We start from the raw sequence: 57671 nt of genomic DNA on the forward strand, positions 1-57671 counted from the left end.
CGTCCATGGGTGTGTTCCTTATTGTTGGCTTATTGGTGGCTACGGAAAGTGGTCCACAGGCGGGTGCGCTGACGCATGTCTTTGAGGCTCATGCTGCGGTCGGCATACAGCCGCTCACGCACCACGGCCTGCGGGTAGATGTCGGGATTGCTGCGCACCGCCTCATCCACCAGTGGCGTCGCCGCCTCATTGGCCGTGGCGAAGAACAGCGTATTGGTCAGTGCCGCGACGGATTCGGGGCGCAACATGAACTCGACGAAGGCTCGGGCGGCTTCGGGGTGCGGCGCGTCCTTGGGAATTGCCAGGTTGTCCTGCCACACCAGTGTGCCTTCACGTGGAATGCGGTAAGCCACCTCGAACGGTTTATTGGCCTTGCGCGCCTGATCGGCGGCCATGCTCGCGTCGCCGTTGTAGGTCAGTGCCAGGCAAACGCTGCCATTGGCCAGATCGTTGATCTGCCGCCCGGTGGCGACGTAGAGCACCGACGGCTGTAGCTGACGCAACAGGGCGTCGGCGGCTGTCAGATCAGCCTTGTCGGTGCTGTAGGGATCTTTACCCAAATAATGCAGCGCCAAGCCAATCACCTCTTGCGGCGAATCGAGAATCGCGATGCCGCAGTCTTTCAGTTTGCTGGCGTATTCGGGCTTGAACAGCAGGTCCAGGCTGTTGAGCGGTACGTTGGGCAAGCGTTGTTTTACCGCTTCAACATTCATCCCAAGCCCGAGCGTGCCCCAGGTGTAAGGCACGCCATAGCGATTACCAGGATCGACCGCCGCCAGTTTTCCCAGCATGTCCGGGTCGAGGTTGGCGTACCCCTTGAGGCCATCGTGAGGAATTTCCTTCAGCGCTCCCGCCGCCAGGCCGCGCGCCAGGACGCTGGACGACGGCACCACCACGTCGTAACCGCTGCCGCCGGTGAGCAGTTTGGTTTCCAGCACTTCCGGCGTATCGAACGTGTCGTAGCGCACGTGGATGCCGGTTTCCTTTTCGAAGCGCTGCAAGGTCTCGGGCGCCACGTAATCGGCCCAACTGTAGAGATTGAGGACTTTTTCCTCAGCCTGGGCCGGCACGGCCATGGCGAGGAACAGCGCGGGTAAACACAGCTTGAAGAGCGGAGCCATGACGAACACCTGACTGGAGGAAGTGGTTGCAGGATGCGTCGTCGGTTACATTGAAAAAATACCAAGTTAGTTATCCTGACTTTATTGCGGAGTAATGTTTGATGCTCGGCCAACTGCATGATCTGGACCTGCACCTGCTGCGCCTGTTTGTCAGCGTGGTGGAATACGGAGGCTTCAGCGCGGCCCAGGGTGACCTGGGGCTGAGCCAGTCGAGCATCAGCCAGCAGATGGCCAAGCTCGAAACCCGGCTCGGTTATCGCCTGTGCAGTCGCGGCAAGGGCGGGTTCAAGATCACGCCCAAGGGTGAACAGTTGCTCGTTGCCACCCGTGCCTTGTTCCAATCCATTGAAGCGTTCCGCCATCAATCCAACGGCGTGGCCGGACGTTTGATCGGCGAAGTGCGCCTGGGTTTGTCCGAAGCGCTTGATCAGTCCGTGCTGGAACGGGTGGCCGAGGCGATCCGACGCTTTCGCGAACGTGACGAATCGGTGCGCATCGAGTTGATCAGCGCGATGCCCGGCGAAATGGAGCGGTTGTTGCTGCAACAACGGCTGGACCTGGCGATCGGCTATTTCTCACAGGCGCAGCGTGCTTTTGACTACCGTGAACTGTTCACCGAAACCCAGCACCTGTACTGCGCCTCCGGGCATCCGCTGTTCACCGATGACGCACCTGACGATCAAGCGCTCCAGGCCTGCGACCGGGTCGATCACCCCTATCGTTTCCTGCGCAGCGATGAGCCGTTTCAGGGGAAGCTCTGTTCAGCGCGATCCGAGCAGGTCGAAGGCACCCTCGCCTTCATTCTGTCCGGCAAGCACGTGGGGTATTTGCCCGATCACTTCGCCCAAAGCTGGGAAGACAAAGGATTGCTCCGTGCCGTGCGCCAGGGTGATATGAGTTTCGAGGTGGCGTTCCACCTGGCGCGCCATCGCGCACAGGTGCCGGGGGATGCGCAAAAGGCCTTTGAAGAGGATCTGCTTGCGGCGTTTGCTTGAAGCTCTGCCGTTGAATGATCACCCCTGTGGCGAGGGGGCTTGTAGTCTTGCGCGAGCTGCCGAAGGCGCTGCACAACATCTTCGAATCGCCGATCACTGTCGGTGCGTTGTGCGCTATCGTGCTGAATATCTTCCTGCCCGAAGAGTTCATCGAGCTGGAAGAAGACGAGTTCGACCCGGAAGCCTCGGTGCTTCAGGTGATGCAGAACCCGGATGTTGCGGCCAAGGGTGAACCCGCGTCACCTGTGGCTGTCGCACAGTTGAACCGTCCGTAATGCTCGAAGGCCGAGCTTTGAGCGGTTCGGCCTTTTTCTTTACGAGAATATGTTCATGCGCAGATTGCTAGCCCTGTCCCTATCCCTTCTATTGCTCTCACTGAGCGCCTGCGCCCTGTTCCCCAGTCGCGACCCGCTGCACATCAATGTGGTCGGTATCGAGCCGCTGCAAAGCCAGGAGCTGGAAGTGCGCTTCGCAGTAAAACTGCGCGTGCAAAACCCCAATGAAACCGCGATCGCCTATAACGGCGTGGCGCTGGACCTGGAGGTTAATGGCCAGCCGCTAGCTTCCGGCGTCAGCGATCAGTCGGGCTCGATCCCGCGGTTCTCCGAAGCAGTGATCGTGGTGCCGGTGAGCGTTTCGGCCTTCTCGGTGCTGCGTCAGACCCTCGGACTGAGTCAGACGCAGACACTGGACAATCTGCCTTACGTACTGCACGGCAAACTGGCCGGAGGGGCGTTCGGCACCATGCGTTTTGTCGATAGCGGCAAGCTCAGCCTGCCGGGCTCGATCTCTGGCACCTGGTAACGCGCTAGTAACGTAATTCTGTTCACTTACGCCGTAATGCGATCTGTAGCAGCTGTCGAGCCTGCGAGGCTGCGTTCGGCTGCGAAGCAGTCGTGAGTCCGGCTGCCGTGGTGTATCTGATGCACCGCATTGTCTTATTTGACGACTGCTTCGCAGCCGAACGCAGCCTCGCGAGCTCGGCAGCTGCTACAAGGAATGCGTCGCGGCTGAAATCGCTTAAGTGAACCGCAGAACGCTATGTAACGGGGTCGATCACCTGCGTCACACTATGCTTCAGACCTTCTACGTGCCAGTTGGCCCACAGTCGGGTCTTGCCGTTGCCGCCTTCATCCGGCTCTATCGCCAGCCAGTTTCGTGCGGCGATCAGGTAACGCCCCCTCGCGCCAACAGGCAACATGGTTCCGGTGATGCCGTAGTCGATCTGTTCCTGGTTCGCACCGATGGACTCCAGAAAGTGCACCGCCAACACTGGCGGCGCAGGATGCACGACGCCGGTGGAAATCAATTGGTAGATTTTCCCCGCGCCATCGCTGCCATGCCGGGGCAACTTCGATTCGATCACACAGGCCCCGACCACATGAACGTCGCCAGACACCAGCGTGACCTTGCATGATTGGGCTTTGGCGAAATCCAGCAGCCGCATGATCAACCGCTTGCGTTCACTGCGGTGCGGCAGGCTTCGCCAGTGGTCGCGTAAATCGTCCTCGAGCTCCTGTTGCCCCACCATCACGTCCAGCGCCTTTTCGGCCGCCTGTAAATCAAGGTAACCCACCGGAATACTCGACATCAGCAACAGGTGCTTGTGCGCAGGGACCTTGTCCAGCCAGGCATAAATCGCATCCCAACTGACCGGGGAAATAACCCGGGTTTGTTGGGCCTGCGGGGTGGTCAAGTCCGGCGCGCGTTCGCTGCGTAGATCGGGAACCAGCAAGGCCAACTCGCCCAGGCCGGTGAACCCCAGGTGAAAGCCATCAGCAGTGCCGGGAATCGCGCAGGGATGGGTATCAGCGGACGGCTTGAGGTGAGGATGCGTCTGGATCAGTTGCTGCTGGAAAATCCTGAAATAGCGTTTGGCTGTGGCAAACAGCCCCTGGAACACCGGGCTTGAATGCAATATCTCATCGTAGGAACCCCAGCCATCGATGATGTCATGGTCATCCCACATCATCACCGTCGGAATGGCGCCGAACACCTTGGCCATCTCGGGCTGTTTCCAGCATTCCAAGTAGAGCCTGGTGAAAAACTTGTCCAGATCGGCTTCGATCACCTTGCTGTAAGCGGCCTTTTGACGGTCGGCGAAGGGTTTGGCGAACCATGCTTTCATCGACGGCACACTGCTGCGCATGTCGTCGCTGTAAACCTGATCGCCGCCCATCAACAGCAGATGATAGGGCTCGCCCTGGTGAGCACCCCACATGTGCTCCCAACGCTCGTTGTTGCGGTCGACCTTCTCCATCTCCTTGGGGTCGGAGAAACCGTTGCACGACACATACGCAATGCGCGGCGACTGGCCCTTGGCCGGAACGACGAAGTTGGCCTGCGCACCGTCTACGGAAACCGTGTAACTAGTGGCAACGGCCTGATCCTGCGCCGCCTTGAAATCGATGCGCCAGACGCGGGAATTAGGGTTGAGCAGCGGGATATCGGCGATGGCCAAGGGTGTGTCGGCAGTCACATCCTTGGGCACTTTTACCGTGGGAGGTGGCTCGCCCAAGGGTGAAACCACCAGGGCAGACACGTTGTAGACATTATTATTGATGCCACGAAACTGCAGAATCGGGCCTAGTAACAAACTCATGGCGAGTCCATCCGTTGACGGGGGTGTGAACGCCTGGAGACTAGACGACAATCACACCCCCCGACGGATTATGTGTTGAACCGCACGCCCGGTTTGGCTCGCTCATCCACCGTCAACTCAAACACGTCCGGGCGCGCATAGTGCCCGACCACGTCGTAGTCGTACCGGGCGCGGATCAGGTCATCGGTGTCGATTTCGGCGGTCAGCAATCCCGCCTCGCCACGCAGCGGCCCGGCGAGAATGTCGCCCATCGGCCCGACAATCACGCTGCCGCCGGCAATCAGCGGGCGCTCCGCCGGCCAGTTGGCGATGTCCACGCCCAAGGCTTGTGGCGAGTCCTGAACCTGACAGGCACTGACCACAAAGCAGCGTCCTTCATGGGCGATGTGACGCATGCTGACCTGCCACATCTCGCGCTCGTCCACAGTCGGCGCGCACCAGACCTCCACGCCCTTGGCGTACATCGCGGTGCGCAGCAACGGCATCATGTTTTCCCAGCACACCACCGCGCCGATCCGCCCGACCTGGCTGTCGATCACCGGCAAGGTCGAGCCATCGCCCTTGCCCCAGATCAGTCGCTCGGTGCCGGTGGGCATCAATTTGCGGTGCTTGGCAACCAGCCCTGCCTGCGGGTCGAAATACAGCGCGGTGCAGTACAAGGTGCTGCCGGCACGTTCGATCACACCGATCACCAGGTTGGCCCCGGTGCGGGCCGACAACCCGGCCAAGGCGTCGGTCTCGGTACCAGGCACGTCGATGGCATTGGCGAAATACCGGGCAAACGCTTCACGACCTTCCGGCAGTCGATAACCGAGTTGCGTGCCGAAGCTCTCGCCTTTGGGGTAGCCACCGAGCAACGCCTCAGGCATGACCACCAACGCCGCGCCGGATTCGATAATGGCGGTTTCCCAGGAGAGGATTTGATCGAGGGTGTCGGCCTTGCCGCCGGGCAAGGCTCCGATTTGCAGGGCAGCAACGATTGACTTGGGCATTACGGTGGCTCCGTCAGGAATGAGGTGTTGCTCATTCTCTGGCGCCACAGGATCATGAATAAAGCCCGACTCACTGCTGAATGATATGAACCAAATGAATATCGCCACCGTCGATCTCAACTTGCTCAAAGTCTTCGAAGCGCTGCATGAGGAGTCCAGCGCCAGCCGTGCCGCGCTGCGTCTTGGCGTGACGCAATCGGCGGTCAGCGCGGCGTTGCGCCGGTTGCGCGAGGTGTATGGTGATCAGTTGTTCGTGCGCACTGGCCGAGGCCTTGCGCCGACGCTCAAGGCCAACCAGCTCAAACCGGTAATCAGCGATGCGCTGAACAAGTGCCGCCAGAGCCTGGCGATGGTTGACCCGGCGGCCCATCAATACGACGGACGCTCGGTAACCGTGGGTTTGTCGGATGATTTCGAAATCGCCTACGGGCGACGATTGATCGAGGAAATCGCTCACCGTGCGCCGAAACTGCGGCTGATCTTTCGCCAGACCCATAGCCAGATCGTCGCCCGGGCCTTGATGGAACGCAGCATCGATCTGGCGATCACCGCAGGCGGGTTTGCCGAGCGGCTGCTCAGCCGCCAAGTGCTGGGTGAAGGGGGTTATCTGTGCCTGGTGGATCCCCTCAGCCTGGCCGAAGGACAACAGAGTCTCAGCCTTGATGAGTTCGTCGCCCGCGAGCACATTCTGGTGTCCTCGGGCGGTTTTATCGGGATTACCGATGAAGGTCTGGCGGCGCTGGGATTGAGTCGGCGGGTATGCGCGTCGACCACTCACTTTGCCGCGTTGCCGTATCTGCTCAAGGGCAGTCAGGCGGTGGCGACCATTCCGGCCCATGCGGCGCAAAGTATCGCCGCCCTCAGTGGACTGGCGTTGCTGCCCTGCCCTCTGGCGCTGCCGCGTTACCCGATCGAACTGGGCTGGCGCACCAGCACACAGCTCGATCCGGTGGTGTTGAAAGTGCGTGAAGCGATTGCCGCGATTTTTTCCGGGGCGTTTATTTAGCGGCCATCAAGCGATTGACTTCACTGCGCACCATGTTCGCGAATTCCGGCGGCGACATGCCGTCGAGTTCGGCGCGTACCCACTCGGCCCATTTGCCTTTGCGCTTGGCGCGCTCACCGAACAACCGTGCGGCTTCGCCCTTGGCTTTGCCCAGGTTGTTTTGCCAGAGTTCGAACAGACGGGATTTTTCATCTTCAAGCGCCGCGCGCTCGGCGAGGGGTTTGTCGGCCAGATTGAAGCTCATGGGGAATTACCTGCTGCGTAAAATAGGCGACATCTTACACTGTAGGAAGAAATGTCCTGCGCTGGATTTTTCGTCAGGAGTGAGTCACCGCGCAAAATGGCTGCAACTTTTGCCACGGCGGCAGACTCCATTGCTCACTGTCCATTCACTGTAAGGAGTACACCAAATGGCTCGCAAAACCGTCGATCAAGTCGCCGATGATCAAATCAAGGATCAGGTCTTCAGCGAACTTCAGGCCCTGATCGAAGAGTCGGAAAAACTGCTGAAAAGCAGTGCCTCACTGGTCGGAGAAGAAGCGGACACCCTTCGCGGGCAAATCGCCCAGAAACTCCAGCAGGCCCGAAGCTCGTTATCCAGTGTTCGTGACCGGACCCAACCCGCGGTCGACGCCACCGAAACCTACATTGGCGGCCATCCATGGCAAACCGTGGCCATCTCTGCGGGTTTCGGCCTGGTGGTTGGTCTGTTGTTGGGTCGGCGTTGAACCATTGATCTGTGGGAACGGGCTCAGGACCCGGCCAGTTCCCGCAGATTCGCCAGCGTCTGTGGATCGAGCGCAATGCCTTCAACATTGGCTTTGGCGCGTTGCAGGTGACGCCGATCCCCCGGTAAACGCTTGAGCCCCACACCATGCATCTGCCGGACCAGTTCCTGACTGCGTTCGGCAAAATTCTGCCCCGCCGATTTGCTCGGATCGATCACGATCAGCAGTTGCCCGGTCCAGGGGGTTTTGGCCCCCGGATGGTTCGACCAGTCGAACTCGAAAGAAAAGTTGCCACCGGTCAACGCCGCCGCCAACAACTCCACCATCATCGACAGCGCCGAGCCCTTGTGCCCGCCAAACGGCAGCAACGCGCCACCTTCGAGAATGGCTTTCGGGTCCTGAGTCGGCTGACCGAGGCTGTCCACACCCATGCCCGCTGGCAAACGTTCGCCTTTACGCGCGGCGATCTGCACATCGCCATGGGCGATGGCGCTGGTCGCCAAGTCGAAGACTATCGGCGCACCGCCGGCCCTGGGCGCGGCGAAGGCAATCGGGTTGGTCCCGAACAGCGGACGATCGGCACCGTGCGGCACCACGCAGGTCATGCTGTTGACCACGCTCAGCGCTACCAATCCTTCATCGGCAAACGGCTCGACGTCCGGCCACAAGGCGGCGAAGTGATGGGAATTGCGGATCGCCAACACCGCAATGCCGGCGCTGCGGGCTTTTTCCACCAGCAAGGGCCGCGCCGCCGCGAGGGCCGGTTGGGCAAATCCATTGCCGGCGTCAACCCGGACAAAACCCGAGGCCACGTCCTCGACCACCGGCACGGCCTGGCCATTGACCCAGCCACTCTGCAACGTCGACACATAACCGGGAATACGGAAAACGCCGTGACTGTGAGCCCCGTCACGTTCGGCGCTGGCGCAGTTGAGGGCCAGGGTTCTGGCGACATCGGCCGAGGTGCCATGGCGCAGGAAAATCTGTTCGAGCAATTGAACGAGCGCGTCGAAGTCGAGGTTCTGTGTGTTCGAGTTGACGGCCATTTCAGGCGATGCGGTCATCTGAAGCTCCGGTTTTATTATTGGGTATGGGCAACAGGTCAAGCGAGGTTGCAGGACAACCGAAAAAAGTCGTCGATTAAGCGCTGTTTTACCGGCGTCCTGTCAAGCCTGCGACAAAGGATAAGCTCAAGCAATATGTACCGCACCCGGGCTTTCCATTGGCCCTACTGTTTTCCCTCGAGCCAACGACCTGCGATCGCCATCGATCGCAGCCCATCGAGGAAAAATCATGACTGCTCCAGCACTGCCGTATTTTTTCGACGAGGCAGAACGTGCATCCAATACCAAACACCCCGGTGATCGCGAGAAAGCGCTGCATCTCACTCTCGACGATTTGAAATGGTTGAGGGGTGGTGTCTATCTCGCCACCCACGAGATTCGCGCAGCCCAAAAGACTCCGATGCAGATAGATCGGTTGATGTTGAAGATGCCCGACGGGACTGACATTCCATTGGCCGGTGCGTTTTGCATGAGTCACCCCAAAGTCGAGGACGATGTCAAAAACGAACACAAGGCCAACGGCGAAGTCATCCTCTACACACCGTGGAAAGGTCTCGTCAAATACGCGGACATGACCGACCTCACCAAGAAACTCGAGGAACTGCTGAGCCAGGACGACGGCAAGCAGGCGCTGTTGCGCTATCTCTCCATCGAACAGCGGGCGACTGCATTGGCTGCCACGGGTTTGACAGTGACGCCGCAAAAAATCGAGGGGGCGGGGTTTCAGGACCAGGAGCAGATCCTCGACCGCAACCAGACGCAGAACATCCAGACGATGCTGGCAGAACTGGTGAAAATTCCGTCGCTGCAATCGATGCTGGACGAGCTGCTCAACATCGCCCTGGCCAAGCGTTTTCCCAAACTGGACCAGCGCCGTACGCAACTGGATAGTTTTATCGACAGCGCTTCTCCCACCTCCAATGGCACCAACCCGGAAAACCGGCGCAAGCTTTCTTCGCTGTCTTTGAGCGATGCCCTGCTGCACTTCTACCTGACCAATCAATGGCCGGATGGCGACATCAGGACCTTCTCCAACCCCGGCCACGGTGTGAGCAGCGACGCTGATAACCAGGCCTGGGAACTCGAGGTAAAAGAGATCGCGCAAAGCTTCACGCCCCATCTGCAGAGTCTGCTCGAAACCTTCTGGAATTCTCCCATGAGCAGCGGGCAGTCCCGTTCCGAATTTTTCGCCGAGGGCATGCGGGATGCCTACCATGTGGATCTTCTGCGAAAACGTCAGCAAGGTATTTTGAACACCACTGAATATCTGGAGTTGATGAGCGTCAGCGGCGCCGCGCCTGCGCCAGCCCTGCCGTTACGTGTCGAGACCGTACGTGTCAGCGCCCTCTACAAACATTACGTAGAGCTCGCATCCACCTTTATGTGCGGTAACTCAGACACCTTGGGCTACCTGTACACCCACTCCTCAGGCATCCAGGCCAGTACCGATCTTGCAGCGATAAAAGACACGATACTGACCATGCTCAAAAGTGAAGGTCACGAGGACAATCTGCTTAATTTCATGTCCCTCGAGGAACGCGGCACCTTCCTGTCGCTTGAGCCACAGGAGCGCCTGATCATTGCTGAACCGATTAGTGGCCAAGTGTTTGAGCGACTCATGGAAGATGTCCGGGCCAAGCAATGGCAGAACCTGACCTACGCCCTGAGCCGGTACCGGGAAAGCGAGGGCACGCTCAATGTGCATGCGTTGCTCGACAATGCGCTGGATGTACGGGGCCTGATCGACAATCGCCTGTTGACCGGCGATGCAAACGGCCGCTGGAGCACCCGGGCCGATCAGCGATGGAGTGCCCGACCGGCCACCGTGCGGGCAGAATCGGCAAAAGAACAACTGGAAAGTCTCTCCACCGTCAAGCAGGCACTTGAGCAACAGCTGGATAAACACCCGTCCATTTCGGTTAAAACGTTAGCGGCGGCACAAACCCTCACCCGTTCGTCCCTTGAGCAACTGCAACCCAAGTTTGTGCATACCCTGACCACCGCATTGCGTAGCGAGCACAAGCTGCTGGGTGTCATCCGCGCGCTTGGGACGACGGAGCTGGCGATGATCAAGACGGTGCTTGAGACGCCGGTCCGGCTGCAACGCGCAGCGCTGAACGGTTTTCTGCCGGACGTCTTTTCCCTTGCGCTGAAGGCCGGCGACTCCAGTGACTTGCTCGATCTCGCCAGTTGTTTTGTGCTCACCGAACGCGGCGGCCTGGACCCGACCCACTCCGGCAAGGCGATTTTATGGACCCCCGCCTCGGGATTCGAAGCCTTTTCCGCCCTCACACCGCTGCTGACAGCGTTCAATAAACGTTTGCAGAGCGAGGACGATCGCCCAGCGATTCTGGAGAATATCGAAAGAAGCCAGCGAACATCAGGGCGCACCTTTACCCTCGCGCCATTACAGCTGATTCATGAGAATTTTCTGGATCACGTACAAAAACCATTTGTTCGGCTGGATCAACTGTCCGTCGAACGCGCATTGGCCTCCCCCCTGACCGAACCGGTCCTGAAGAATCTACTGAGCCTGGTGGCATTGCATAAACCGATGACGGGGCTGCGTCGGGCAACAGACCTCGCGCGCTCTCTGACGACACAACAAAAGCTTCCGGCATGGTTGGCCAAAGCGTCCATACAGGATCAGAGACTGCATGCAGAACTGCTTCAGCAATACCGGAGCAATGCCCAAGACGATAAGGATTACCTGAGCGGCGTGCGCTCTCTTGAACGCACGGCACAGTTCGAGTTGAAAGAGTTACTCAAGGCCGATGAATTGACCATTGATCCGGACAACGTCCAGGTGCAGGTTGCCTCGCGCCTGATGTCCACGGCAAAGACGTTAACGCTGTCGGCTTTTGCATTGACTCACTTTGATGAACTGGACAGTGCCGACTTCAAGTTGAAGTCACTCACCTCAGCCGCCATCCCTCCCAAAATGGACAAGCCTTACATCAAGAGCCTGATACGAAAGCTGAATGTCGGTCAGTTCCACAAAAAATTTGTGGAGGCGGCGCTTGCCGAAACCAGCACCACTGCGAAATCCTGCAGGCAGCTGTTCGCCGCACAATTGCCCTGGCAACTGCTGCACTACGCGCATTCGCTAAAACTGCAGGAACGCCTGAGCGAAACCGGGTTCGACCTCGTTCGGCAGGTCATGGACATGCCCGATGCAATCGCCCGCGAGGCCGTCAGCGGTACGAATGCGATAATCCGTCCACTTGAGCTTCTCTTCGGTAAAGACCAGTCGATCAAAGTCCCGGGAATGTATTTGATCGGCCCCAAACAGAACACCCCGGGACCCGAGGTGCTTATCGCGCCCTATAGCCCTGAGCATGGCGTGAAGGAATATGAAAACGAAAAGCTGTTGCTGACCGAGCTCAAGTCACAAGGGCCATTACAAAGTTGGGTGCGCAACAGGCTGTCGGACACCGGCCGCACGCATTACGACACCCATGTGACGGGTACGAAAGCGTCCGGCAAGATCAGTCTGGCCTCCAACCCCATCAAGGGCCATCTGTTCAGGCACCTGTTCAACGAAAATATCAAACTCCTCGCGCGACTGTTGGGCACCCAGTCCAACAAAGACGCTCAGGGCGAGTGGGAAACCGTAAAACGTGTACTGGGTGACGATCTGGAACAGGCCTATACGTTCCTGATGGGCAAACTGGCCTACCCGATTGTCGTGTGGCGCAGCTATCGTGAGGTCAAGCAGTCTGCGGAGGAGCTTCAACAACACAAATGGGGCCCGGCGATAACATCCTTTATCAGCGGCATCACGCAACTGGCGATGTTGCGCCAGTCAATGGAAGGCCCGGCAGAGCCCTCTACAGCGGCCAGCGAGGCTTCCCCCTCCCCAGCCAGTGCCAGCCTTAAATGGCAGGACATCGCCACTACCGATCCCGCACGCACCGGTTTGCAAAACCACGAGCACGTTGATGTCAACCTTGGCTCAATGACCCGGGACACCGCCCTTGGGCTCTACACGCACCCGACCACACAGAAAAAATACGGTGCGGTTGAAGGAAAGGTCTATCAACTCGAAAAACGTGGCCTGCGCTGGCGCATCAGCGGTCCGGACGGAAGCGGCCCCCATGTTGCTCGAAACGCCTCAAAGCAGTGGGTGCGGGAACCGGACGAGCTGGTTCGTCAGTACAGCCTGATCAAGAGGTTGAAAACGTGGAACGCTGTCCGTGGCGGGATGAACGTCGAAGCCAACGGAATGGCTCAAATACGCCGGCTCTTCCCTGTGCGGGCGCGGCTGATCGACGAAGGCCTTGACTTCGCAACCACCTATGCGTGGAACGGTTTTCGTAACTTGCAACTGTTGAAAAATTCAGGCGACACAGAGACACCGGTTCATCAGCTCGTCAGGAGGTTTCTTGATGTGTCGGAGATATCGCCCGAGCATGTGACGATGATCCAGAAGGTCGTAGAGGACATCCTCGGTGCCTTGTTGGATCCGACCCTCAGGAACGAGCAGTCGGAACGCTTCGTCACCGGGAGAGCTCATCCCGGTGACCGGGACCATATGTTTGCCTTCACGATCCCTACCGATCAACAGAAAAAAATCTACCTGGCAGAGAAGTATTTTATGCCTTACATGGATCACTACCGTAATTACATGACCGATGCCGCGTTCCCAATCCGTGCCCACGCCCGCGCAACGACGTTGATCCACGAGCTGTCGCATGTGATTTGTGACACGGAGGATATTGCTTATATGGATGCAAGCAGACCGTTTGTCGACCTGATTGATACCACTACGCCCCGTGGCAACCATTTGAGCAAGGCGCTGACACAGCTTCAGAAGGAAGCACTTTCAATCCATACCCCCTTATCCGAACTGTTCGCCGTTTTGAATGACGATACAAATGTATGGGAAGATTTTGGTCAAACCTTCTACGAGGAAACCAACCGTACACGTGACCGGATTTTGAGTTTGACCGGAAAAAAAACCCTGGCCGAAGCACGCACGCATTTCAAAAAGGATGCGACGACAAGACTGGCTGTCCAGCTGGCCAATGCTGACTCTGTCGCTTGGCTTATCTCTCATTTGGGACGTCAACTTCACGTCGACACCCCCTGAAACGCGGTCACCAGGCACTGGCGCAATGTCAGTGCCCTGAAAATAACTTCGACTTTGATGGGGAAATGCCATGACGATTGTTCTCGCAGGCTTCCCCTCAAGGTTAGAATGCAGGAAATCAGGATGAGTCAATGACCGACCACTCTCTCTCGCAAGCCCAATACGACGCCATCACCGATGCCGCTGCGCACTGGTGCATGCGTCTGCACGCCAGCGACTGCACGGCAGAGGAACGCCTGGCGTTCGAGCAATGGCGTGATGCCCATCCGCTGCACGCCTTCGAGTACGAAGCCATGCTGGATATCTGGGATGTTGCGGGGGATTTGCCTCGTCCCGAATCCGCTGCGCCGGTTGTTCGGGTCAAACCGACAACACCCTGGCGCACTTTCGGCATCGCAGCCGCGATCTGCGCCCTGGCGCTGCCACTGGCCGCGTATACCGGATGGAACCTGGGGTGGCTGCCCAATGCCTACCAGCATTTCGAGGCGACCGATAATGTTCGTCAGGTCACGCTGGGTGACGGCAGCCAGGTGGAGCTGAACCTGGGCAGTGAACTGACGTTCAGCAATTACAAGGATCAACGTCGTGTCACGCTGAAAAAAGGCGAAGCCTTCTTCAGCGTCAGCCACGACCTGCAGCACCCGTTCATTGTCAGGGCGGGCGACGGCAGGATTCGCGTCACCGGCACCCAATTCAATGTCTGGATGTATGAAGACCAGGTACGCGTGAACCTGATCGAGGGTACCGTGCTGGTGACCAGCAACGATGCCCTGCCCGGCGACGGTCTACGCCTGGAACCTGCGATGCAGGCACGTTACAGGCACGGCGACTTCACGCCACAAATCAGCCAGACCTATGCCAACGACCAGTCGCTGGCCTGGCGCAGCGGCAAACTGGTGCTTGATAATCTGGCGCTGACCGATGCCCTGCCCTTGATCAATCGTTATCTGAACAAACCGGTGATGCTCGCGGACCACAGCGCTGGTTCGATTCGCCTCGGCGGTATCTACAACATCAAAGAGCTCAATAACCTGGTGGCTTCGCTGCCCAAGGTGCTGCCGGTCTACCTGACCCGCAACCAAGACGGCAATCCGGTCCTCAACTCAATGCCTCAACAAGCCCCAAAAAGCTGAAGGCCGCGACCCTTGCGGGGTACGGCCTTCACCTTTTCATTTAAACGCTATCGCTGTTACTGCGCGGCGACCTTTCCCACCTTTTCATCCTGCTCGCGGATCGTCTGAGCCTGATACTGCGGATCAGCCGTGATCTGCTGCTCGGTGAACGGCAACACACTCAACTGTTTCTTCGAAAAGGCCTGTGTCTGGTCCCGGGAATACTTCGACGCCGGGTCACTGGACAACGAAAACGCCAGCAAACCCTGAGCCTGCGGCCCCTTGTCATCGAACGTCACCACCTGCAAATAGCTGGTACCACTGACGACTTCACGTTTGCCGTCGGTTCTCGGCACGCTTTGAATGGCGTTATACACCCCCAGCGTGCCCGGCCCGCCGTGGATCGGCGTTTGCTGCCCGCCACTGCTGGCCACCTGGATATCGCCCCAGCGGCTGTCGGCCTTCAGGCCAAGGGTCTCGACCTTTTCTACCGAAGCCAGCATCGCCGCCCGAACCGCTTTGGCGACTTCCGGCCGTTCGGTGGCCAGGCCACTCGGGGTGTGTAGCGGATCCTTCGGATCGAACGCCACACGCCAGAAGTCAGGGGTTTGCTGCAACGCCAGCATGACGTTCTGAAAATGCACAAAGCCCAGCCCACTGTCCAGATTCACTCGGTGATCCCAAGCCTTGAAACTGGCACACAAGGGCGTCAGCGTCGGCGCATCGGTGCCGAGGTCCGCGGCACAGAATTGCAGCAGGTCCGGCATCACCAGGGCCGCCTGATACACCTGATCGTCCATCACCATGTGTTGCAGATCCGCCGCCGCGATAGGACCCGCCTTGTTCAAAAAGCTCAGGCGCTCCAGGGCGAAGCGCGAACGCAGCCCCAATGGCTGGCTGTCCTGACTGATCAATGGCGAGAAACCGGTGAGCGGTTGTCCCGGGTTGGCCATCCAGGCCGAATCGTTGGAATGCTGCACAAAATCCTTGCGCAACAGTTGCGGCAATTTGTCTGCGGCATAAATGCCTTTTTGCGCGGCGTGCGGGTCGATGTCCCAGGCACAAGCTCTGTTGGAGCCGTCGAGCAGGATCATCTGTAACCCCGCTCGCGGGTCGCTGCACTTGGCCAACTTCTCGGCACTGACGTTCGGCACCACTGACAGGTTCATGTAAAGCGTCTGCCCCTGATCGTCCACTGCCAGGGTGTTGACCCACGGGATCCCCTGAATCTTGTGCACTGAAGCCTGTAAATCCTTGACGCTGGCGGCACGATTCATCGCGTACCACTGCTGCAAGACCCGGTCGTTATCCAGGTTGGCATCACGCAGGCTGTAGGCAAACTGATTGTTCCAGTCCAGTTTTCCAGGCCATTGCACAATCGGCCCGAACGCCGAGCTATAGACCACATGGGAAATCTGCCGGGTCTGGCCATCGGGTTGCTTCACGCTGACTGTCAGCGTCTGCTTTTTCATTGGCAAAGACTTGCCATCGAGCAGGTAGCGGGTCGGCTCCTTCGGATCGAGTTGCAGGCGATACAAGGTGAAGTGTTTGGACGAGTCTACGGTGTGGGTCCATGCCAGATGCTGGTTGAACCCGATGTTGATCATCGGCAGACCGGGCAACGCGGCGCCCATCACATCCAGTTTGCCGGGAATGGTCAGGTGCATCTGATAGAAACGCATCCCGCCCACCCAAGGAAAATGCGGGTTGGCCAGCAGCATTCCGCGACCGTTGAACGAACGCTCGCTGCCAACCGCCACGGCATTGCTGCCGCGATCCAGAGCAAAGCGTTGCATGCGTGAAGTCGCCAACTGGAACGACGCCGGGTCGCCTGCCGCATGAGCGACGGCTTTAGGCGGAGTCGCGCCGGCCAGTGCTTCGGCAAACTGGCCCACGCCGCCTTCGACCAACAATCGACGAGTCAACTTGACCAGGTCCTGGGCGGTAATTGCGCGCACCCATTCGCCCTGGCATTGCTGCGGTAAACCCTGCGCTCGACGCTCTGTCAGCGAACGGTTGTAACCCGCCACATAGCCTTCAATGAGATCACGGACTTCAGGAGTTTGCGCCTGCCAGAAACCGGCGACAGCCTCGGGGGTGTTCAGCCAGTTGAAAAACAGATCGCTGGCCAGGTTACCGCGCTCCTCGAGCGTCACCTGCTCCGGGCCAAAATACCGCGAACGCTCGCCATTGACGGTGACGATCTCATTGGCCAGCAAGCACAAGTTGTCTTGAGCGTAGGCATAGCCAATGCCATAGCCGAGCCCGCGCTCGTTTACGGCGCGGATATGCGGTACGCCGAAACTGGTTCGACGGATGTCGGCCGTCGCCTGCTCTGGCTGACTGCGCGCGTTTGCCCCAAGGCTCAGCCCCAGAAACACACCCGCCAGGCTCAACCTGGTTAACTGCCTGGAAATAATCACGCTCGCTCCTGATCGAAAAGACGTATGACACGCAATGCGCCTTCCAGAAAAACGAAGCGAACACCAAAAAAATTAGGTCTTCGAGGGCATCCCCAAATGCCCTTCTCACAGAGCGCTGACGTCGCGGCGACAAATTTTCTACATGCAGGTCTTCATTATTTCCCGGCTCGTTCGTCTTATTGATCAAGAGCACCCATCACATTTTCATGATCAGGCTCTGGAAAGGAGTTTTTGCATGTACAACCCGCAACTGCCAACGGATGGTAGCCATGCACCAAAGGGCAGCGCCATGAGCTCCGGTGCTTGCAATCAACAGACCGAACGCCAGGGCAACGAACGGATCAGGTTTTTGCTCAAGTGCTTTGGCCTGCGGACCAGCCTGATTCGCCTGAAAGTCATCGACGCCTTGCTAAGCGCCGCCGAAGGCGACCGCAGCCTGGGTGTGCGCGGTGTGCACAGTCATTTGCTGGACCTGGACATTCCCCTGTCCTTTCTCAGTGTCCGCGAAGTGTTGAAACGCCTGTGCAGTGAAGGCGTTATCACGCTCAATCCAGACAAAAGCTACAGCCTGCATCCACAGGCTGTCGCCGTCCTTCATGGCGAGCAATCAGGCCAGCAGGCGTCGCTCAAGGCTTGACCTTGCGACGCATCACGCCATTGATCACCACCACGACCACCGCAACACCAATGGCGATGTACTGGAACAGCTTCTCGCTGATGAACCCTGCGTTCTGCAGCCAGGAAAGGCCGAACATGATCCCCAGTACCACCAGGGAAATCAGAATCGAGTATTTCAAACGTTGCGACTGGGTCATTACGGGTTCCTGAACCAAAAAAAATGTATCCGGTTTGTATCCGATTGCATACCAAACCCCTACAGTTCTGCGCGAATGCGGGGCTGCAAACGGGGTCTCATGTTACAGCCGATGAAGAGTTTTGACTTCATTGCGGCGATAACCATGAGGATTTTTAAAATGTTCCGTCGAATCACAAAGCTGATTCCACTGCTCGCCCTCCTGACCCTGAGTGGCTGCATCATTTTTCCTAATAACGGCTGGCATGGCGGCCACCATTACGACCGTGACGGACACGGCTACTATCAGCGTCGATAACGTTAAACTGCTTTCTTCACCAGTGAATAACTTACCATTCACTCACAAGACGAAGAAATCACCCTACAAGTCGCGTACAAATGCCTGCTCTATAGCGGGCATTTTTGTGTAGGACTATTCTTATTTCTCTGTAATTTTATTTACAAAACCCCACTCCTCTTTCCCCTGAACTTCCAGCCAGACACATAACGAAAAGTATTGAAACTCTTAGCCTCACATAAGCACATGTAATTATTCATGAGCCATGGTTACTCTTGCTCTGCTGCCTTATCCAACTCCAGCACCAACGGGAACGCCATGCGCAAACCTTTGATAGATATAAGTCCGCCTCGATTATTCGGTTTTTGTCTTGCAATCACTCTTTTCGAACTGCTGACTTATATGGCCAGCGATATGATTATGCCGGCCATGTTGACCGTCACCCATCAACTGGATGCCAGTACGAGTCACGTTCCATATGCCTTCAATCTTTACTTGATTGGCGGCGTTCTTCTGCAGTGGCTTATCGGACCATTGTCCGATCACTTCGGTCGTCGCAGGCTGTTGCTCATCGGTTGTGCGGTGTTCGCCCTGGCCTGTGCCGTGGCGTTCTACGTGCAGAGCATTCTTGCCTTCAACGGCTTGCGCCTGATTCAGGGCATCGGATTGGGATTTGTCATTGCAGTCAGTTATCCAGCCCTGCAAGAAGTCTTCTGCGAAGCCGACGCGGTAAAAATCATGGCGTTGCTGGGGAACGTTGCGCTGCTCTCCCCGCTGCTCGGCCCCCTGCTCGGCAGCCTGGCGCTGGAATGGCTTTCCTGGCGGGAGCTGTTTTTAGTGTTGGGTGTCGGCGGCGCGACGGTCTGGCTCGGGCTTTACCTGTTCATGCCGGAAACCGTGGGCACCGCGCGCCAGGACGGTCAACAATTGGCCGCAGTGCCCTTTGAATGGAACGGCACCGTGCGCCGATACGCCGCGTTGCTCACCAACACACAATTCCTGAGCGCTACCGTCGCCCTGGGACTAATGAGCCTGCCGTTGATTGCCTGGATCGGCTTGGCGCCAATCTTGCTGATCCAGAGCCAGGGACTTCCTCCTCTGCAGTATGGCCTGTGGCAAATCCCGGTATTTGCGGCCGTCATTCTCGGCAATCTGATACTCAACCGATTGATTGCCAACACTGAACTGCCCCAACTGATTCGATATGCGCTCTGGCCATTTTGCGGCGGGCTCATTGCATTGATCACCATAACGTTCACCGGTGCTTCAACGGTGCTGTTGGTCAGTTGCCTATCGCTTTACGCCATCGGTCTCGGCATGAGCAATGCCGTGCTGTACCGGCTCGCCCTGTTCTCCAGCGACGACAGCAAAGGCCTGGTCTCGGCCATGATCGGCATGATCTCCATTGCCGTCATGGGTGGCGGCGGCTCGATTATCGCCGCACTGGGTGCCGGTGACAGCCTTGAAGCCTTCGCCCTGATGGCCGGCCTCACGGGACTCTTGTGCCTGGCGCCCTTACGACTGTTTCTGCGTCGCTCTCATATCACGCTTGCCGTCTGATACCACCCCATAGGTCTTTTGATGATCCATCTACCCCACGCCGATGCGCTTTGCGCGTTAACGCAACCCTATTGCCTGGAATCCATGCCAGAAGGTCTGTTCGATCAGGCAATGGGTGAAATCAGCCTGTTTCATTGTCATCACACGCCCGGATATGAGCGCTGGCTGAACGCCAATGGCCTTGATGCCCGCACTCTCGAGACGCTGGATGACTGGTCAAGGTTGCCGCCGATTTTCGCCAATTACTTCAAACGTCATCTGCTGATCAGTCCCACAGGCGAAGGCGCGCTGGAGATGACCTCATCCGGCACCAGCGGTCAGAAGAGTCGCATGCGCTACGACCATCGCAGCATGGTCGCCGCCCAAGGCATGGTGAGCCACATTTTCCGGCACTACGGCTGGGACACCCCGGACAGCCCCTGCAATTATTTGCTTCTGAGCTACGAACCCGAGGCGGTCATTACCCTGGGCACGGCCTATACCGATCAATTTCTGTGTAGCTATGCCCCCGTCAACCGAGCCGCTTACGGCTTGCGTCTGACCGGCAAAGGCCACGAGTTCGACCTCTTCGGTGTCATTCGCGCCCTGCAGGAGTTTGCCGAGGAAGGATTGCCCGTTCGCATTCTCGGTTTTCCGGCGTTCCTTTCCCATGCACTGCAGCACATGGAGGACACAGGCGTGGCCGACTTGCAGTTGCCTGCCCAGTCACTGGTGTTGCTGGGGGGCGGCTGGAAAACCCAGGCGGCACAGGAGATTCCCCTGCATCAGTTGTATGCCCGCATCAACCGGCAATTGGGTATCGACCTGTCCCGCTGCCGGGACGGCTACGGCGCCGTAGAGCATGCCGTGCCCTATATCCAGTGTGCCCACCATCATTTTCATGTACCGATTTACTCGAAGGTTTTCGTGCGCAACCCATCCGATTTCACTGTCCAGCCCTACGGCCAGCGCGGTTTGCTGGAATTCGTCTCCCCCTACATTTCCTCAAGCCCTGCTCATGCTGTGGTCATGGGCGATCTGGCAACGTTGCACCCCGGCGCCAGTTGCGGATGCGGCCTGACGACCGATTGGTTCGAACTGCATGGACGTGCCGGCACCAGCGCCAGTCGTAGCTGTGCCATGGCCGCTTCAGAACTGATCGGGGGAGCTTGATATGTACCTGATCAATGGCCAACTGCGCAACGACATCTCTGCCCAAAGCGCCCTCGACCTCCTTCAGCAACCGCTGCCCCGGCTGCTGGCTACGCCGATCGACAGCGATATCGTGATCGAGTCCGCCGCTTGCTTTGCCACGCAGTTGCAAGCTCGCAGCCTGGATCTGCCCCTGGACGACGACCAATGTCAGGGGCTTATCGACTTCTGCCAGCGCAGCAACCTGAGCACCAAGCTTGAACGGGAATTGGGCCCGCAACCGCGTTCACTGCGGCGTATCGACTACCGCCAGCCAAGCTTCGAAAGCTGGCATCCATTGGGGCTGGTGGTGCATATCACCCCGGGCAATGCGCCGATGCTGGCGTTCTGCGCGATCCTCGAAAGTCTATTGGCCGGCAACATCAACTGGCTGCGCCCCAGCTCCAGCGATCAGGGTTTGACCGCACAATTGCTCGCCGCCCTTTTGCGTTGCGACACCAGTGGCAGACTGGCCGAATTCGTAGCGGTTCTGCCGGTGGACACCTCCTATATCGCTCAACTCTGCGCCAAGGCCGATGGGGTATCCGCCTGGGGCGCAGAAGTGGCGCTTAAATCGATCCGCCAGCAAATCCCGTCCGGCTGTCGCTGGATCGATTGGGGACACAAAATCAGCTTCGCCTACCTGTCACCTGATGCGGCGTCGCCTTCGGCGCTCGATGCTCTGGCGGATGAAGTCTGTCGACTGGATCAACAAGCGTGTTCCAGTCCTCAATGGGTGCTGGTGGACAGCAACGATCCGGCCGTCTTGCAGAACCTCGGAGATCGACTGGCCGAAGCCTTCAACCGTCGCGCCCCACACTGGCCGGCATTAACGCCGACAGATCAGGAAGCATCGGAAATCACCACCCGCACCGCCATGGCACGGCTCGATCAGTGCTTTGCCAATCAGACCGGCCAAGTGTGGACTGGCCTCGGATGGCGCGTCATCTGGGAGCACCATCAAAAGCTCGCGCCGTCACCGCTGTTTCGTACGATTGTGCTCAAACCGGTTCCTCAGTATCTGCTCGCCGAGACGCTGCAGCCCTGGCGCAACTTCCTGCAAAGCTGCGCGTTGATGTCCCCCTCGGCAAAAACGCCTGAGCTCGTTCGAACATTGGTCAATGCCGGCGTCAGTCGCATTGCACCTTGCGAATCGATCCATGACGGATACACCGGCGAGCCCCACGATGGCGTCTACGCGCTGTCGCGTCTGAGTCGCCGCCTCTCGGTGAGTTTGCCCCAGCATGTCTTAACAGGTCGTGCAACGCTCGACCCAGTTCCGCCCGCCCCCGACACATCCCGTGACCCGATCATGGACAAGGACACTTTTATGGCCCAGCCGATCGGGTCCGCAGCACAGCTGTACTTCCGCTCCGGCGGTAGCAGCGGGACCCCGGCGCTGGCTGGCTTCAGCTATCAAGACTTTCATCGACAAATGCGCGCCTCGGCCGACGGCATGTTCTGCGTCGGGCTCGATCCGTCACTGGACCGGGTGATGAACCTGTTCTACGGCGGCAACCTTTATGGTGGTTTTTTCAGTTGTTCCAACATTCTTGAACGGATGGGGGTTGTGCATTTGCCCATGGGGGCTCCCCAGGACGATGACTTCAGCGAAATCGCCCGACTGATCGTGGAGCAGCGTGTCACCGTGCTGATCGGCATGCCCAGCACGTTGCATCGGCTGTTTCTCAAAGAGCAGGCCCGACTTCGCGCTTATGCCGGTATCGGCAAAGTATTCCTTGGCGGCGAACATCCGGGAGAAGCCAGTCGGCGCCTGATGGAAAGCTGTGGGGTGTCGACGATTCGCTCCGCCATGTATGGCTCCGTCGATGCAGGCCCCCTGGGGCATGCCTGCCGGGCAACGGCGGACGGCGTATTCCACTTGATGAGCGAAATCCAGCATCTGGAAATCGTCCAGCTCGAACAGGATGCGCCGGTACAGGCCAATGAGATCGGCCGCCTGCTGTTTACGTCACGCGCCCGGCAGGGTCAGCACGTGCGCCGATATGACATCGGCGACACCGGCCGCTGGATACCCGGAACCTGCCCTTGCGGACTGGAGACGCCGCGATTCGAACTGCTGCAGCGGCACGACAAACTGGTGCGCATTGGCACGGAGTTCATTTCGCCCGCGGCGCTGGAACTCAGTGTGGGATCCCCCATTCAAGTGGTCCTGGACCACACCGCCAACGGGGTCGAACGCATGTACGTTCTCGCGGATGCAGACGCCGAGTGGGTACACGAAAAACTGCTGACCCACGAAGCCTTGGCGAATGCGGTGCGCGCTGAACTTTTAATTGTGGAGGTGACAACATGCGTTGAACAAGCATTCACCCGAAACAAACACAGTGGCAAAACCCCCTTAGTTATCGATCAACGAAAATAAGAGAAGTCGACGCAAGACGCCCACTATAAAAGAGAATCCCGTGAAGCCAACTTATTCGCTTGAACAACTTGTACCTTATATAAGACAACACTCCAACTTCTACCATAAACATCTGGAACACTTGCCCGAGAACGGGCTTACTTTAAAAGATCTGCCATTAACCCATGTGGCCGACTATTGGTCCGGTAGCAACGACTTGAGTCATTGGTCAGTCCTGACCGGAGATGTCGATGATGCACTGGTATTAAAAACCGGAGGCTCGACCAGCCAAGGCAAACTTGCGGTTTACTCCTACGAGGAATGGCAAGCCTTGGTCAGCACGTTCGGCGCCAGCCTCTCAGCTCAACTGAACAATGGCGACCGGGTTGCCAACCTGTTTTTTTCAGGGGATCTCTACGCCAGCTTTCTGTTCGTCCACGACTCCCTGGCCTATGTCGAGCGATCCATCTGCGAATTTCCGTTTACCGGAAACGTCGAGCCGGACGTATTGGCGGATGCCATAGAGCGGCATCGGATCAACGTTCTGGCCGGCGTACCGGCACAACTGCTGCAATTCTGCGCCTACCTGGCGCAGCATCGGCGTGTGTTGTACGGGGTTGAGACGCTGTTATATGCCGGCGAAAGCCTGTTTGCTCCGCAGTTGGCAATCCTTGGGGAAATGTTCCCCAATGCCCGTATCGCCTCGATCGGCTACGCCAGCGTAGACGCCGGGCTGATAGGCGCCAGCGATCGCGACTGCGCATTGGGCGAGCATCGGGTGTTCGATCAACAAACCCTGCTGGAAATCGTCGACGAACACACCGGTGAAGTGATTGAAGAGTGCGATCGCACCGGGTTGTTGGTACTGACCAACCTGACACGCCGGCTTATGCCGCTGCTGCGCTACCCAGTGGGCGACCGTGCCTGTTGGCGTGAGCCGGCCGCAACCCCGAGGCGTAAATTCGCGCTCAAAGGGCGCAGTGCCCACAGTCAACGAGTACGAGTCGGTGTGTTGTCGCTGTTCACTGAAGAAATACACGAGATCGTCCAGCGTGTAGCGCACAGCGAACAATGGCAATTGCTGATCGAGCAGACCGGCCCCAAGGATCTGCTGAGCGTGAAGTGGGTGCCCGAACCTCAGTTACAAGCCGTCGAACCGGTGCTCCGCGAATTGCGTGAAGCGCTGCTCGCCCACTACCCCGCCATCGACGACCTGAGCCGCGAGGGTCTGCTGGAGTTTCGAGTACTGCCTTGCGCAACCACAGACCTGAAACTCCACCCTCGCTCGGGCAAACAACTGCGGGTGCTGGATTTGCGAGTGTATGACGTTCCCTTGCAGGAGTTCGTGTGATGACCCCGTTGATAATTCGCGCCTACCGCCCTTCCGATGCAAACGCAGTGAGTCGATTGTTTCAAGAAGTCTACGGCGATCATTACGCTCAGCCGGATGTTTACCTGCCGAACATGATCAATCAGCACAATGCCGAGGGTCACTGGCAATCAATGCTGGCTGTGGATGACACAGCCGTCCTCGGTCATGCCGCGTTGCGACGCGACACACCTTCGAATACCGCGGAACTGGCCCTCACCGTGGTACATCCCGCCGCGCAGGGGCAGGACATCGCCACTCGTCTGGGCCGCGAACTGCTGAGACAGGCAGGTTCTCTGGGGCTTAAAAGCGCCTCGATCATGCAAGTGACCCACCATCCCTACACGCAACGCATCGCAAAAAAACTCGGTTTCCACAACACTGGACTGCTTCCCGATTACGTCCCCTCGCCATTTGGCGAACCACTTCCGGAAACCATGGTGATGTGTTGCCACATGATCGAAGGACACACACGACCACTCCCCGATATCCAATGGCCCGAAAGCTGCCGGGCGCTTATGCAGCACCTGTGCTCGGTATTCGGAACCCACCAGGACACTCCGCGCCTCGCCACGTCCTTGCAAATTGAACAACATCAGCATCGGGTCGACATTATCATTCAGCATTTGAACAATGATTTACTTGAGCAACTCCGGCAACTGCCCGGGCACTGGGTGATCTCGGCACGGCTCGAACTGTCCCGGCACTTCGCCCGGGACTTGTGCAGTTTTTCGGCGCTGGGCTTCGCCTTTACCGGCTTGATGCCTACGTCAGGTGACAATGGCTGGTTCGCCCTGTTTCATCGGGGCGTGCAGGTTCGATCCCTCGATCTGGGCTGCGTATACATGCAACAGTTGCATGACGATTTGCAGCAGAACGCGAGCGCCACGAGAAGCCAGCGCTGCGCCGATGCACCCATTGGAGCCCGCTCAGCCGCGTGAGGGTTTCCTGTAAAAGTCATTACCCGGCTGAGCGCAAAGTTCCACCAGCCAGTCGACAAATACCCTAACCCGCCGGGATAACTGGCGGTGAGGAGGATAGAGCGCCGTCAGCGGCATACCCGGTGGCGGCACATCCCTCAGGACCTCGATCAAACGTCCCTCCTTCAATTGACGGGCAACGTGATAATACGGAGCCTGGACCAAGCCATATCCCGCCTCACACGCCGCCAGATAGCCATCGGAGCTGTTGACCGCGACGTGCTTGGGCAGGTCGATCAACCGCAACTGCCCATCGACGACAAACTCCAGTCCGTAGCGTTTGCCCGTGCTATTGGAAAAGTACTCCACCATCTGATGCCCCTTCAGATCCTCCAGACACCGCGGAGTCCCGCAACGTTGCAAGTATTCGGGACTCGCACACGTGACCTGATCCAGTGTGGCCAGCGGTCGCGCCACCAGTGATTCGTCCAGGGCCGAGCCGCCCCGCAACACGCAATCGACACCTTCGCGGATCAGATCCACAGTCCGGTCATTCAAACCGATTTCCAGCTCGATCAAGGGATAGCGTGCAGTGAATTGCGGCAATGCCGGGATCACCATCAAACGCCCCACTCCCGCCGGCATATCCACTCGCAACAGGCCTTTGGGGTTGTGGCGAGCAGCGGAAAACACGGCTTCGGTTTCCTCCAGATCCGCCAGCAACCGCACGCAACGCGGGTAATAGGCTGCGCCATCGAGCGTCAGGCTGATTTGCCGGGTGGTGCGTTGCAGCAGTTGCACGCCCAGGTGGGCCTCAAGTTGCTTGATCAGAATGGTCACGGAGGCACGCGGTAATTGCAGGCTGTCCGCCGCCTTGGCGAAGCCGCCCAGTTCGACGATTCGCGTGAATACACGCATGGCGTTTAAACGATCCATGGTCAGGACTCGATGATTATTTAGAAATTACGAACAGTGATAGCACTTTTAGCCGGTTTATCTTCGTTCTGTCGAGATCGACACTAAGCGCCTACATCCACAGGGAGTTCATTTCATGCAAACACGTCAACTGGGCAAGAACGGACCACAGGTGTCAGCCATCGGTCTAGGCTGCATGGGCATGACCGATTTCTACACCACCGGCGTGGACACCCGCGAAGCCACGGCAACGCTGCATCGCGCGCTGGAGTTGGGGATCAACCTGCTCGACACGGCAGACATGTACGGCCCACATACCAACGAAGAGCTAATCGGCAAGGCGATTGTCGGCAAGCGCGACCAAGTGTTCCTGGCCAGCAAGTTCGGCATTGTCCGTGACCCGTCCAACCCCGGCGCGCGTGGCGTCAACGGTCGCCCGGAATACATTCGCGAAGCGATCGACGGCACCCTCAAGCGCCTGGGCGTGGAAACCCTGGATTTGTATTACCAGCACCGCATCGATCCGCAGGTGGCCATCGAGGAAACCGTCGGCGCCATGGCCGAACTGGTGAGGGCCGGTAAGGTGCGTTACCTGGGATTGAGTGAGGCCTCAGTCGATACACTGGAGCGAGCGCACAAGGTTCATCCGATCAGCGCCCTGCAAAGTGAATATTCGCTGTGGAGCCGCGATCAGGAAGAGAACGGTTGCCTGGCCGCATGCCAGCGCCTGGGCGTGGCCTTTGTACCTTATAGCCCGTTGGGCCGGGGCTTTTTGACCGGGGCACTGAAAAGCCCGGATGACTTCGCCGCAGACGACTACCGTCGCTTCAGCCCACGTTTCCAAGGGGAAAACTTTGCCAAAAACCTGTTGCTGGTGCAGCAGGTACAAACACTGGCCACCGACAAAGGCGTGACAGCCGGCCAATTGGCCTTAGCCTGGGTCTTGGCTCAAGGGGATTACCTGATCCCGATTCCGGGCACCAAACAACGTAAATACCTGGAGGAAAATGTGGCCGCGCTGGAGGTGAAACTGAGCCGCGAAGAGTTGCAGGCCCTTGAAGCGATATTCCCGGCCAATGCCACCGCTGGCTTGCGCTATCCGGAAGAGGTCATGAAGTTGCTCGACCGGTAGCCGTTGCCTGGCCCGCTCGACAGTTCGAGCGGGCCAACACAACCGACCACGTCAGGCCCTGGCCTTCACGCCCTTGCCAATGGGGACCGAGATCGACACTTCCCGCCCACCCCCCGTCACCCCAGTCAAATCTTGCACGACCGTACCTAAAGCTCAGCCTTCGCGCGCCGATAGCCCTTCGACGCCGCCGATTTTCGAACCCCTACCCAATAATAAAAACGCTGCACAAGGACCGGTCCCATGCCCGCATTCCGTACCATTCAGGCTCGCTACACGCTGTTTCTGGTCCTGTTCATCCTGCTGCTATCCGTGCTGACCGTGGCTGGCATCAGCCAGTTGGTCGCGCCGAAGCTGCGTCACACCGAAGAACAAGTTGCCCTCAATCGCATCGCCGAAGTGGCCGAGCAGATCCAGGGTGAACTGAACAAGGTGCAAGCCCAGCAGCGCAGCATCACCCAGACCATTCCCCTGCTCGACAGCGCCGCCATCGACACGGTTCTGCCAGGCCTGGTCGATCAGTACGGTGAACTGAAGGTCTTTGGTGGCGGGATCTGGCCGTTGCCTGGTCAGCGCGAAGCCGGGCGCAACAAGTTCAGCACCTTCTGGCACCGCGATGCCTCGGGCAAACTGGCGGTCAACACGTTCTGGAACAGCGACGCGGCACCCAACTATTACGACCAGACCTGGTACAAGGGCGGCATGCAGACCCCGCGCGGCCAATGTGCCTGGGCCGCCGCTTATAAAGATGATGCCAGCGCCGAACCGCGCACCAACTGCGCCATGGCCATTCAGAAAAACGGCGCGGCGTACGGTGTCTCGACCATCGACGTGACCCTGGGTTTCTTCAACGACCTGGTGGCGCGCAAGGAAAAAGACCTGGGCGCCGAGATGCTGATTGTCGAGGGCGACGGCAAGATCATCAGCAACAGCTCGCGAATCAGCGGGCCGATCGTGTTGAAAAACATTAGCGAGCTGGCTGCCAACTCGCCGTTTGCCGCTCAGGTCAAGGCTGGTCTGGCGCAGCGTGACCAACCCCTGCAACGGGTCGAGTTCGATGACAACGGCGAAGCCAGCACCTTCTTCATGCGTCCGATCGAAGGCACGCCGTGGCTCCTCGCCACCGCCCTGCCGACCCGGCTGATCACCGCCCAGCGTGACGATGTGCTGAGCACCTTGAGCCTGTTGCAGATTCCGATGGTGATCCTGCTGGTATTGCTGCAGGTGTACGCCATCCGCCAACTGATCCAGCGTATGAAAGCCTTGAAAGCCAACATCGATGCCTTGTCCACGGGGGATGCCGACCTGACCCGACGCATCACCATCCGCGCCGAAGACGAACTGGGCGCCATCGGCCATTCGGTCAACGCCTTCATTGCCTACTTGCAGAACATGATCGGCGAAGTCACTCAGGCCACCGGCGCAATGGCGTCGAGCCTGGAGAACCTGCAACGCACCTCCGCGCATACCAGCAAGATTCTGGTGCGTCACGCCTCGGAAACCGATCAGACCGTCACCGCCATCACCGAAATGAGTTCGACCGCCGACAGCGTCGCGCAAAACGCTGCCGAGACTGCCGCCTTCACCCAGCGCGCCAACGAACACGCCGATCGCTCCCGCGTGGTGGTCGGCGAAGCGTCCAGCAGTGTGGTGGCGCTGATCGGCGAAGTGGCGAGTGCCACCCATAAAGTCGAAAGCATGCAACAGGACGCCCAGCGCATCACCGAGATTCTCGGGGTGATTGGCGCCATTGCCGGGCAGACCAACTTGCTCGCGCTCAACGCGGCCATCGAAGCCGCCCGGGCCGGTGAGCAAGGTCGCGGGTTCGCGGTGGTTGCCGATGAAGTCCGTGCCCTCGCCGCCCGCACACAGGCCAGCACTTCGGAAATCAACGAAATGCTGTCTCGCCTGACCCAAGGCGTGAGTTCTTCGGTCAGCGCCATGGAAAACACCCAGGCCAGCTGCCAGTCAGCCGCCGATGCCACGGCCCGGGTCAACTCCGGCCTGGATGAAATGGCCGGCTCGGTCAGCCACATTAATAGCCTGAGCACCCAGATCGCCACGGCCGCCGAGCAGCAAAGCGCCGTGACCGAAGAGATCAACCGCAGCATGGTGCAGATCCGCCACATGGTCGACGAACTGGTGCAAAGCGGTCAGGCCAGCGAACTCAACACCCGGCAATTGCTGGAGGCCAACAACCGGGTGAGCGCGATCATGGGGCGGTTCAAGGTGCGTTGACTGTCGCCCCCCTGAGCGCCGGTTTTCAACGCTTAGGGGGCGAACCTGACAACTTTGTCATTGCGCGCTCATTCAGCTGACAGCTGAATCCTGCGATGATCTGGCCAGCCGACCTTGTATAACTTAGAAACACTCGCGCAATGCCCAGTCGGATAAAAGAGTCAAAATGCACCTTTTTGGCCGTAACCCGAGACGAGACTCCCATGCGAACCCACCTGCGTCTGGCCGCCCTGAGCGCCCTCTTCATCTCCTCCCTGGCCCAGGCCGCCGACCTGATCCCGATCGAAGTGCACCGCGACGCCAATTGCGGCTGCTGCAAAAAATGGGTCAGCCATCTGGAAGCCAACGGCTTCAAGGTCGAAGACCACGTCGAAGCCGATATGAGCCAGTTCAAGCAACAACACGGCGTACCGCCTCGCCTGGCGTCGTGCCACACCGCCTTGATCAACGGCAAGTTCGTCGAAGGCCATGTGCCGGCCGACCAAGTGCTGGCCTTGAGCAAACGTGACGATCTGTTGGGAGTTGCTGCCCCCGGTATGCCGATGGGCTCGCCCGGGATGGAAATGGACGGCATGAGCGATGCCTATCAGGTGATCGGCCTGCAAAAGGATGGCACTGACGTGGTGGTGGCGGACTACCCCGCCCATTGATGTTCGGTGCCTACATCGGGTTGTTTCTCGCGGCGTTCGGCGCCGCGAGCCTGCTGCCCTTGCAGTCCGAAGCGGTGCTGGTGGGGTTGTTGCTCAGCGACCGGTATTGGCTCTGGTCGCTGTTGGCAGTGGCAACGCTGGGCAACGTGCTGGGGTCGCTGCTGAACTGGTGGCTGGGACGCGGCATCGAGCGGTTTCGCGAGCGGCGCTGGTTTCCGGTCAGCCCTCGCCATCTTCAACAAGCCCAAATACATTATCTGCGCTACGGTCATTGGTCCTTGCTGCTGAGTTGGGTGCCGATCATCGGCGACCCGCTGACGCTGGTGGCCGGCGTCATGCGCGAACCGCTGGGGCGTTTCCTGATGATCGTGACCCTCGCCAAGGGTGCCCGCTATGGCGTGCTGGCAGTGGCCACGTTGGGCTGGATGGGTTGAACGAAAGGCCCCGTGTATCGGCGTTCGCCGTAGCAGCTGCTACAAAAAGAGTGCATCGCGAGGGGAATGGCTTGACTGCGTTTAATGTCACCCTAATCACGCCAATCCAGCATCGGCGGATTTCCTGTGGAGTTTCCCCATGTCGCCCATCCTTTCCCGCTGGTTACCCGGCCTGCTGCTAACGGCGGCACTGCCGGTTCTCGTTTATGCCCAGAACCAGGCCCAGGCCGAAACACCAGAATACGGCCTGGAACTCCAGGGCTTTGACTACCCCTACACGGTCAAGCATTTCGCCTTTCAATCCCAGGGCAAATCCTTGCAAATGGGCTACATGGACGTTGCCGCCCAAGGCAAGGCCAACGGCCGCAGCGTGGTGTTGATGCATGGCAAGAATTTCTGCGCAGCCACCTGGGACAGCTCGATCAAGGCACTGAGTGAGGCCGGTTACCGGGTCATCGCCCCGGACCAGATCGGCTTCTGCACCTCCAGTAAACCGGACCACTATCAGTACAGTTTCCAGCAACTGGCGAGCAACACTCAGCAACTGCTCAAAGCCCTCGGCATACAAAAGGCGACCCTGCTCGGCCACTCCACCGGCGGCATGCTCGCCACCCGCTATGCGCTGCAATACCCCGATCAGGTCGAACAACTGGCGCTGGTCAACCCCATCGGCCTGGAAGACTGGAAAGCCCTCGGCGTGCCATATCGCTCGGTCGATCAATGGTATGAGCGCGAGCTGAAAGTGACCGCGCAAGGTATTCATGACTACCAACGCACCACCTATTACGACGGCCGCTGGAAGCCCGAGTTTGACCGCTGGGTGAACATGTACGCAGGCCTGGCCAAAGGACCGGGCAAAACAGCGGTGGCGTGGAACTCGGCGCTGATTTACGACATGATCTTCAACCAGCCGGTGTACTACGAGTTCAAGGACCTGAAAGTGCCGACCCTGCTGTTGATCGGCACCTCCGACACCACGGCCATCAACAAAGACATCGCACCGCCCGAGGTCAAGGCGAAAATCGGTCATTACGATGTACTCGGCAAGCAAGTGGCGAAGCTGGTCCCCCAGTCGACACTGATTGAATTCCCGGGTTTGGGCCACGCGCCGCAGATGGAGGAGCCGGCGAAGTTTCATCAGGCGTTGCTCGGCTGGCTGAACAAAACCAATCCCGTTCGTTGATGAGGTAAGGCTGATGGCGGTGCAGATTGCGGTGATCGATGACTGGCAGGACGTAGCGCGCGACGTGATGGACTGGTCAGTGCTGGACAGCATCGGCCAGGTGAGTTTTATCCATGACTACCCGGCCGATAACGAAACCCTGGCCGAGCGCTTGGGCGCATTCGAGGTGATCTGTGTGATGCGCGAGCGCACCCGGTTCGACGAAGACCTGCTGCGCCGCTTGCCCACCCTCAAACTGTTGGTCACCGGCGGCATGCGCAACGCCGCCCTGGACCTTAAGGCCGCCGCCGCGCTGGGCATCCAGGTCTGCGGCACCGACAGCTACAAACATGCCGCGCCAGAACTGACCTGGGCACTGATCATGGCCGCGACCCGCAACCTGGTGGTCGAAGCCAACGCCTTGCGCGCGGGCTTTTGGCAGCAAGGCCTGGGTGGCGACTTGCAGGGCAAGACGCTGGCGATCCTCGGCCTGGGCAGTATCGGTCAACGGGTTGCCCAATTCGGCCAGGTGTTCGGCATGCGCGTCATTGCGTGGAGCGAAAACCTCACCAGTGAACGGGCCGCTGAAGTCGGCGTGACCTATGTCAGCAAGCAGGAACTGTTCGAGCAGGCCGATGTGCTGTCGATCCATCTGGTGCTCAGCGAGCGCAGCCGAGGGCTGGTGGACGCTCAGGCGCTGGACTGGATGAAGCCCACGGCATGGCTGGTCAATACCGCGCGCGGGCCGATTGTCGATGAAGCGGCACTGATCAAGGCCCTGCAGAAAAAACGCCTGGCGGGCGCAGCTCTGGACGTGTTCGAGCACGAGCCGTTGCCCCGCCATCATCCCTTCAGAACGCTGGACAATGTGTTGGCCACGCCCCATGTCGGGTACGTCAGCCGACAGAACTATCAGCTGTTCTTTTCGCAGATGATCGAGGACATTCAGGCTTGGGCGGCCGGGGCGCCGATTCGGTTGCTGGGCTGAGACGGCGTTATCGTTCTTCGCGGGCAAGCCGCGCGCCCACATGTGAAATGCATTCCCCTGTGAGAGCGAGGCCTGCCCGCGAAGAGTCCCTCAAATCCACCACACCCTCCTAAATCCTGCGCACCGCAATGGTGCAACCCCTATTCCATCGTGCCCAACTATCGTGACTTCCCGGTCCCGTCTTGACCCACCCAAAAAAACAAACCTGCCCTTCGTCGGTGCGTTTCCCCATAAAGCCCGTGTGTTTTGTACCCTCCCCCAACCGATTGTCGAACAATTTGTCCGGTTGACCACCCCGCTCTAGGTTCTGGCCTAGACTGTTTTCGGGGAATAAAACCGACTGGTCATTCGGTGAAATAAATAGAAACTTTTCGTATTGGCTTCAGGTCAGCTGAAAGGTAGGGCACAGCGACTGGTGCATTCCTTGCAACAGCCACTTCACCCATTGAGCTTCAGCGCATGGGCAGCACTTGCTCACCGATGCGTAGCGCGTTTGCGCCCGGCCACAGGAATTGGCCAACACCGTTTGTGCCAGGTTTGGAATCAGATCAACAACACGGGGAGATGCATATGATCAATACGGCGTTAGATGTTCAGGGAGAACGTGCTCATCAACAGGTCGGCGAAGCCAGCACCGTGGGAGCCCTTACCGCCAAATCGGTCAGCGTCCCGGTCACCAAAGCGTTGGCACCGGTAGTCCGTCAGAATCCCAACAAGAAGAAAGTGTTGTTCGTCACCTCGGAGATTGCCGATCTGGTGAAGACCGGTGGCCTGGGAGACGTTTCCGCCGCGCTGCCGCGAGCCATGGCTCACCTGCACGATGTCCGGGTGTTGATCCCCGGTTACCCGCAAGTGCTGAACAGCGAAAATCCAATTCATATTATCGGTGAACTGGGCGGGCACGCCGCGTTGCCGCCCTGCAAGATCGGGCGCATGGACATGCCCGACGGCCTGGTCATTTACGTGTTGATCTGCCCTGAACTGTACGAGCGCGAAGGTTCACCCTACGGCGCCAACAACGGCCGTGACTGGCCAGACAACCATATTCGTTTCGCCCGCCTGGGCCTTGCGGCCGCCGATATCGCCGCCAACCTCGCTCAAATTCACTGGTGCCCGGATCTGGTGCATGCACACGATTGGCCCGCCGGCCTGGCCCCTGCCTATATGCACTGGCGTGGCCAACGCACCCCGACCCTGTTCACCATCCATAACCTGGCGTACCAAGGCGTCACCAGCCTCGGCTCATGCCCGGAACTTGGTATTCCCGTGCATGCCTTGCAGCAGGAAGGCATGGAGTTTTACGGCAAGATGTCGTTCCTCAAGGCCGGCATGGCCTACTCGAGCCACATCACCACCGTCAGCGCCACCTATGCCCAGGAAATCACCACGCCGGCCTTCGGCTGCGGCCTCGACGGTTTTCTCGCCGCCAAGACCCAGCAAGGTCTGCTCAGCGGGATTCCCAATGGCATCGATGAAAGCTGGGACGCAGCCACCGATCCGCACCTGTTCCACCCGTTCGGCATCGGTGACTGGGACGGCAAAGCGGTCAACGCGGCGCACGTTCGCCGGTTATTCGGCCTGGATGATTCCGAAGGCCCGCTGTTCGCCGTGGTCTCGCGACTTGTCTACCAGAAAGGCCTGGACCTGACCGAAGCGGTGGCCGAATACATTGTCGCCAATGGCGGCCAGATTGCGATCATCGGCCGTGGCGAACCGGAAGAAGAACAAGCCATGCGTGAGCTGGCGTTGCGCTTCCCCGGGCAAATCGGCGTGCACATCGGCTTCAATGAAACCGACGCCCGCCGGATGTTTGCCGGCAGTGATTTCCTGCTGATGCCTTCGCGTTACGAACCTTGCGGCCTGAGCCAGATGTACGCCCAGCGCTTCGGTTCATTGCCGGTGGCGCGCAATACCGGCGGCCTGGCCGACACCATTGAAAACGGCGTGACCGGTTTTCTTTTCGACGAATCCACCGTGGAGAGCTATCGCGAAGCCCTGAGCCGCGCGTTCAAGGTGTTCGCCTTCCCCGGCCTGCTCAACGCCATGCGTTGCCGGGCCATGGCGGCGCCTTTCAACTGGTGCAAGGCGGTCGAACCCTACGCCGAACTCTACGAACAACTGGTGGCTAAAGCGCTGGGTAAATCGGGCAAACAGTAAGAGGTTTTCAACGATGCCGTTACGGACTCTTGAAACCTGGCCCCACGGCGCAATCATGCTGGACGCCGAACACACGCGTTTTGCCTTGTGGGCGCCAGATGCGTTTTACGTCAGTCTTGAACTGGAAAACGGACAATCCCTGCCGCTGCTGCCTCAGGCCGACGGCTGGTTTGTGATCAAGACCCGCTGTCCCGCGGGTACCCGCTACCGCTACAACATCGATGGCGAACTGGAGGTGCCGGACCCGGCCTCCCGCGCCCAGGCGGGCGATATCGACAGCCCCAGCGTGGTGGTCGATCCCCTCGCCTATCGCTGGCAACACACTGCCTGGCAAGGTCGGCCATGGAACGAAGCGGTGATCTACGAACTGCATGTCGGTGCGCTCGGCGGTTTCAGCGAGGTCGAGCAGCATCTGGCGCGCTTGGTCGAGTTGGGGATTACCGCCATCGAACTGATGCCGTTGGCGCAGTTTCCCGGCGAGCGCAATTGGGGCTATGACGGGGTTCTGCCTTACGCACCGCAGGCCTCCTACGGTTCGCCCGAACAACTCAAACACCTGATCGACACGGCCCACGGCTATGGCCTTGCGGTGATTCTCGACGTGGTCTACAACCACTTCGGCCCGGACGGCAATTACCTGCATCGCTACGCCAAAGGTTTTTTCCGCGAAGACCAACACACGCCGTGGGGCGCAGCCATCGACTTCCGCCGGCGCGAGGTGCGTGACTTCTTTATCGACAATGCGCTGATGTGGTTGCTGGAGTACCGTTTCGACGGCCTGCGTCTGGATGCCGTGCACGCCATCGAAGACCCGGACTTCCTTCAAGAGCTGGCGCAACGGGTTCGCCAACATATCAATCCGGCGCGGCATGTGTGGCTGATGGCAGAAAACGAGCACAACCAGGCCAGCCTGCTGGAGCAAGGTTTCGACGCGCAGTGGAACGACGACGGTCATAACGCCCTGCACGTGTTGCTTACCGGTGAAACCGATGCCTATTACGCCGACTATGCCCAAAACCCCACCGAACAACTGGCCCGTTGCCTGAGCCAGGGCTTCGTGTTTCAAGGCCATATCACCCGCCACGGTACGCCGCGCGGTGAGCCGAGCGGTCACTTGCCGCCGACGGCCTTCGTGCTTTTTTTGCAGAACCACGACCAGATCGGCAACCGCGCCTTTGGCGAGCGCTTGCATCAACTGGCCCGGCCTGAGGCCCTCTGTGCCGCCACCGTGTTACTGCTGTTGTCGCCGATGATCCCGCTGATATTCATGGGCGATGAGTTCGCCGCCGAGCAACCGTTCCTGTTTTTCACCAGCCACCATGGCGAGCTGGCGGAGTTGGTGCGCGAAGGTCGACGCAATGAATTCGCAGCCTTCAGCGCCTTTGCCGACCCGCACAAACGCGAGCAGATTCCCGACCCGAACGCGATGCAGACTTTCGAAGCGTCGCGGCCGAAGCTGACCGCCACCCGGCAACCGGCCATTCATGAGCTGTATCGTCGACTGCTGCAAATCCGCCATCAACACATCATCCCGCACCTGCCCGGTGCCCACGCGCTGGGGGCGCAGGTACTGGCCGTGGGCGCGGTGACGGCGCGCTGGCGGTTGGGCGATGGCAGTCAGCTGCGCATTGACCTGAACCTCAGCGACGCAGCCGTGGTCCACTCCCCACAGGCCGACGCGACACTGCTGTTCGAATACCCGCCGCACTCGGCCGGTCTGTTGGATCAGGGCACCCTTGCCCCGTATTGCGCGCTCGTCAGCCTCACAGCCGCAGCCCCTTTGCTACCCCCGGATGGAGAGCGACCATGAGCGATGCGCAACTGGAAATACTGGCCAGCCGAGCCGGCCTGGCCGTCGACTGGATCGACGCCAACGGCCGTCCAAAAAAAGTCACGCCGGCGGTGCTGCGTTCAGTGCTGGCCGGGCTTGGCCATCCCGCCAGCACCGCCCAGGAAATCGACGCCAGCCTGCTGCAACTGCTGGAGGCACAGCAAACCCGGCACCTGCCGCCGCTGCTGACCTGCGACGTTGGTGTCGGTCTTGATCTGGCCCACTACTTTGCACCGCAAACCCCGTGTGAGATCCATCTCGAAGACGGCTCGCGGCTCAACCTCAAGCTCGATGACAACGCTGTTTTGCCCGGTTTGGTGCCGGTGGGTTATCAGCACGTCAGCATCGACGATCAGTCGTTCACCCTGGCGGTGGCGCCCGAGCGCTGCTACAGCGTCGGCGACGCCGTTGACAGTCAAACCCCTCGCGTCTGGGGCCTGAGCGTGCAGTTGTATTCGCTGCGCCGTCCTGGCGATGGCGGTTTCGGCGATACCCAGGCCCTCGAAGATCTGGCCCGGGTGGCCGGCGAACGGGGCGCCGAAGCATTGGCGATCAGCCCGCTGCATGCGATGTTCAGCGGCGACACCCAGCGCTACAGCCCTTACTCGCCGTCCAGCCGTCTGTTTCTCAATAGCCTGTACGCAGCGCCCGGCGCGATTCTCGGTGAGCGTGCCCTGCGCACCGCAATCGACGCCACGGGCCTGGCTGGCGAACTCAAGCATCTGGAAACCTTACAGCTCATCGACTGGCCCACCGCCGCCGAGGCCAAGCATCGCTTGCTGGAAGCCTTGTACGAAGGATTCACCCACGGCGCACACCCCTTGCATGCCGACTTCAGCAGCTTCCGTCACGCCGGTGGCGAAGCGCTGGAAAATCATTGCCGCTTCGAAGCGATCCAGGAAGCCCGTGCAAGGCGCGGTGAAAGCCTCGACTGGCGCGAGTGGCCCGAGCAATGGCGTAACCCGCGCAGCGCCGCTCTGGCGCAATTTGCCGAAGAGAACTCGGCCCGCATCGGCTATTACGCATTCTGCCAATGGCTGATTGCGCGCAGCCTGGAGCGCGCACAAACCGCCGCCCGTGGTGCCGGCATGGGCATCGGCCTGATCGCCGACCTGGCGGTGGGCGCTGACGGCGGCGGCAGCCAGGCCTGGAGTCGCCAGGACGAATTACTCGCCTCGCTGACCGTGGGTGCGCCACCCGACATCCTCAACCGCACTGGTCAGGGCTGGGGGATTTCCGCGTTTTCACCCGAAGGCCTGGTGCGTAACGGCTTTCGCGCGTTCATCGAAATGCTGCGGGCCAATTTCGCCCATGCCGGCGGCCTGCGCATCGATCACGTCATGGGCCTGCAACGGCTATGGGTGATCCCTAAAGACGCACCGCCCAGCGACGGAGCGTACCTTTATTATCCGGTGGATGATCTGCTGCGCCTTCTGACCCTCGAATCCCATCGGCATCAGGCCATCGTCCTCGGCGAAGACCTCGGCACCGTGCCTGATGGCCTGCGCGAAAAACTCATCGCGCGCTCGATCCTCGGCATGCGCGTGCTGTTGTTCGAACAGGACAACACACACTTCAAACCGATTCTCGACTGGCCGGACAACGCCCTGGCCACCACCAGCACCCACGACCTGCCGACGCTCAATGGCTGGTGGCATGGCCGCGATATCGACTGGAGCGCACGCCTGGGCCTGGTCGACGCCACGGGTGAAATCGAATGGCGTCAACATCGCGAACGCGAGCGCGAAGGCTTGCGCCGGGTGCTAAGTCAGGACCCGCAAAATTTCCGTGAAGAGTCCCATGAAACCGATCAGGTGCTCGACGCCGCCATCCGCTTCCTCGGTCATACCCGCGCACCGCTGGTGTTGCTGCCACTGGAGGACGCCCTGGGTATCGAACAGCAGGCCAACCTGCCCGGCACCACCGACACCCACCCCAACTGGTCCCGCCGATTGCCCGGCGACAGCGAAAGCCTGCTCGATGATCCGGACGCCGCCCGCCGCCTGGAACTGCTCGCCTGCGCGCGACTTCAGGCGGCCGAGCGTGACCAATGAATCAACCGCTCAGCCAGCCGCTGCGGGCGACCCTGCGGCTGCAATTTCATAAAGGCTTCACCCTGGATCAAGCGGTGCCACTGATGCCGTATTTTTCCAGCCTGGGCATCAGCCATCTCTATGCCTCACCGCTGCTCGCCGCCCGCGCCGGCTCCATGCACGGCTACGATGTGGTAGACCCGACCACGGTCAACCCTGAACTGGGCGGCGAAGCGGCGTTACGCCGTTTGGTCGCAGCGTTGCGCGAACAGAACATGGGGCTGATCCTCGATATCGTTTCCAACCACATGGCCGTCGGCGGTGGCGACAATCCCTGGTGGCTCGACCTGCTGGAATGGGGGCGGCTGAGCCCTTACGGCGAGTTCTTCGACATTCAGTGGCACTCGCCCGACCCGTTGATGGAAGGCCAGTTGCTGCTGCCTTTTCTGGGCAGCGACTACGGCATCGCCTTGCAGGACGGCACCCTGCCCTTGCGTTTCGATGCCCGGCGCGGCGCCTTTCATGTCGAGCACTATGAGCATCACTTCCCGATTTGCCCCACCGACTACGGCGAACTGCTCAAGGCCGATGACCGATTGAATGCCGAGCAGGCTGAACGGCTCAAATCCCTGGCAGACCGCTTCGACACCTTGAGTTATCAGTCCGACGTGTACAGCCTGGCGATTCCACTGAAAGCCGAGCTGCGGGAACTGGCCAGTGATCCGGCCATTCTGCACGCCATCCAGCACACCCTCGACACTTACGACTCGCTCACTCCCGACGGTTTCCAGCGCCTGCATAACCTGCTGGAGCGCCAGAGTTATCGCCTGGCCAGTTGGCGCACCGCGGCGGACGACATCAACTGGCGGCGCTTTTTCGATATCAATGAACTGGGCGGCCTGCGCGTCGAGCGGCCGGCGGTGTTCGAAGCGACCCATGCAAAAATCTTCGAGCTGGTGGCCGAAGGTCTGGTCGACGGACTGCGCATCGACCACATCGACGGCCTCGCCGACCCGCGGGGCTACTGCCGCAAACTGCGACGTCGAGTTGATCGACTGGCACCCGGCCGACACCTGCCGATCTACGTCGAAAAGATCCTCGGCGAAGGCGAAACCCTGCACCGCGACTGGTGCGTCGATGGCAGTACCGGTTACGAATTCATGAACCAGTTGTCGCTGCTGCAACACGACCCCGAAGGCGCCCAGGCCTTGGGTGAACTCTGGAGCCGGCACAGCGAACGGCCCGCCGATTTCCGCCAGGAAGCACAACTGGCGCGCCAGCAGATTCTCAACGGCTCCCTCGCCGGGGATTTCGAAAGTGTTGCCCACGCCCTGTTGCAAGTGGCCCGGGACGACCTGATGACCCGGGACCTGACCCTCGGCGCGATCCGGCGGGCCTTGCAGGAACTGATCGTGCACTTCCCGGTGTACCGCACTTACATCAGCCCGTTGGGTCGCGCGGCCCAGGACGAGGTGTTTTTCCAGCAAGCCATGGCCGGTGCCAGGCAAACCCTTGGCGAGGCCGACTGGCCGGTGCTCGATTGCCTGGCCGGCTGGCTCGGTGGCCAACCCTGGCGCAAGCGCCCGGTGGGCCGTCCACGCAAACTGCTCAAGCATGCGTGCGTGCGCTTCCAGCAACTGACCTCACCGACGGCGGCCAAAGCGGTGGAAGACACCGCGCTTTATCGCTCGGCGGTGCTGCTGTCGCGCAACGATGTCGGCTACAACACCGAGCAGTTCAGCGCCCCGGTTGCCGACTTCCATGCCGCCTGCGCCAATCGCCTCGCCGAATTCCCCGACAACCTGCTGGCCACCGCGACCCACGACCACAAACGCGGTGAAGACACCCGCGCGCGGCTGGCGGTGTTAAGCGAGCGCAGCGCCTGGTACGCCGAACAGGTCGAGCACTGGCGAACCCTCGCGGGCGAACTGCGCAGCGACCCCGGCGCGCCCTCGGCGGGCGACGAGCTGATTCTCTATCAAGCAATCCTCGGCAGTTGGCCACTGGAATTGTGTAGCGACGATCAACCTGCGCTCGAGGACTACGCCAAACGCCTCTGGCAGTGGCAACGCAAAGCCCTGCGCGAAGCCAAGTTGCAAAGCAGCTGGAGCGCGTCAAACGAGGCATATGAACAGGCGACCCACGGGTTTCTCGAACGCCTGCTGCTAAGCCCCGAAGGTCAGCCATTGCGCGCGGCCATCGAGGCAGCCGCTCAATGCATTGCCGTCCCGGGTGCACTGAATGGATTGGCGCAAACCTTGCTGCGAATGACCGTGCCGGGAGTGCCGGATCTCTATCAGGGCAACGAGTTCTGGGACTTCTCGCTGGTCGATCCGGATAACCGCCGGCCGGTGGATTACGTCAGCCGTCAGCAGGCCATGCACCTACCGCTTGACCTGCCCGCTCTGTTGGCGAACTGGCGTGACGGGCGCATCAAGCAAACCCTGATCGCCCGGGCGCTGAACCGGCGTGCCGAGCATGCCGAACTGTTTCAAAAAGGCACTTACCAAGCCCTTGAAGTGATTGGCAGCCAGGCTCACCGGGTACTGGCGTTTGCTCGAGAATGGCAGGGAAAACGGGCCATCGTGGCCGTACCGATACGTTGTGCCGGACTGCTGGAAAACAGTGCCGTCCCCCGGATTGACGCGTCGCTGTGGGGCGATACCCGAATCAAATTGCCGTTCACGACCACCGAAGAAAATCTGAAGGGACTTTTTACCAGCGTCGCAGTCACAAAACACAAGGAGCTGATGGTCGGCGCCGCGCTGGGGGATTTCCCGGTCAATCTCTTTACCCAAACTTGAGTTCAGTTCAGGAGCATTGCGATGAGTACCGACGAAAAACGCATCCGCGAATTTGCCTATCAAATCTGGGAGTCCGAAGGAAAACCCGAGGGCCAGGAAGCCCGCCATTGGGAGATGGCCTGCAAACTCGCCGAGGCCGAAGCCCTGGCGCCCGGCAAACCAGCCAAAGCGAGCAGCAGCAAAACCGCAAGCAAGCCCGCGGCCGGCAAGCCCGACGGCAAGCTGGTCAATGCCAAGGGCATCGAAACCAAACTCCGCACCAAGCCCAAAGCCAAACCCGCTGCCGCTTCGGCAGTGATCCCGCCGGGCGAAAAAACCACAGTGAAAAAGCCGCGCACCGCGCGTAAACCACCCGAGGTCTGACGCTTCACTGTCTTGTCCTGATTGACTTCGTGGCGAGCCCGCTCGCCACCGAGAGCGCATTCGCCCTCGAAAAATACCGTTGCAGGAGCAGCTATGACCAGTCCAAAGAAAACCGCGCCCGAACCTCACGAGGCCTCGCGAATCCGTGAAGGCTTGCCCTTCCCGCCAGGCGCGACCTGGGATGGCCTGGGGGTCAATTTCGCGCTGTTTTCGGCTAACGCGACCAAGGTCGAACTGTGCATCTTCGACGATGCCGGTGAAGTGGAACTTGAGCGCATCGAGCTGCCGGAATACACCGACGAGACCTACCACGGCTACTTGCCCGACGCCCATCCGGGGCTGATCTACGGCTATCGCGTGTACGGGCCGTACGACCCGGCCAACGGTCATCGCTTCAACCCGAACAAACTGTTGATCGACCCCTATGCCAAACAGTTGGTCGGCCAATTGAAATGGTCCGAAGCGTTGTTCGGCTTCACCATCGGCCACCCCGACGCCGACCTCAGTTTCGATGAGCGGGACAGCGCGCCCTTCGTGCCCAAGTGCAAAGTGATCGACCCGGCCCACACCTGGGGCCATGACCATCGGGTCAGCGTGCCATGGGACAAGACGATCATTTATGAGACTCACGTGCGCGGTTTCAGCATGCTTCACCCCGCCGTTCCCGAGAACCTGCGCGGCACCTTCGCCGGGTTGATGGTCGATGACGTGCTGGAACACATCCGCAAGCTCGGCGTATCGACTGTGGAGTTGCTGCCGATCCATGCCTTCGTCAACGACCAGCATCTGCTGCACAAAGGCATGACCAATTATTGGGGTTACAACAGCATTGCGTTCTTTGCCCCGGACCCGCGCTACCTGGCCAGCGGCAAGATCGCCGAGTTCAAGGAGATGGTCGCGCACCTGCACGACGCCAATCTGGAAGTGATCCTCGACGTGGTCTACAACCACACCGCCGAGGGCAACGAACAAGGCCCGACCCTGTCCATGCGCGGCATCGACAACGCCTCTTACTACCGTTTGAGGCCCGACGACAAACGCTACTACATCAACGATTCCGGCACCGGCAACACCCTGGACCTGAGCCACCCGTGCGTGCTGCAAATGGTCACTGACTCGCTGCGTTACTGGGCCACGGAAATGCACGTGGACGGTTTCCGTTTCGACCTGGCAACCATCCTCGGCCGCTACCATGACGGCTTCGACGAACGGCACAGCTTCCTCGTCGCCTGTCGCCAGGACCCGGTGCTGCGTCAGGTGAAGTTGATTTCCGAATCCTGGGACTGTGGCCCCGGCGGTTATCAGGTCGGGAACTTCCCGCCGGGCTGGGTCGAATGGAACGACAAATTCCGCGACACCGTGCGCGCGTTCTGGAAAGGTGACGACGGCCAGCTCGCCGACTTCGCCAGCCGCATGACCGCCTCCGGTGAGATGTTCAACCAGCGCGGCCGTCGACCGTATGCTTCGCTGAACTTCGTCACCGCCCATGACGGCTTCACCCTCAACGATCTGGTGTCGTACAACGACAAGCACAACGAGGCCAACGACGAGAACAATCAGGACGGCAGCAACAACAACCTGTCGTGGAACCACGGCGTCGAAGGCCCCACCGACGATCCCGAGATCAATGCCCTGCGCCTGCGGCAGATGCGCAACTTCTTCGCCACGCTGCTGCTGTCCCAGGGTACGCCGATGCTGGTGGCCGGCGACGAGTTCGCCCGCACCCAGAAAGGCAACAACAATGCTTATTGCCAGGACAGCGAGATCGGTTGGGTCAATTGGGACATGAGCGAAGACGGCAAGGCGCTGCTCAAGTTCGTCAAACGCCTGATCAAGTTGCGCCTGGCCTATCCGATCCTGCGGCGCGGGCGCTTCCTGGTGGGTAATTACAACGAGGACATCGGGGTCAAGGACGTGACCTGGCTGGCCCCGGACGGCAGCGAAATGTCCAATGAGCAATGGGAAGAAGGCCACGGTCGCTGCATGGGCATACTGCTCGATGGCCGCGCCCAGGAAACCGGCATTCGCCGCAAGGGTGCCGACGCGACCCTGCTGCTGGTGGTCAACGCGCACCATGACATCGTCAACTTCCTGCTGCCGGAAGTGCCTGACGGCGGTTTCTGGACCTGCATGATCGATACCAATCAACCGTCGATTCGGGGCCAGGAACGCTTTGAGTTCGGTCGCGAATATTCGGTCACCGGCCGTTCGCTGCTGTTGTTTGAACTGCAGCATGAGGAAGAAGAGTGAGAGTGATCACCATAATATCTGTAGCAGCCTCGCAGGCTCGGCAGCTGCTACCAAGGGACGGTTTCGGTGACTTTTTGCGAAGCCTGACACAGCCTGGGTTAAAAAAACCGCATCAGACCAAAGGCTGAGGCGACGAATAGCGTTTCATGGGCAATACTCTGACCGCGGCAATCCAGGGTTCGGAGCGCCGCACATTGCTATCTACCCGCCTTCACGGGTCTGCCAGGCTTGCTCCCGCAAGCATTGCGCACGACTGAGGGCCAGACAGAACAAGGACGTAGCGCCTATGAGACCGGTTTCCATCAGCGAAAACAGCTTGCCTGCGCAGATCTGGAACAGCGCCCCACAACTGGACAACATCCCCGTCATCAACACCGAAACACTGGTCCCTGCTGGAGCTCGCGCGGTGGTGATCGCCCCGCATCCCGGCGATGAAGTGGTGACTTGCGGTGGCCTGCTGCAACTGTTGTGCTCCCTCGGTCATCCTCTGCAACTGATCTCGATCACCGACGGCAGCGCCAGCCATCCGGGGTCGCGTCAGTGGTCGGAAAAGCGCCTGAGCGTGTTCCGCCCCCAGGAAAGTGTCGAAGCCTTGCGTCGACTCGGCTTGCCGATGCACAGCCTGAAGTGGATTCGCGGCGGCTTCACCGACAACGCTCTGGCCGAGCGAGAGTCTGAATTGACCCAATTCATCGTCCGCTACCTGCGCCCCGGCGATGTGGTGTTCACCACCTGGCGCGAAGACGGCATCGTCGACCACGACGCTGTCGGCCGTGCCAGCGCCAGGGCTGCCGCCCTGGTAGGGGCGACGCTCAACGAAATACCGGTCTGGGCCTGGCACTGGCCGATGCGCGAGCATGGGCTGATCCCCTGGCATCGCGCGCGCAAGCTACGCCTCGACACCTGGACTGTCGCGCGCAAAAGCCACGCCACCTATGCCTACGCCAGCCAGCTCGACGGCGAACCGGCGATCGGCATCGCCCCGCTGCTGCCACGAGTGATTCTGGAACGCATGCGGTTGCCGTATGAAATTGTGTTTGTCTGAATGACTCGAAGAATGTTTTTTGTGGCGAGGGAGCTTGCTCCCGCTGGGCTGCGAAGCGGCCCCAAAATCTTTGCGACTGCTGCGCAGCCGAACGGGACGGTGCGGCGATCCGACAAGCTCCCTCGCCACAAAAGCTCCCTTGCCACAAATCACGCTGAACTGCTCGCCCACGCATCAGTCGCATACATACAGCAGCCCTGATTCAGAGGAGTGAACGTGACCCACGATGCCGAACGCCAAGCCGTCGAATCAGTGCCATCGAACACGCCCCCGGCGATTCGCCGACTCAGAGTACTGACGGTCAATACTCACAAGGGTTTCACCGCCCTCAACCGACGTTTCATCCTCCCGGAACTGCGCGAAGCGGTACGCAGTACGTCGGCGGACCTGGTGTTTCTGCAGGAAGTGGTCGGTGAGCATGACCGGCATTCTTCCCGTTACAACGACTGGCCACCGACCTCGCAGTACGAATTCCTGGCCGACAGCATGTGGAGCGATTTCGCTTACGGTCGCAACGCGGTCTACCCCGACGGCCATCACGGCAATGCCCTGCTGTCGAAATACCCGATCCGCGAATTTCGCAACCTCGATGTCTCGATCACCGGCCCCGAGCGGCGCGGCTTGCTGCACTGTGTGCTGGATGTGCCGGGCCATGCCGAAGTGCATGCCATTTGCGTGCACCTGAGCCTGTTGGAAAGCCATCGACAACTCCAGCTGCAGTTGCTCTGCCTGTTACTCGAATCGTTGCCAGAGGACGCCCCGGTCATCATTGCCGGCGACTTCAACGACTGGCAGTTGCAAGGCAATGCCACCCTCGCCCGACGCGACTACCTGCATGAAGCATTCGAACGCCACCACGGCCGCCCGGCGAAAACGTACCCGGCACGGTTTCCCCTGCTGCGCCTGGACCGCATCTACCTGCGCAATGCCAGCAGTCATGAGCCGCGCATACTCGGCTACAAACCCTGGACGCACCTGTCGGACCATTTGCCGCTGGCAGTGGAAGTACGCCTGTAACACCGTCAAACGACAGGCGCCAAGAACTGCAGCCTGAAGCAGAAAAAATGACAGTAATCACGTCACGGACTTGCTCATGGATTTTGCACTGTTCATCCGTCACGCAACCGATAGCCCACTACCCAATACGTCTGGATTGCACCTTTCAGGATGATTTTTCGCACAAACAACAACTTAGATCAGTGCCAAAAATCAGTCACTTACAGAGTCTAAAATAGCCGTACCACTTATCGGCCATTTTCTTGACGCAGCGCCATCGGTCTTCTTAGCTAGTCCTTACTACCCCCGGAAATCCATCAGGGGCAAGCCTCCAGACACCCGTAAAACGGGCGGGTCGGACCTTGCCTCAATCCATTCGGTCGCCCCTCATTCGGGGTAGGAGAGACGCCACAGCGAGATACGCATGCGATTGCAAGGTAGACCTCCATGAGAACTTCATTCACCCCACAAGAGATAAAATTCACTTTTTGCGTTGTCTCCGGTTCACTCCTGCTGTGCTCATCCATGGAGGTGCGAGCGTCGTCTGCCGAGGACGAAACAACGCCCTGGTACAGCCAGCAACTGCCGACAATTACCTTGCCCTTCGGCTTGGCCACGTATCCCGACCGCTTACGCGTCAACTCAGACTTACCCAGCTCACGCCTGACGATCGAAGACGCCGCCCCCCTGGCCTGGGACCACGTCTATGGCCCGACGTCGCGGCAGGCCCAAACCGATTATCTGGCCCAGGGCACGATCCCCGGAGCCAGCGAATTCAAAGGCCCGGCGCTCCTGACCGTGCAAAGCAACAGCGGTAGTACCCAACGGGTCGGACTGATCGGCGGCACCGCTCAATTCCAGGGTAACGACAACGGCCTGCTGACCAGCCGCGCCCTCGCCGACCCCAGCCACGACACGCTCAACCTTCAAGGTCAAAGCCTTGGTGCCTACTGGAGCCTGACCGGGGCGCAAGGCTGGCACGTCGACTTGACGGCCAGCGGCGGCCGGGTCAGCGGTTTTAGCCGCAACGACCAGGGCGTGCGACAAACCACCGAAGGCAGCGCGATGACAGTGTCGGTGGAAGGTGGTTTCCCGATAGGCCTGAGCGAAAACTGGGTGGTTGAACCCCAGGCGCAGTTGATCAATCAACGCATCACGCTGGATACGCCGTATGCCGGGTCAGGCAACGCCTCGTCCAGCGACCTGACCTCCTGGAGCGGTCGGGTCGGTGCACGCTTGAAAGGCAATTACGATATCAATGGCTTGCCGGTCGAACCCTATGTGCGGACCAACGTGTGGCACACGGTGTACACCGGTAATACCGTGAGCCTGGATCAGGTCGACAAAATCAGCAGCAGTCGCAATTCATCAACGGTGGATGTGGGTCTGGGATTGGTGGCCAGAGTGACGCCTTTGGTCAGCCTGTACGTCAGCGCCGATTACAGCAGCAATGTGGATGACAATGATTTGAATGGGTTGATTGGTAGCCTTGGGGTGCGGATGCGTTGGTAAAAAAAACAAAAGATCGCAGCCTTCGGCAGCTCCTACAGTTCAACGTTGTCCCGCCCACCTGGGACGGTCCCGATCCTGCAGGAGCTGGCGAAGCCTGCGATCTTTTCGATCAACCCTCCGGTCGCAGAATCAACACCGCCAACGGCGGCAAATTCAACACCAGGGAAAGTGCCTGCCCATGGCTCGGTTCTTCCTCGGTGAACACCCCGCCACCGTTACCGTAATTGGACCCGGCATAGGTGTCGGCGTCGCTGTTGATCAACTCGACCCAGCGCCCGGCAAACGGCACGCCGACGCGGTAGGACTGACGCGGCACCGGGGTGAAGTTGGCCACCACCAATACCGGCCTGCCCTCCTTGCTCCAGCGTAGCCAGGCATAAACGCTGTTGATCGCGTCGTCGCCGATCAACCACTGGAAGCCCTGCGGTACATCGTCCTGATCGTGCAGGGCAGGCTCTTCGCGATACAACCGATTCAAGTCGCCGACCAGCTTGCGCACACCCTGGTGTTCCGGATATTGCAGCAAGTACCAGTCCAGCTGCTGATCGTGATTCCACTCCCGCCACTGGCCGAACTCGCAGCCCATGAACAACAGTTTCTTGCCCGGATGGGTCCACATGAAACTCAGGTAAGCCCGCAGGTTGGCAAACTTCTGCCAACGGTCGCCGGGCATTTTGTCGATCAGCGAATGCTTGCCGTGTACCACTTCGTCGTGGGAAATCGGCAGGATGAAACGCTCGGACCAGGCATACACCAGGCCGAAACTCAGTTCGTTGTGATGATGGGCGCGGTACACCGGATCCTGCTGAATGTAATGCAGCGAATCGTGCATCCAGCCCATGTTCCACTTATAGGCAAAACCCAGCCCGCCCTGTTGCGTGCTCTGGCTGACACCCGGCCACGCGGTGGATTCCTCGGCAATCACCAGTGCGCCCGGTGCTTCCAGCGCCACTACGTCGTTGAGATGACGCAGGAAATCGATGGCTTCCAGGTTTTCCCGACCGCCGTGACGGTTGGGCACCCATTCGCCGGCCTTGCGCGAGTAATCGCGATACAGCATCGACGCCACTGCGTCGACCCGCAGTCCATCGACATGGAAATGCTTGAGCCAGTGCAGCGCCGACGCCAGCATGTAGCCGTGCACCTCGGTGCGGCCCAGGTTGTAGATCAGTGTGTCCCAGTCCTGGTGAAAGCCCTCCATCGGGTTGCCGTATTCGTACAGCGCGGTGCCGTCGAACTGCGCCAGGCCATGGACATCGGTCGGGAAATGCGCCGGCACCCAATCAAGGATCACGCCGATTTCGGCCTGGTGACACGCGTTGACGAAAGCAGCGAACTCATCCGGCGAGCCGTAACGGGCGCTCGGGGCAAACTGCGACAACAATTGATAACCCCAGGAGCCACCGAATGGATGTTCCATGATCGGCATCAGTTCGATGTGGGTGAAACCCAGCTCTTTGACGTACGGAATCAGCCGCTCGGCCAACTCGGGCCAGGTGTACTGACGGGCGACTTCGCCCAGGTCATCCAGCTCGCATTGCCAGGAACCGGCATGCAACTCATAGATCGACAGCGGTGCACTGGTTCGCTGACGCTCGCCCCGCGACTGCATCCAGTCCTGATCCTGCCAGTCGACTTGCAGCGGCGAAGCGACTTTCGACGCGGTGTCTGGCGGCAGCGCTGTGGCCAGGGCCACCGGGTCGGCCTTGAGCGGCAGAATGCCGTGGGCGCCGAGGATTTCGTATTTGTAGGCCTCCCCCGCTTGGAGGCGCGGGATGAACAACTCCCAGACCCCAGTGGGATGGCGCAGGCGCATCGGATGCCGACGACCGTCCCAGACGTTAAAATCGCCGACCACCGAGACCCTTCTGGCGTTCGGCGCCCACACGGCGAAGCGCACACCCTCCACGCCATCGACTGTCTTCAGTTGCGCGCCGAGGCAACTGCTCAGATCCCGGTGATTGCCCTCGGCGAACAGGTACAAATCCATCTCGCCAAGTAACGGACCAAAGCTGTAAGGGTCCTCGGCGAGTTGTTCTCCGCCGGCCCAACGGGTTCGCAATAAATAGGGCCGGGCCTGCTCGAAGTGCCCGACGAACAGTCCCGGAGTCTGGGTCGTCTCAAGGCTGCCGAGTTCTTCCCCGGACGCCTTGTCCACCACCTGAACGCTCAAGGCGTCCGGCAGATAGGCCCGAATGAATTGCCCGCCGGCGCCATCGCCGTGCGGGCCGAGAATTGCAAAGGGATCCTGATGTTCGGCGCGTACCAATGCGTCGATATCCCGCGCCTTGGGCAGCAGCGCCTCTTTAACGTGCCCCTGTTCCTTGTTCGAGAAACTCATGACTACTCTCCACCAAGATCGGAAAAGGGTTTAAGCCCACTCAATAATCCATATAAACCGTGCAACGGCACCGGTAGCCAAGTGGGGCGGTTTTCAGCCTCATAGGCCACTTCGTAAGCCGCCTTCTCCAGACCGAACAACGCCAGCGCAGCATCCTCGCCTTCAGGATCTTGCCATGCATGAGCAAGACTAGCTGCCGCCAGCCGATAAGCGTCGACAAATGATTGTCGCGCCTCTCTTAAATAACGCTCGGCAACCCTTTGACGCGCCGCCTGAGCATCCGCCGTGTTATCGACGTTGTGCACGTTGATCGCCATCGCCGCGGCATAATCGAAGGAGCGCAACACCCCGCTGACGTCTTTATAGGGGCTGTGTTTGCCACGGCGCTCATGCAGCGGCCGCGCGGGTTCACCCTCAAAATCGATCAGATAAGCATCACCCTTGATCACCAGCACTTGCCCCAGGTGCAAGTCACCATGGACGCGGATACGCAAGCCGCCAGCGGCCTTTTTGCCCAGCTCCTGGATATGTCCGAGGATGGCTTTCTTGTTGTCCAGCAAGCGGCTGACCAATGTCTGGTCCGCCGCGCTCAGTTCGGTTTGATGTTGCTTGAGCAGCTTCAGTGCATGCTCCAGCTGCGCCGCCACGTCCTTGGCCGAGTCCAGGGCATCTTTCTGACTCATGATGTGTGGGGCAAAGTCCGGGTTGACGCTCGGGGTCGCCAGCACCTGATGCATTTCCCCCAGACGCTGGCCGAGCATGCCGGCAAAATCCTTCAACTCGCCGAGGGCGTTGTAGTGCTGTTCCTGCTCGGACACGGCATCGGCGAGCTCATCGCGAAGCGCTCGTTCGAGGTTGTTCTGGGTCCATTCCCACGCGTCGCCCTGATTACTCAAGTAACCTTGGGCGATCATCAACAGCGTGTCCTCGCCCGCCGCATCGCGACGAATCACCGCCCCCAACAGCGGCGAAATATTTTTGAAACCGGCATGGGTCAGGTACGCGCTCATTTCCAGTTCCGGGTGCACCCCTGACGCGACCTTGCGGATTAGCTTCAGTACCAGGCTGGCGCCGATCACCACCGAACTGTTGGATTGCTCGGCAGACAGGTAACGCACCTGCGACTCGGCACTCAGCCCCAGTTTGGCCAATTCATCAGTAGGCTCGAAACGGATCTCGCCACCGTCCGAGGGCAACACCGTACTGGCCTGCATGCCCTGCAACACTGCATGAACAAAGCTGTCGAGGCTGAAGGCGTCGGTGATCAGGCCGACCTGACGACCGCGACGGACCCTGGCCAGCGCCAATTGCTGCGGCAAAGCCGCGCCAACCTGCTCCTCGGAAATAAAGCCGAATGGCAACTGATAGCGGCTGGTCTGGCCAGCGCTGGTGACGTCGATTTCACTCAACAGCACCGGATGCTGCGGGTCGCCGAAGCGCACGCCGTAAGCGAGGTTGACGCTGTCGATGGTGCCGTCCTTGCCGGCGAACCAGCGGCGATTCTGCAACCAGCTCGGCAAAATGCCCTGCTCCAGTGACTGCCGAGATGGCGCTTCGAGCAGCTCTTCCATGCGCTGTTTCAGCACCAGCGTGGTGAAGTCCGGCAGGCTTTGCGCCGGCTCCACGTGCCAGCTCGGCATCTGGTTCTCCGCCGCCAGGCCGAACCAGTAGAAACCGTAAGGCGCCAGCGTCAGCAGGAAATTCAACTGACCGATGGGCGGGAACGCATTGCCGCCGAGCATCTCCACCGGGACCATGCCGACATACGCCGACAAATCCAGCTCCGCCGCTTGCGCGCTGCGGGACACGTTGGCCACGCACAGAATGATCTCGTGCTTGCCGTCCGCGCCGGTGAATTCACGGGTGTAAGCCAGGATCCGGCGATTGCTCGGCGACAGCATCTTCAGCGTGCCGCGACCGAAGGCCTTGGACTGCTTGCGTATCGCGAGCATGCGCCGGGTCCAGTTCAACAATGAATGAGGGTCGCCGGCCTGGGTTTCGACGTTGACCGACAGATAGCCATACTGCGGGTCCATGATCGGCGGCAACACCAGACTGGCCGGGTCGGCGCGGGAGAAGCCGCCGTTACGGTCGATTGACCATTGCATCGGCGTGCGCACACCGTCGCGGTCGCCGAGGTAGATGTTGTCACCCATGCCGATTTCATCGCCGTAATACAGGGTCGGCGTGCCGGGCATCGACAGCAACAGACTGTTGAGCAGCTCCACGCGACGACGATCACGCTCCATCAACGGCGCCAGACGCCGGCGAATCCCCAGGTTGATCCGCGCCCGACGGTCGGCCGCGTAGTAGTTCCACAGGTAATCGCGCTCCTTGTCGGTGACCATTTCCAGGGTCAACTCATCGTGGTTGCGCAGGAAAATCGCCCACTGGCAGTTGGCAGGGATTTCCGGAGTCTGGCGCAGAATGTCGGTAATCGGGAAACGATCTTCCTGGGCCAGCGCCATGTACATGCGCGGCATCAGCGGGAAGTGAAACGCCATGTGGCATTCGTCGCCGTTCTGGCCTTTGGCGTCGGTGTTACCAAAATACAGCTGAGTGTCTTCCGGCCACTGATTGGCCTCGGCCAGCAGCATGCGATCGGGGTAATTGGCGTCGATCTCGGCGCGGATCTGCTTGAGGACGTCGTGGGTCTCGGGGAGGTTTTCGTTGTTGGTGCCGTCGCGCTCGATCAGGTACGGGATCGCGTCCAGCCGCAGGCCGTCGATGCCCATGTCGAGCCAGTAGCGCATCACCGACAGCACCGCTTTCATCACTTGCGGGTTGTCGAAATTCAGGTCCGGCTGGTGGGAATAGAAGCGGTGCCAGAAGTACTGACCGGCCACCGGGTCCCAGGTCCAGTTGGACTTTTCGGTGTCGAGAAAGATGATACGAGTGCCGTCGTATTTCTGGTCGTTATCGGACCAGACATAGAAGTCGCGGGCCGCCGAGCCGGGCTTGGCCTTGCGCGCGCGCTGGAACCACGGGTGCTGGTCCGAGGTATGGTTGATGACCAGTTCAGTGATCACCCGCAGGCCGCGTTCGTGGGCCTCGGCAATGAAACGCTTGGCATCGGCCAGGGTGCCGTAGTCGGGGTGCACGCCACGGTACTCGGCGATGTCGTAGCCATCGTCGCGTCGTGGCGAGGGGTAGAACGGCAACAGCCAGATGGTGTTGACGCCCAGATCGGCAATGTAATCGAGCTTGGCGATAAGGCCGGGAAAGTCGCCGATCCCGTCATTGTTGGAGTCGAAAAAAGACTTAACGTGAACCTGGTAGATCACCGCATCCTTGTACCAGAGCGGGTCTTTGATGAAGGTGGCTGACCTGGGTTTCTTCGCCATTTGAAACTCCTGTTTAATTCGAATAAAACCGCCGGACCTGTGGCGAGGGAGCTTGCTCCCGCTCGGCTGCGAAGCAGTCGTAAAACCTGCAAATGAGGTGTGACTGACATATTGTCTGGGGCCGCTGCGCGACCCAGCGGGAGCAAGCTCCCTCGCCACAAAAGCCCCCTCGCCACAGTCAAGAAGCGGTAATCCGCCAAATCCCGAACGGCAGATGCCACGGTTCGATCCGCATGAACTGGTACTTGCCGTGCCAGGTCCAGCGGTGACCGTTCATCAAGTCTTCGCCTTGGGTGCTGGCATCGTCGGGCAGGCCCATTTCCCACAGCGGCAATTCAAAATTCGCTTCCTGGGCGTTATTCGGATCGAGGCTGACGGCCACCAGAATGAAATTGCTGCCATCCTCACTGCGCTTGCCGAAATACAGAATGTTGTCGTTCCAGGCGTTGTAGACCTTCAGGCCCAGATGCGTGTGCAGCGCCGGGTTCTGCCGGCGGATGCGGTTGAGCTGGGCGATTTCGGCAATGATGTTGCCCGGCGCGTTGAAGTCCCGCGGGCGGATCTCGTACTTCTCGGAATTGAGGTACTCCTCCTTGCCCGGCACCGGCGCCGCTTCACACAGCTCGAAGCCCGAATACATGCCCCATAACCCGGAACCCATGGTCGCAAGCGCCGCGCGAATCAGAAAACCCGGGCGCCCGGAGTCATGCAGGAATGCCGGGTTGATGTCCGGCGTATTGACGAAAAAATTCGGCCGGTAGCATTCACGCCATGGCGACTCGTTGAGTTCGGTGAAATAAGTCGCCAGTTCGGTCTTGGTGTTGCGCCAGGTGAAATAGGTGTAGCTCTGGGAGTAACCGACCTTGCCCAGGCGCGCCATCATCGCCGGCGTGGTAAAGGCTTCCGCCAGAAATATCACCTCGGGGTACAGCGCCCGCACATCGGCGATCAACCACTGCCAGAACGGCAACGGTTTGGTGTGGGGGTTATCAACGCGAAACAGCTTCACGCCCTCTTCGACCCAGCCCACCACGATGTCCCGCAATTCAACCCACAGGCTGGGAATCGCATCCACGGCATAGAAATCGACGTTGACGATGTCCTGATATTTCTTCGGCGGGTTCTCGGCGTATTTGATCGTGCCGTCCGGGCGCCAGTTGAACCAGCCCGGATGCTCTTTGAGCCAAGGGTGATCCTGGGAACACTGAATCGCAAAGTCGAGGGCCACTTCCAGCCCATGTTCGGCGGCCGCCGCGACGAGCCGGCGAAAGTCTTCGCGGCTGCCCAGTTCCGAGTGAATCGCCTCATGCCCGCCTTCTTCGCTGCCGATGGCGTAAGGACTGCCCGGGTCGTCGGGGCCGGCGGTCAACGAGTTGTTCGGGCCTTTTCGATAGCTGCGGCCGATCGGGTGGATCGGCGTGAAGTACAGCACGTCGAAGCCCATGTCCTGAATCATCGCCAGCCGCGTATGCACGTCATTAAAGGTGCCATGACGGGCCGGATCATCCGTGATCGAGCGTGGGAACAATTCATACCAACTGGCGAACTGCGCCAACTCCCGCTCCACGTCCACCGGAAATTCAGGACTCAGGCTCACGAAGGGACGATGATCGGCCTGGGCCATCAAGTCCGCGCTGCGTTGGTGCAGAAACAAGGCAACCTGCTCGGTTTCGAGCAGACCGGACAACTCATGGTGCAACGCCGCCAGCTGCTCGCTGAGGAGGCCTTCACTGCGTTCCGCTGCCTGCTTGACGTGCAGGCGCCCTTCCTGCAATTCCAGGCTGACCGACATGCAGGCCCCGTGCTTCTTTTTCAGCTCATAACAAAAACTGGCGTACTGATCGATCCAGGCTTCGATACAGAACGCATAGCGGCCCTGCTTCTTGACACGGAACTGGCCCTGCCAGCCGTTATTGCCCAACTCGACCATCACCTCGCTTTGCCAGGTGTCGTCGCCTTCGGCACGCCAACGGATGCGCACGGCCAGTTTGTCATGACCGTCGGCAAACACTTTGCTGGTCACCACCACGTCCTGATCGACCACGGCTTTAACGGCAAATTGCCCGCCATCGAGGGTCGGCATGGTGTTTTCGATCACGATACGCGGCAGCAGCAACGCCTGGGACAGCGGTATATGCGGGTTGTAGCTTAGTTCTGTGGGTTTTTCAGCGGTCATCGAGCATCTCTCCTTACGCCCCAAGGACGCTCTTGTGCCTGGTCATCACTCACACGAAGCGATCTGCCCCGAGATGAACTCAAGGGTATGAACACACATAAGTTCCGAGCCACAGGCGCCGGCAAAGTTCAGAGGGATTTGCCAGGTCCTTCGAGGAATCAATCCCCCGGGCACGGGTCAACCAACTTAAGCACGACTCACGCCATCTATCGGTTGCACAGAACAATCACCGGCAAATGCGTCCTAACACTTAATGAATCCGCAAAAAGGACTCCTCCATGACCGTGCGCATCGACAACCAGACCTGCTTCTTCATCACCGAAAACGGCGAAGAAATCCGCCTTTGCCCTGATATCACCATAATCACTGACGAGGAAAAATCCATGTCGGCAGTGGAACTCGACGGCCAGCGCTTCTACATCACCGAAGCAGAAGCCGACGCATTGACCGTAGCAGGTGCTGTGGACGGTCGCCGGCATTTGAAGGCCACGAACAGTGATTCGGTGATTTGACTGACCGGCATCAACACAACCCACCAGCGCCTGACATAGGTACTTGCAGCCCGCCCTTGCGGGTGCATCAAGTTGTCGCAGGCGGGTGTGGGTAGCCCATCTGATCCGCTTTTTATTGCGTTAGCTGAGTCTGTTATGCAAACAGATCGCTGGTCATAGTGCTCAGGCCTGATGGAGGCTGATGAGCGAAAGACCATGAGCGATAGAATCCCCGTCCGAACCGTTGAACCTGCCTCGTTTATAAAAAACAATGAGCCTTCGCGTCCAAAGATGAAGGCCAAGTCCAGTGACAACCTGATCCACACCCGCAGCTTCACCGGCCTGTTCCGCACCCTGCGCATGAGCGGCGCGGGGTTTCTGTTTCTACTGTTCTTCGGCACGGTGTGGCTGAACTGGGGCGGCCGCCAGGCGGTGCTCTGGGACCTGTCCGAAAGCAAATTCCACATCTTCGGCGCGACCTTCTGGCCCCAGGATTTCATCCTGCTGTCGGCGCTGCTGATCATCGCCGCCTTCGGTCTGTTTGCGATCACCGTGTTCGCAGGCCGGGTCTGGTGCGGTTACACCTGCCCGCAGAGCTCCTGGACCTGGATCTTCATGTGGTGCGAGAAGATCACCGAAGGCGAGCGCAACCAGCGGATCAAGCTGCAAGCCGCGCCCTGGGGCCTGAACAAACTGCTCCGTCGCTCGGCCAAACACACCTTGTGGCTGGCGATCAGCCTGCTCACCGGCCTGACCTTTGTCGGCTACTTCACACCGATCCGGCCACTGGCCGAAGAGCTGCTGACTTTGCAAATCGGCGGTGTCAGCCTGTTCTGGGTGCTGTTTTTCACCGGTGCCACTTACATCAACGCCGGCTGGCTACGTGAAGCCGTGTGCATGCACATGTGTCCATACGCACGGTTCCAGAGCGTGATGTTCGACAAGGACACCCTGACCATTTCCTACGACGTGGCTCGCGGCGAAAACCGTGGCCCGCGCAAACGTGAAGTGAAACCCGCCGAGGTCGGCCTGGGTGATTGCATCGACTGTCAGGTGTGCGTCCAGGTTTGCCCGACCGGCATCGACATCCGCGATGGCTTGCAGATGGAATGCATCGGTTGCGCCGCATGCATCGACGCCTGTGATTCGATCATGGACAAAATGGGCTACGCCCGAGGGCTGATCAGCTACACCTCGGAGCA

Annotated in this window: 42 protein-coding genes and 1 pseudogene (2 of these 43 cut by a window edge); 31 read left to right on the forward strand and 12 right to left on the reverse strand. The window is 59.6% G+C overall.

The genetic code is table 11. From position 1 onward, the window contains the following. Nucleotides 1-7 carry the 5' portion of an agmatinase gene (gene speB / locus LOY28_RS15875; protein ID WP_018926093.1) on the reverse strand. Its footprint begins 953 nt before the window's first position, so only the first 7 of its 960 coding nucleotides appear in the window; the start codon lies at nucleotides 5-7; the stop codon falls past the left edge of the window. 22 nt (nucleotides 8-29) lie between these two features. After that, nucleotides 30-1121 carry a polyamine ABC transporter substrate-binding protein gene (locus tag LOY28_RS15880; protein WP_018926094.1) on the reverse strand — a complete coding sequence of 364 codons (1092 nt, stop codon included), beginning with the start codon at nucleotides 1119-1121 and terminating at the stop codon, nucleotides 30-32. 101 nt (nucleotides 1122-1222) lie between these two features. On the opposite strand from LOY28_RS15880, the gene LOY28_RS15885 reads away from it, so the two are divergent. The 3 genes and pseudogenes from LOY28_RS15885 (at nucleotide 1223) to LOY28_RS15895 (ending at nucleotide 2920) form a co-directional block, all read left to right on the forward strand. Further along, nucleotides 1223-2116 (forward strand): LysR family transcriptional regulator, encoded by an 894-nt coding sequence (locus tag LOY28_RS15885; protein WP_018926095.1) that lies wholly within the window; start codon nucleotides 1223-1225, stop codon nucleotides 2114-2116. A gap of 44 nt (nucleotides 2117-2160) precedes the next feature. Next, a pseudogene (locus LOY28_RS15890) lies at nucleotides 2161-2391 on the forward strand (xanthine permease XanP); the annotation flags it as partial. Nucleotides 2392-2446: 55 nt separating this feature from the next. Further along, a complete protein-coding gene (locus tag LOY28_RS15895) occupies nucleotides 2447-2920 on the forward strand; it encodes an LEA type 2 family protein (protein WP_064621286.1) in 474 nt (157 codons plus the stop codon). 235 nt (nucleotides 2921-3155) lie between these two features. On the opposite strand, the gene LOY28_RS15900 is transcribed toward LOY28_RS15895, so the two are convergent. Both LOY28_RS15900 and LOY28_RS15905 read right to left on the reverse strand, forming a co-directional pair. Beyond that, entirely contained in the window at nucleotides 3156-4718 is a 1563-nt protein-coding gene (locus LOY28_RS15900; protein WP_258612104.1) for an alkaline phosphatase D family protein, read from the reverse strand. Nucleotides 4719-4786: 68 nt separating this feature from the next. Then, on the reverse strand, nucleotides 4787-5710 hold the full coding sequence (locus tag LOY28_RS15905; RefSeq protein WP_086946109.1) for a carbon-nitrogen hydrolase family protein: 924 nt from the start codon (nucleotides 5708-5710) through the stop codon (nucleotides 4787-4789). A gap of 85 nt (nucleotides 5711-5795) precedes the next feature. Here LOY28_RS15905 and LOY28_RS15910 point away from each other — a divergent pair, with 85 nt between their 5' ends. After that, nucleotides 5796-6716: a LysR family transcriptional regulator gene (locus LOY28_RS15910; protein WP_258612105.1), complete on the forward strand. Its 921-nt coding sequence runs from the start codon at nucleotides 5796-5798 to the stop codon at nucleotides 6714-6716. On the opposite strand, the gene LOY28_RS15915 is transcribed toward LOY28_RS15910, so the two are convergent. Next, nucleotides 6709-6960, reverse strand: a complete 252-nt coding sequence (locus LOY28_RS15915) for a hypothetical protein (protein WP_007983592.1) — start codon at nucleotides 6958-6960, stop codon at nucleotides 6709-6711. The two genes, LOY28_RS15910 and LOY28_RS15915, sit on opposite strands and share 8 nt — an antisense overlap. A 166-nt stretch (nucleotides 6961-7126) precedes the next feature. Here LOY28_RS15915 and LOY28_RS15920 point away from each other — a divergent pair, with 166 nt between their 5' ends. Continuing rightward, on the forward strand, nucleotides 7127-7444 hold the full coding sequence (locus LOY28_RS15920; protein WP_018926101.1) for a YqjD family protein: 318 nt from the start codon (nucleotides 7127-7129) through the stop codon (nucleotides 7442-7444). Nucleotides 7445-7467: 23 nt separating this feature from the next. On the opposite strand, the gene LOY28_RS15925 is transcribed toward LOY28_RS15920, so the two are convergent. Then, entirely contained in the window at nucleotides 7468-8508 is a 1041-nt protein-coding gene (locus LOY28_RS15925; protein ID WP_018926102.1) for an Ldh family oxidoreductase, read from the reverse strand. Between the two features lie 229 nt (nucleotides 8509-8737). Between LOY28_RS15925 and LOY28_RS15930 the strand changes: the two genes are divergently transcribed. Further along, nucleotides 8738-13600, forward strand: coding sequence for a M35 family metallopeptidase (locus LOY28_RS15930; protein WP_258612106.1), 4863 nt, complete (start codon nucleotides 8738-8740; stop codon nucleotides 13598-13600). A gap of 131 nt (nucleotides 13601-13731) precedes the next feature. Continuing rightward, entirely contained in the window at nucleotides 13732-14733 is a 1002-nt protein-coding gene (locus tag LOY28_RS15935; RefSeq protein ID WP_258612107.1) for a FecR family protein, read from the forward strand. A gap of 56 nt (nucleotides 14734-14789) precedes the next feature. On the opposite strand, the gene LOY28_RS15940 is transcribed toward LOY28_RS15935, so the two are convergent. Then, on the reverse strand, nucleotides 14790-17135 hold the full coding sequence (locus LOY28_RS15940) for an acylase (RefSeq protein ID WP_258612108.1): 2346 nt from the start codon (nucleotides 17133-17135) through the stop codon (nucleotides 14790-14792). A 235-nt stretch (nucleotides 17136-17370) separates the two neighbouring features. Between LOY28_RS15940 and LOY28_RS15945 the strand changes: the two genes are divergently transcribed. Beyond that, nucleotides 17371-17772, forward strand: coding sequence for a fe2+ zn2+ uptake regulation protein (locus tag LOY28_RS15945; protein ID WP_258612109.1), 402 nt, complete (start codon nucleotides 17371-17373; stop codon nucleotides 17770-17772). Here LOY28_RS15945 and LOY28_RS15950 read toward each other — a convergent pair. Continuing rightward, nucleotides 17762-17950, reverse strand: coding sequence for a hypothetical protein (locus tag LOY28_RS15950; RefSeq protein ID WP_018926107.1), 189 nt, complete (start codon nucleotides 17948-17950; stop codon nucleotides 17762-17764). The genes LOY28_RS15945 and LOY28_RS15950 overlap by 11 nt on opposite strands. A gap of 159 nt (nucleotides 17951-18109) precedes the next feature. On the opposite strand from LOY28_RS15950, the gene LOY28_RS15955 reads away from it, so the two are divergent. From LOY28_RS15955 to LOY28_RS15980, 6 genes are all read left to right on the forward strand, one after another. Then, nucleotides 18110-18247: a hypothetical protein gene (locus LOY28_RS15955; protein ID WP_018926108.1), complete on the forward strand. Its 138-nt coding sequence runs from the start codon at nucleotides 18110-18112 to the stop codon at nucleotides 18245-18247. A gap of 297 nt (nucleotides 18248-18544) precedes the next feature. After that, nucleotides 18545-19786, forward strand: a complete 1242-nt coding sequence (locus LOY28_RS15960; RefSeq protein ID WP_258612110.1) for an MFS transporter — start codon at nucleotides 18545-18547, stop codon at nucleotides 19784-19786. Nucleotides 19787-19807: 21 nt separating this feature from the next. Then, nucleotides 19808-20938 (forward strand): acyl-protein synthase, encoded by a 1131-nt coding sequence (locus tag LOY28_RS15965; RefSeq protein ID WP_026286419.1) that lies wholly within the window; start codon nucleotides 19808-19810, stop codon nucleotides 20936-20938. Nucleotide 20939: 1 nt separating this feature from the next. Further along, a complete protein-coding gene (locus LOY28_RS15970; RefSeq protein ID WP_258612111.1) occupies nucleotides 20940-23342 on the forward strand; it encodes an aldehyde dehydrogenase family protein in 2403 nt (800 codons plus the stop codon). Nucleotides 23343-23382: 40 nt separating this feature from the next. Further along, on the forward strand, nucleotides 23383-24672 hold the full coding sequence (locus LOY28_RS15975; protein WP_167331179.1) for a phenylacetate--CoA ligase family protein: 1290 nt from the start codon (nucleotides 23383-23385) through the stop codon (nucleotides 24670-24672). Beyond that, nucleotides 24672-25631 (forward strand): GNAT family N-acetyltransferase, encoded by a 960-nt coding sequence (locus tag LOY28_RS15980; RefSeq protein ID WP_018926113.1) that lies wholly within the window; start codon nucleotides 24672-24674, stop codon nucleotides 25629-25631. The genes LOY28_RS15975 and LOY28_RS15980 overlap by 1 nt, the downstream gene beginning before the upstream one ends. Here the strand turns inward: LOY28_RS15980 and LOY28_RS15985 are convergent. Continuing rightward, entirely contained in the window at nucleotides 25620-26546 is a 927-nt protein-coding gene (locus LOY28_RS15985) for a LysR family transcriptional regulator (RefSeq protein WP_111453580.1), read from the reverse strand. The genes LOY28_RS15980 and LOY28_RS15985 overlap by 12 nt on opposite strands. 115 nt (nucleotides 26547-26661) lie before the next feature. Here LOY28_RS15985 and LOY28_RS15990 point away from each other — a divergent pair, with 115 nt between their 5' ends. The 15 genes from LOY28_RS15990 (at nucleotide 26662) to LOY28_RS16060 (ending at nucleotide 48117) form a co-directional block, all read left to right on the forward strand. Then, nucleotides 26662-27657, forward strand: a complete 996-nt coding sequence (locus LOY28_RS15990; protein ID WP_018926115.1) for an aldo/keto reductase — start codon at nucleotides 26662-26664, stop codon at nucleotides 27655-27657. 240 nt (nucleotides 27658-27897) lie between these two features. Next, a complete protein-coding gene (locus LOY28_RS15995; protein ID WP_258612112.1) occupies nucleotides 27898-29892 on the forward strand; it encodes a methyl-accepting chemotaxis protein in 1995 nt (664 codons plus the stop codon). Nucleotides 29893-30095: 203 nt separating this feature from the next. After that, nucleotides 30096-30542 (forward strand): DUF411 domain-containing protein, encoded by a 447-nt coding sequence (locus tag LOY28_RS16000; protein ID WP_018926116.1) that lies wholly within the window; start codon nucleotides 30096-30098, stop codon nucleotides 30540-30542. Beyond that, nucleotides 30542-30976 (forward strand): YqaA family protein, encoded by a 435-nt coding sequence (locus LOY28_RS16005; RefSeq protein ID WP_258612113.1) that lies wholly within the window; start codon nucleotides 30542-30544, stop codon nucleotides 30974-30976. Before LOY28_RS16000 ends, LOY28_RS16005 begins: the two co-directional genes overlap by 1 nt. Nucleotides 30977-31115: 139 nt before the next feature. After that, nucleotides 31116-32159 carry an alpha/beta fold hydrolase gene (locus tag LOY28_RS16010; RefSeq protein ID WP_018926118.1) on the forward strand — a complete coding sequence of 348 codons (1044 nt, stop codon included), beginning with the start codon at nucleotides 31116-31118 and terminating at the stop codon, nucleotides 32157-32159. 13 nt (nucleotides 32160-32172) lie between these two features. After that, the gene (locus LOY28_RS16015; RefSeq protein WP_258612114.1) at nucleotides 32173-33126 is read left to right on the forward strand and encodes a D-2-hydroxyacid dehydrogenase family protein; all 954 of its coding nucleotides are present in this window, start codon (nucleotides 32173-32175) and stop codon (nucleotides 33124-33126) included. 570 nt (nucleotides 33127-33696) lie between these two features. Beyond that, nucleotides 33697-35283 (forward strand): glycogen synthase GlgA, encoded by a 1587-nt coding sequence (glgA, locus tag LOY28_RS16020; protein WP_018926120.1) that lies wholly within the window; start codon nucleotides 33697-33699, stop codon nucleotides 35281-35283. Between the two features lie 13 nt (nucleotides 35284-35296). Next, a complete protein-coding gene (gene treZ / locus LOY28_RS16025) occupies nucleotides 35297-37093 on the forward strand; it encodes a malto-oligosyltrehalose trehalohydrolase (protein ID WP_064618153.1) in 1797 nt (598 codons plus the stop codon). Continuing rightward, nucleotides 37090-39168, forward strand: a complete 2079-nt coding sequence (gene malQ / locus LOY28_RS16030) for a 4-alpha-glucanotransferase (RefSeq protein ID WP_258612115.1) — start codon at nucleotides 37090-37092, stop codon at nucleotides 39166-39168. The genes treZ and malQ overlap by 4 nt, the downstream gene beginning before the upstream one ends. After that, nucleotides 39165-41951: a malto-oligosyltrehalose synthase gene (locus LOY28_RS16035; protein WP_258612116.1), complete on the forward strand. Its 2787-nt coding sequence runs from the start codon at nucleotides 39165-39167 to the stop codon at nucleotides 41949-41951. The genes malQ and LOY28_RS16035 overlap by 4 nt, the downstream gene beginning before the upstream one ends. Before the next feature lie 21 nt (nucleotides 41952-41972). Continuing rightward, complete coding sequence (locus LOY28_RS16040; protein WP_258612117.1) at nucleotides 41973-42314, forward strand: DUF2934 domain-containing protein; 342 nt, start codon at nucleotides 41973-41975, stop codon at nucleotides 42312-42314. Between the two features lie 93 nt (nucleotides 42315-42407). Further along, nucleotides 42408-44564, forward strand: coding sequence for a glycogen debranching protein GlgX (gene glgX / locus LOY28_RS16045; RefSeq protein ID WP_258612118.1), 2157 nt, complete (start codon nucleotides 42408-42410; stop codon nucleotides 44562-44564). Between the two features lie 286 nt (nucleotides 44565-44850). Next, on the forward strand, nucleotides 44851-45609 hold the full coding sequence (locus tag LOY28_RS16050) for a PIG-L deacetylase family protein (protein ID WP_018926126.1): 759 nt from the start codon (nucleotides 44851-44853) through the stop codon (nucleotides 45607-45609). Nucleotides 45610-45825: 216 nt separating this feature from the next. Next, complete coding sequence (locus LOY28_RS16055) at nucleotides 45826-46626, forward strand: endonuclease/exonuclease/phosphatase family protein (protein WP_018926127.1); 801 nt, start codon at nucleotides 45826-45828, stop codon at nucleotides 46624-46626. A 426-nt stretch (nucleotides 46627-47052) separates the two neighbouring features. Then, the gene (locus tag LOY28_RS16060) at nucleotides 47053-48117 is read left to right on the forward strand and encodes an autotransporter outer membrane beta-barrel domain-containing protein (protein ID WP_026286421.1); all 1065 of its coding nucleotides are present in this window, start codon (nucleotides 47053-47055) and stop codon (nucleotides 48115-48117) included. A 109-nt stretch (nucleotides 48118-48226) separates the two neighbouring features. Here the strand turns inward: LOY28_RS16060 and glgB are convergent, their stop codons facing one another. From glgB to LOY28_RS16075, 3 genes are all read right to left on the reverse strand, one after another. Next, entirely contained in the window at nucleotides 48227-50458 is a 2232-nt protein-coding gene (gene glgB, locus LOY28_RS16065; RefSeq protein ID WP_258612119.1) for a 1,4-alpha-glucan branching protein GlgB, read from the reverse strand. A 2-nt stretch (nucleotides 50459-50460) separates the two neighbouring features. Then, entirely contained in the window at nucleotides 50461-53802 is a 3342-nt protein-coding gene (treS, locus tag LOY28_RS16070) for a maltose alpha-D-glucosyltransferase (RefSeq protein WP_258612120.1), read from the reverse strand. Nucleotides 53803-53980: 178 nt separating this feature from the next. Continuing rightward, nucleotides 53981-55978, reverse strand: a complete 1998-nt coding sequence (locus LOY28_RS16075) for an alpha-1,4-glucan--maltose-1-phosphate maltosyltransferase (RefSeq protein WP_258612121.1) — start codon at nucleotides 55976-55978, stop codon at nucleotides 53981-53983. A 278-nt stretch (nucleotides 55979-56256) separates the two neighbouring features. On the opposite strand from LOY28_RS16075, the gene LOY28_RS16080 reads away from it, so the two are divergent. Both LOY28_RS16080 and ccoG read left to right on the forward strand, forming a co-directional pair. Further along, on the forward strand, nucleotides 56257-56490 hold the full coding sequence (locus tag LOY28_RS16080; RefSeq protein ID WP_018926132.1) for a DUF3203 family protein: 234 nt from the start codon (nucleotides 56257-56259) through the stop codon (nucleotides 56488-56490). A gap of 195 nt (nucleotides 56491-56685) precedes the next feature. Further along, on the forward strand, nucleotides 56686-57671 hold the 5' portion of the coding sequence (ccoG, locus tag LOY28_RS16085; protein WP_026286422.1) for a cytochrome c oxidase accessory protein CcoG. It continues 445 nt past the right edge of the window; only the first 986 of its 1431 coding nucleotides appear in the window; its start codon is at nucleotides 56686-56688; its stop codon lies beyond the right edge, outside the window.

The organism is Pseudomonas sp. B21-017 (genome assembly GCF_024749245.1).
In the GTDB taxonomy this organism is placed as follows: Bacteria; Pseudomonadota; Gammaproteobacteria; order Pseudomonadales; family Pseudomonadaceae; genus Aquipseudomonas.

What these genes read in the sequence shown, in the direction of transcription:
- LOY28_RS15970 (WP_258612111.1), top strand. Translation starts at nt 20,940, where the DNA reads ATGTACCTGATCAATGGCCAACTGCGCAACGACATCTCTGCCCAAAGC.
- LOY28_RS15990 (WP_018926115.1), top strand. Translation starts at nt 26,662, where the DNA reads ATGCAAACACGTCAACTGGGCAAGAACGGACCACAGGTGTCAGCCATC.
- LOY28_RS16060 (WP_026286421.1), top strand. Translation starts at nt 47,053, where the DNA reads ATGAGAACTTCATTCACCCCACAAGAGATAAAATTCACTTTTTGCGTT.
- treS (WP_258612120.1), bottom strand. Translation starts at nt 53,802, where the DNA reads ATGGCGAAGAAACCCAGGTCAGCCACCTTCATCAAAGACCCGCTCTGG.
- glgB (WP_258612119.1), bottom strand. Translation starts at nt 50,458, where the DNA reads ATGAGTTTCTCGAACAAGGAACAGGGGCACGTTAAAGAGGCGCTGCTG.
- LOY28_RS15965 (WP_026286419.1), top strand. Translation starts at nt 19,808, where the DNA reads ATGATCCATCTACCCCACGCCGATGCGCTTTGCGCGTTAACGCAACCC.
- LOY28_RS15995 (WP_258612112.1), top strand. Translation starts at nt 27,898, where the DNA reads ATGCCCGCATTCCGTACCATTCAGGCTCGCTACACGCTGTTTCTGGTC.
- LOY28_RS15915 (WP_007983592.1), bottom strand. Translation starts at nt 6,960, where the DNA reads ATGAGCTTCAATCTGGCCGACAAACCCCTCGCCGAGCGCGCGGCGCTT.
- glgX (WP_258612118.1), top strand. Translation starts at nt 42,408, where the DNA reads ATGACCAGTCCAAAGAAAACCGCGCCCGAACCTCACGAGGCCTCGCGA.
- LOY28_RS16080 (WP_018926132.1), top strand. Translation starts at nt 56,257, where the DNA reads ATGACCGTGCGCATCGACAACCAGACCTGCTTCTTCATCACCGAAAAC.
- LOY28_RS15935 (WP_258612107.1), top strand. Translation starts at nt 13,732, where the DNA reads ATGACCGACCACTCTCTCTCGCAAGCCCAATACGACGCCATCACCGAT.
- treZ (WP_064618153.1), top strand. Translation starts at nt 35,297, where the DNA reads ATGCCGTTACGGACTCTTGAAACCTGGCCCCACGGCGCAATCATGCTG.
- LOY28_RS16015 (WP_258612114.1), top strand. Translation starts at nt 32,173, where the DNA reads ATGGCGGTGCAGATTGCGGTGATCGATGACTGGCAGGACGTAGCGCGC.
- LOY28_RS15945 (WP_258612109.1), top strand. Translation starts at nt 17,371, where the DNA reads ATGTACAACCCGCAACTGCCAACGGATGGTAGCCATGCACCAAAGGGC.
- LOY28_RS16010 (WP_018926118.1), top strand. Translation starts at nt 31,116, where the DNA reads ATGTCGCCCATCCTTTCCCGCTGGTTACCCGGCCTGCTGCTAACGGCG.
- LOY28_RS16075 (WP_258612121.1), bottom strand. Translation starts at nt 55,978, where the DNA reads ATGACCGCTGAAAAACCCACAGAACTAAGCTACAACCCGCATATACCG.
- LOY28_RS15950 (WP_018926107.1), bottom strand. Translation starts at nt 17,950, where the DNA reads ATGACCCAGTCGCAACGTTTGAAATACTCGATTCTGATTTCCCTGGTG.
- LOY28_RS16000 (WP_018926116.1), top strand. Translation starts at nt 30,096, where the DNA reads ATGCGAACCCACCTGCGTCTGGCCGCCCTGAGCGCCCTCTTCATCTCC.
- LOY28_RS16035 (WP_258612116.1), top strand. Translation starts at nt 39,165, where the DNA reads ATGAATCAACCGCTCAGCCAGCCGCTGCGGGCGACCCTGCGGCTGCAA.
- LOY28_RS15955 (WP_018926108.1), top strand. Translation starts at nt 18,110, where the DNA reads ATGTTCCGTCGAATCACAAAGCTGATTCCACTGCTCGCCCTCCTGACC.
- LOY28_RS15980 (WP_018926113.1), top strand. Translation starts at nt 24,672, where the DNA reads ATGACCCCGTTGATAATTCGCGCCTACCGCCCTTCCGATGCAAACGCA.
- LOY28_RS15905 (WP_086946109.1), bottom strand. Translation starts at nt 5,710, where the DNA reads ATGCCCAAGTCAATCGTTGCTGCCCTGCAAATCGGAGCCTTGCCCGGC.
- LOY28_RS15925 (WP_018926102.1), bottom strand. Translation starts at nt 8,508, where the DNA reads ATGACCGCATCGCCTGAAATGGCCGTCAACTCGAACACACAGAACCTC.
- LOY28_RS15930 (WP_258612106.1), top strand. Translation starts at nt 8,738, where the DNA reads ATGACTGCTCCAGCACTGCCGTATTTTTTCGACGAGGCAGAACGTGCA.
- malQ (WP_258612115.1), top strand. Translation starts at nt 37,090, where the DNA reads ATGAGCGATGCGCAACTGGAAATACTGGCCAGCCGAGCCGGCCTGGCC.
- LOY28_RS15895 (WP_064621286.1), top strand. Translation starts at nt 2,447, where the DNA reads ATGCGCAGATTGCTAGCCCTGTCCCTATCCCTTCTATTGCTCTCACTG.
- LOY28_RS15920 (WP_018926101.1), top strand. Translation starts at nt 7,127, where the DNA reads ATGGCTCGCAAAACCGTCGATCAAGTCGCCGATGATCAAATCAAGGAT.
- LOY28_RS15900 (WP_258612104.1), bottom strand. Translation starts at nt 4,718, where the DNA reads ATGAGTTTGTTACTAGGCCCGATTCTGCAGTTTCGTGGCATCAATAAT.
- LOY28_RS15910 (WP_258612105.1), top strand. Translation starts at nt 5,796, where the DNA reads ATGAACCAAATGAATATCGCCACCGTCGATCTCAACTTGCTCAAAGTC.
- LOY28_RS15880 (WP_018926094.1), bottom strand. Translation starts at nt 1,121, where the DNA reads ATGGCTCCGCTCTTCAAGCTGTGTTTACCCGCGCTGTTCCTCGCCATG.
- LOY28_RS16050 (WP_018926126.1), top strand. Translation starts at nt 44,851, where the DNA reads ATGAGACCGGTTTCCATCAGCGAAAACAGCTTGCCTGCGCAGATCTGG.
- LOY28_RS16005 (WP_258612113.1), top strand. Translation starts at nt 30,542, where the DNA reads ATGTTCGGTGCCTACATCGGGTTGTTTCTCGCGGCGTTCGGCGCCGCG.
- LOY28_RS15885 (WP_018926095.1), top strand. Translation starts at nt 1,223, where the DNA reads ATGCTCGGCCAACTGCATGATCTGGACCTGCACCTGCTGCGCCTGTTT.
- LOY28_RS16040 (WP_258612117.1), top strand. Translation starts at nt 41,973, where the DNA reads ATGAGTACCGACGAAAAACGCATCCGCGAATTTGCCTATCAAATCTGG.
- LOY28_RS15985 (WP_111453580.1), bottom strand. Translation starts at nt 26,546, where the DNA reads ATGGATCGTTTAAACGCCATGCGTGTATTCACGCGAATCGTCGAACTG.
- LOY28_RS15960 (WP_258612110.1), top strand. Translation starts at nt 18,545, where the DNA reads ATGCGCAAACCTTTGATAGATATAAGTCCGCCTCGATTATTCGGTTTT.
- glgA (WP_018926120.1), top strand. Translation starts at nt 33,697, where the DNA reads ATGATCAATACGGCGTTAGATGTTCAGGGAGAACGTGCTCATCAACAG.